The 54362-nt window shown below is 61.2% G+C and carries 65 protein-coding genes and 1 tRNA gene (2 of these 66 running past the window's edge); 22 read left to right on the top strand and 44 right to left on the bottom strand.

Going from position 1 to position 54362, the window contains the following annotated elements:
* From SJ05684_RS05920 to SJ05684_RS05905, 4 genes are all read left to right on the top strand, one after another.
* Positions 1-478, top strand: the 3' portion of a protein-coding gene (locus tag SJ05684_RS05920) for a transglutaminase-like cysteine peptidase (RefSeq protein ID WP_034854746.1). It extends 131 nt beyond the left edge of the window; 478 of the gene's 609 nt are visible here — the last part of the coding sequence; its start codon lies off the left edge, out of view; it ends in the stop codon at positions 476-478.
* A gap of 340 nt (positions 479-818) precedes the next feature.
* Positions 819-1547 (top strand): hypothetical protein, encoded by a 729-nt coding sequence (locus SJ05684_RS05915; protein WP_034854747.1) that lies wholly within the window; start codon positions 819-821, stop codon positions 1545-1547.
* Between the two features lie 182 nt (positions 1548-1729).
* Positions 1730-3202, top strand: coding sequence for a D-alanyl-D-alanine carboxypeptidase (locus SJ05684_RS05910; protein ID WP_034854748.1), 1473 nt, complete (start codon positions 1730-1732; stop codon positions 3200-3202).
* A gap of 77 nt (positions 3203-3279) precedes the next feature.
* The gene (locus SJ05684_RS05905; protein ID WP_034854749.1) at positions 3280-3549 is read left to right on the top strand and encodes a hypothetical protein; all 270 of its coding nucleotides are present in this window, start codon (positions 3280-3282) and stop codon (positions 3547-3549) included.
* Between the two features lie 102 nt (positions 3550-3651).
* On the opposite strand, the gene SJ05684_RS05900 is transcribed toward SJ05684_RS05905, so the two are convergent.
* Both SJ05684_RS05900 and SJ05684_RS05895 read right to left on the bottom strand, forming a co-directional pair.
* Entirely contained in the window at positions 3652-4089 is a 438-nt protein-coding gene (locus SJ05684_RS05900; RefSeq protein ID WP_034854750.1) for a DUF1489 family protein, read from the bottom strand.
* Positions 4090-4190: 101 nt separating this feature from the next.
* On the bottom strand, positions 4191-5591 hold the full coding sequence (locus tag SJ05684_RS05895) for an L-serine ammonia-lyase (protein WP_034854751.1): 1401 nt from the start codon (positions 5589-5591) through the stop codon (positions 4191-4193).
* Between the two features lie 831 nt (positions 5592-6422).
* Between SJ05684_RS05895 and SJ05684_RS05885 the strand changes: the two genes are divergently transcribed.
* The 3 genes from SJ05684_RS05885 to SJ05684_RS05875 all read left to right on the top strand — a co-directional run bounded on the left by SJ05684_RS05885 (position 6423) and on the right by SJ05684_RS05875 (position 8922).
* On the top strand, positions 6423-7109 hold the full coding sequence (locus tag SJ05684_RS05885; RefSeq protein ID WP_034854753.1) for a DUF599 domain-containing protein: 687 nt from the start codon (positions 6423-6425) through the stop codon (positions 7107-7109).
* Between the two features lie 328 nt (positions 7110-7437).
* The gene (locus SJ05684_RS05880; protein ID WP_034854779.1) at positions 7438-8445 is read left to right on the top strand and encodes a heparan-alpha-glucosaminide N-acetyltransferase; all 1008 of its coding nucleotides are present in this window, start codon (positions 7438-7440) and stop codon (positions 8443-8445) included.
* 3 nt (positions 8446-8448) lie between these two features.
* Positions 8449-8922: a methyltransferase family protein gene (locus SJ05684_RS05875; RefSeq protein ID WP_034854755.1), complete on the top strand. Its 474-nt coding sequence runs from the start codon at positions 8449-8451 to the stop codon at positions 8920-8922.
* 188 nt (positions 8923-9110) lie between these two features.
* On the opposite strand, the gene SJ05684_RS05870 is transcribed toward SJ05684_RS05875, so the two are convergent.
* Together SJ05684_RS05870 and mgtE are read right to left on the bottom strand one after the other, a co-directional pair.
* Positions 9111-9497, bottom strand: coding sequence for a MerR family transcriptional regulator (locus SJ05684_RS05870; RefSeq protein ID WP_034854756.1), 387 nt, complete (start codon positions 9495-9497; stop codon positions 9111-9113).
* A gap of 68 nt (positions 9498-9565) precedes the next feature.
* Positions 9566-10984 carry a magnesium transporter gene (mgtE, locus tag SJ05684_RS05865; protein ID WP_034854757.1) on the bottom strand — a complete coding sequence of 473 codons (1419 nt, stop codon included), beginning with the start codon at positions 10982-10984 and terminating at the stop codon, positions 9566-9568.
* 313 nt (positions 10985-11297) lie between these two features.
* Here mgtE and SJ05684_RS05855 point away from each other — a divergent pair, with 313 nt between their 5' ends.
* A complete protein-coding gene (locus SJ05684_RS05855) occupies positions 11298-11804 on the top strand; it encodes a peptide deformylase (protein ID WP_034854758.1) in 507 nt (168 codons plus the stop codon).
* 200 nt (positions 11805-12004) lie between these two features.
* The gene (locus SJ05684_RS05850) at positions 12005-12262 is read left to right on the top strand and encodes a hypothetical protein (protein WP_034854759.1); all 258 of its coding nucleotides are present in this window, start codon (positions 12005-12007) and stop codon (positions 12260-12262) included.
* 171 nt (positions 12263-12433) lie between these two features.
* Here SJ05684_RS05850 and SJ05684_RS05845 read toward each other — a convergent pair whose 3' ends face one another.
* Genes SJ05684_RS05845 through SJ05684_RS05835 form a run of 3 tightly spaced genes read right to left on the bottom strand, consistent with a single transcriptional unit; the run spans position 12434 to position 17291 of the window.
* On the bottom strand, positions 12434-13987 hold the full coding sequence (locus tag SJ05684_RS05845; protein ID WP_034854780.1) for a SpoVR family protein: 1554 nt from the start codon (positions 13985-13987) through the stop codon (positions 12434-12436).
* A gap of 12 nt (positions 13988-13999) precedes the next feature.
* The gene (locus SJ05684_RS05840; RefSeq protein ID WP_034854760.1) at positions 14000-15316 is read right to left on the bottom strand and encodes a YeaH/YhbH family protein; all 1317 of its coding nucleotides are present in this window, start codon (positions 15314-15316) and stop codon (positions 14000-14002) included.
* 25 nt (positions 15317-15341) lie between these two features.
* Positions 15342-17291 carry a PrkA family serine protein kinase gene (locus SJ05684_RS05835; protein ID WP_034854761.1) on the bottom strand — a complete coding sequence of 650 codons (1950 nt, stop codon included), beginning with the start codon at positions 17289-17291 and terminating at the stop codon, positions 15342-15344.
* Positions 17292-17866: 575 nt separating this feature from the next.
* Here SJ05684_RS05835 and SJ05684_RS05830 point away from each other — a divergent pair.
* A complete protein-coding gene (locus SJ05684_RS05830; RefSeq protein WP_034854762.1) occupies positions 17867-18310 on the top strand; it encodes an SRPBCC family protein in 444 nt (147 codons plus the stop codon).
* A 261-nt stretch (positions 18311-18571) separates the two neighbouring features.
* On the opposite strand, the gene SJ05684_RS05825 is transcribed toward SJ05684_RS05830, so the two are convergent.
* Positions 18572-18656, bottom strand: a tRNA-Leu gene (locus tag SJ05684_RS05825).
* Between the two features lie 196 nt (positions 18657-18852).
* Between SJ05684_RS05825 and lipB the strand changes: the two genes are divergently transcribed.
* From lipB to fghA, 6 genes are all read left to right on the top strand, one after another.
* Positions 18853-19572, top strand: a complete 720-nt coding sequence (gene lipB / locus SJ05684_RS05820) for a lipoyl(octanoyl) transferase LipB (RefSeq protein ID WP_050980003.1) — start codon at positions 18853-18855, stop codon at positions 19570-19572.
* A 217-nt stretch (positions 19573-19789) separates the two neighbouring features.
* The gene (locus tag SJ05684_RS05815; RefSeq protein ID WP_034854764.1) at positions 19790-20191 is read left to right on the top strand and encodes a helix-turn-helix domain-containing protein; all 402 of its coding nucleotides are present in this window, start codon (positions 19790-19792) and stop codon (positions 20189-20191) included.
* An 86-nt stretch (positions 20192-20277) separates the two neighbouring features.
* The gene (locus SJ05684_RS05810) at positions 20278-21405 is read left to right on the top strand and encodes an S-(hydroxymethyl)glutathione dehydrogenase/class III alcohol dehydrogenase (RefSeq protein WP_095694217.1); all 1128 of its coding nucleotides are present in this window, start codon (positions 20278-20280) and stop codon (positions 21403-21405) included.
* Between the two features lie 74 nt (positions 21406-21479).
* Positions 21480-21920, top strand: coding sequence for a YaiI/YqxD family protein (locus SJ05684_RS05805; RefSeq protein ID WP_034859423.1), 441 nt, complete (start codon positions 21480-21482; stop codon positions 21918-21920).
* A gap of 19 nt (positions 21921-21939) precedes the next feature.
* Positions 21940-22590, top strand: coding sequence for a DUF1345 domain-containing protein (locus tag SJ05684_RS05800; protein WP_034859424.1), 651 nt, complete (start codon positions 21940-21942; stop codon positions 22588-22590).
* 16 nt (positions 22591-22606) lie between these two features.
* A complete protein-coding gene (gene fghA, locus SJ05684_RS05795; protein WP_034859425.1) occupies positions 22607-23440 on the top strand; it encodes an S-formylglutathione hydrolase in 834 nt (277 codons plus the stop codon).
* A gap of 19 nt (positions 23441-23459) precedes the next feature.
* On the opposite strand, the gene SJ05684_RS05790 is transcribed toward fghA, so the two are convergent.
* Positions 23460-23771 (bottom strand): DUF1883 domain-containing protein, encoded by a 312-nt coding sequence (locus tag SJ05684_RS05790; RefSeq protein ID WP_034859454.1) that lies wholly within the window; start codon positions 23769-23771, stop codon positions 23460-23462.
* A gap of 294 nt (positions 23772-24065) precedes the next feature.
* Between SJ05684_RS05790 and SJ05684_RS05785 the strand changes: the two genes are divergently transcribed.
* The 3 genes from SJ05684_RS05785 to SJ05684_RS05775 are packed head-to-tail and all read left to right on the top strand — an operon-like array spanning position 24066 to position 26498.
* Positions 24066-25058, top strand: coding sequence for an RluA family pseudouridine synthase (locus SJ05684_RS05785; RefSeq protein WP_034859455.1), 993 nt, complete (start codon positions 24066-24068; stop codon positions 25056-25058).
* Positions 25058-25723, top strand: a complete 666-nt coding sequence (locus SJ05684_RS05780) for an HAD-IA family hydrolase (RefSeq protein ID WP_034859426.1) — start codon at positions 25058-25060, stop codon at positions 25721-25723. Before SJ05684_RS05785 ends, SJ05684_RS05780 begins: the two co-directional genes overlap by 1 nt.
* Positions 25716-26498, top strand: coding sequence for an ATP12 family chaperone protein (locus tag SJ05684_RS05775; protein ID WP_034859427.1), 783 nt, complete (start codon positions 25716-25718; stop codon positions 26496-26498). The genes SJ05684_RS05780 and SJ05684_RS05775 overlap by 8 nt, the downstream gene beginning before the upstream one ends.
* Before the next feature lie 36 nt (positions 26499-26534).
* Here the strand turns inward: SJ05684_RS05775 and sugE are convergent, their stop codons facing one another.
* The 3 genes from sugE to SJ05684_RS05760 form a co-directional block, all read right to left on the bottom strand.
* The gene (gene sugE / locus SJ05684_RS05770; RefSeq protein WP_034859428.1) at positions 26535-26849 is read right to left on the bottom strand and encodes a quaternary ammonium compound efflux SMR transporter SugE; all 315 of its coding nucleotides are present in this window, start codon (positions 26847-26849) and stop codon (positions 26535-26537) included.
* A gap of 150 nt (positions 26850-26999) precedes the next feature.
* The gene (locus tag SJ05684_RS05765) at positions 27000-28310 is read right to left on the bottom strand and encodes a replication-associated recombination protein A (protein ID WP_034859429.1); all 1311 of its coding nucleotides are present in this window, start codon (positions 28308-28310) and stop codon (positions 27000-27002) included.
* Positions 28307-29704: a DegQ family serine endoprotease gene (locus SJ05684_RS05760; RefSeq protein ID WP_034859430.1), complete on the bottom strand. Its 1398-nt coding sequence runs from the start codon at positions 29702-29704 to the stop codon at positions 28307-28309. The genes SJ05684_RS05765 and SJ05684_RS05760 overlap by 4 nt, the downstream gene beginning before the upstream one ends.
* A gap of 424 nt (positions 29705-30128) precedes the next feature.
* Between SJ05684_RS05760 and msrP the strand changes: the two genes are divergently transcribed.
* Both msrP and msrQ read left to right on the top strand, forming a co-directional pair.
* Positions 30129-31067 (top strand): protein-methionine-sulfoxide reductase catalytic subunit MsrP, encoded by a 939-nt coding sequence (msrP, locus tag SJ05684_RS05755; RefSeq protein ID WP_034859431.1) that lies wholly within the window; start codon positions 30129-30131, stop codon positions 31065-31067.
* Positions 31068-31069: 2 nt separating this feature from the next.
* On the top strand, positions 31070-31735 hold the full coding sequence (msrQ, locus tag SJ05684_RS05750; RefSeq protein WP_034859432.1) for a protein-methionine-sulfoxide reductase heme-binding subunit MsrQ: 666 nt from the start codon (positions 31070-31072) through the stop codon (positions 31733-31735).
* A gap of 146 nt (positions 31736-31881) precedes the next feature.
* On the opposite strand, the gene rplQ is transcribed toward msrQ, so the two are convergent.
* The 31 genes from rplQ to rpsL all read right to left on the bottom strand — a co-directional run bounded on the left by rplQ (position 31882) and on the right by rpsL (position 51121).
* Positions 31882-32304 carry a 50S ribosomal protein L17 gene (gene rplQ / locus SJ05684_RS05745; RefSeq protein WP_034859433.1) on the bottom strand — a complete coding sequence of 141 codons (423 nt, stop codon included), beginning with the start codon at positions 32302-32304 and terminating at the stop codon, positions 31882-31884.
* A 147-nt stretch (positions 32305-32451) separates the two neighbouring features.
* On the bottom strand, positions 32452-33462 hold the full coding sequence (locus SJ05684_RS05740) for a DNA-directed RNA polymerase subunit alpha (RefSeq protein ID WP_034859434.1): 1011 nt from the start codon (positions 33460-33462) through the stop codon (positions 32452-32454).
* A gap of 104 nt (positions 33463-33566) precedes the next feature.
* Positions 33567-33956, bottom strand: a complete 390-nt coding sequence (rpsK, locus tag SJ05684_RS05735; RefSeq protein WP_003536496.1) for a 30S ribosomal protein S11 — start codon at positions 33954-33956, stop codon at positions 33567-33569.
* 225 nt (positions 33957-34181) lie between these two features.
* Positions 34182-34550 carry a 30S ribosomal protein S13 gene (gene rpsM, locus SJ05684_RS05730; protein WP_034859435.1) on the bottom strand — a complete coding sequence of 123 codons (369 nt, stop codon included), beginning with the start codon at positions 34548-34550 and terminating at the stop codon, positions 34182-34184.
* A gap of 231 nt (positions 34551-34781) precedes the next feature.
* On the bottom strand, positions 34782-35360 hold the full coding sequence (locus SJ05684_RS05725) for an adenylate kinase (protein ID WP_034859436.1): 579 nt from the start codon (positions 35358-35360) through the stop codon (positions 34782-34784).
* Positions 35357-36697: a preprotein translocase subunit SecY gene (gene secY / locus SJ05684_RS05720; RefSeq protein WP_034859456.1), complete on the bottom strand. Its 1341-nt coding sequence runs from the start codon at positions 36695-36697 to the stop codon at positions 35357-35359. The genes SJ05684_RS05725 and secY overlap by 4 nt, the downstream gene beginning before the upstream one ends.
* Before the next feature lie 231 nt (positions 36698-36928).
* Positions 36929-37405 carry a 50S ribosomal protein L15 gene (gene rplO, locus SJ05684_RS05715; protein WP_034859437.1) on the bottom strand — a complete coding sequence of 159 codons (477 nt, stop codon included), beginning with the start codon at positions 37403-37405 and terminating at the stop codon, positions 36929-36931.
* A 13-nt stretch (positions 37406-37418) separates the two neighbouring features.
* Entirely contained in the window at positions 37419-37622 is a 204-nt protein-coding gene (rpmD, locus tag SJ05684_RS05710; protein ID WP_003536508.1) for a 50S ribosomal protein L30, read from the bottom strand.
* Positions 37623-37634: 12 nt separating this feature from the next.
* On the bottom strand, positions 37635-38204 hold the full coding sequence (rpsE, locus tag SJ05684_RS05705) for a 30S ribosomal protein S5 (protein ID WP_034859438.1): 570 nt from the start codon (positions 38202-38204) through the stop codon (positions 37635-37637).
* A gap of 134 nt (positions 38205-38338) precedes the next feature.
* Complete coding sequence (rplR, locus tag SJ05684_RS05700; RefSeq protein ID WP_034859439.1) at positions 38339-38701, bottom strand: 50S ribosomal protein L18; 363 nt, start codon at positions 38699-38701, stop codon at positions 38339-38341.
* Between the two features lie 12 nt (positions 38702-38713).
* Positions 38714-39247 (bottom strand): 50S ribosomal protein L6, encoded by a 534-nt coding sequence (gene rplF / locus SJ05684_RS05695; protein WP_034859440.1) that lies wholly within the window; start codon positions 39245-39247, stop codon positions 38714-38716.
* 39 nt (positions 39248-39286) lie between these two features.
* Positions 39287-39685 (bottom strand): 30S ribosomal protein S8, encoded by a 399-nt coding sequence (gene rpsH / locus SJ05684_RS05690; RefSeq protein WP_034859441.1) that lies wholly within the window; start codon positions 39683-39685, stop codon positions 39287-39289.
* A gap of 12 nt (positions 39686-39697) precedes the next feature.
* Entirely contained in the window at positions 39698-40003 is a 306-nt protein-coding gene (gene rpsN / locus SJ05684_RS05685) for a 30S ribosomal protein S14 (protein WP_034859442.1), read from the bottom strand.
* Between the two features lie 34 nt (positions 40004-40037).
* Positions 40038-40595 (bottom strand): 50S ribosomal protein L5, encoded by a 558-nt coding sequence (rplE, locus tag SJ05684_RS05680; RefSeq protein WP_034859443.1) that lies wholly within the window; start codon positions 40593-40595, stop codon positions 40038-40040.
* Positions 40588-40899 (bottom strand): 50S ribosomal protein L24, encoded by a 312-nt coding sequence (gene rplX, locus SJ05684_RS05675; RefSeq protein WP_034859444.1) that lies wholly within the window; start codon positions 40897-40899, stop codon positions 40588-40590. The genes rplE and rplX overlap by 8 nt, the downstream gene beginning before the upstream one ends.
* Positions 40900-40913: 14 nt before the next feature.
* A complete protein-coding gene (rplN, locus tag SJ05684_RS05670; RefSeq protein WP_034859445.1) occupies positions 40914-41282 on the bottom strand; it encodes a 50S ribosomal protein L14 in 369 nt (122 codons plus the stop codon).
* Between the two features lie 178 nt (positions 41283-41460).
* Entirely contained in the window at positions 41461-41697 is a 237-nt protein-coding gene (gene rpsQ, locus SJ05684_RS05665; protein ID WP_034859446.1) for a 30S ribosomal protein S17, read from the bottom strand.
* Positions 41698-41710: 13 nt separating this feature from the next.
* On the bottom strand, positions 41711-41911 hold the full coding sequence (rpmC, locus tag SJ05684_RS05660; RefSeq protein WP_034859457.1) for a 50S ribosomal protein L29: 201 nt from the start codon (positions 41909-41911) through the stop codon (positions 41711-41713).
* Between the two features lie 12 nt (positions 41912-41923).
* Positions 41924-42337: a 50S ribosomal protein L16 gene (gene rplP / locus SJ05684_RS05655; protein ID WP_034859447.1), complete on the bottom strand. Its 414-nt coding sequence runs from the start codon at positions 42335-42337 to the stop codon at positions 41924-41926.
* A 38-nt stretch (positions 42338-42375) separates the two neighbouring features.
* A complete protein-coding gene (rpsC, locus tag SJ05684_RS05650; protein WP_034859448.1) occupies positions 42376-43089 on the bottom strand; it encodes a 30S ribosomal protein S3 in 714 nt (237 codons plus the stop codon).
* A complete protein-coding gene (rplV, locus tag SJ05684_RS05645; RefSeq protein ID WP_034859449.1) occupies positions 43089-43478 on the bottom strand; it encodes a 50S ribosomal protein L22 in 390 nt (129 codons plus the stop codon). Before rplV ends, rpsC begins: the two co-directional genes overlap by 1 nt.
* A 2-nt stretch (positions 43479-43480) precedes the next feature.
* Entirely contained in the window at positions 43481-43759 is a 279-nt protein-coding gene (gene rpsS / locus SJ05684_RS05640) for a 30S ribosomal protein S19 (RefSeq protein ID WP_002964358.1), read from the bottom strand.
* A 15-nt stretch (positions 43760-43774) separates the two neighbouring features.
* Positions 43775-44611: a 50S ribosomal protein L2 gene (gene rplB, locus SJ05684_RS05635; protein WP_034859450.1), complete on the bottom strand. Its 837-nt coding sequence runs from the start codon at positions 44609-44611 to the stop codon at positions 43775-43777.
* A 43-nt stretch (positions 44612-44654) separates the two neighbouring features.
* Complete coding sequence (locus tag SJ05684_RS05630) at positions 44655-44948, bottom strand: 50S ribosomal protein L23 (protein ID WP_034859451.1); 294 nt, start codon at positions 44946-44948, stop codon at positions 44655-44657.
* Positions 44945-45565, bottom strand: a complete 621-nt coding sequence (rplD, locus tag SJ05684_RS05625; protein WP_034859452.1) for a 50S ribosomal protein L4 — start codon at positions 45563-45565, stop codon at positions 44945-44947. Before rplD ends, SJ05684_RS05630 begins: the two co-directional genes overlap by 4 nt.
* 12 nt (positions 45566-45577) lie before the next feature.
* Positions 45578-46264 (bottom strand): 50S ribosomal protein L3, encoded by a 687-nt coding sequence (rplC, locus tag SJ05684_RS05620; protein WP_034859453.1) that lies wholly within the window; start codon positions 46262-46264, stop codon positions 45578-45580.
* Positions 46265-46387: 123 nt separating this feature from the next.
* Complete coding sequence (gene rpsJ / locus SJ05684_RS05615) at positions 46388-46696, bottom strand: 30S ribosomal protein S10 (RefSeq protein ID WP_003547547.1); 309 nt, start codon at positions 46694-46696, stop codon at positions 46388-46390.
* 148 nt (positions 46697-46844) lie between these two features.
* Complete coding sequence (gene tuf / locus SJ05684_RS05610; RefSeq protein WP_034859927.1) at positions 46845-48020, bottom strand: elongation factor Tu; 1176 nt, start codon at positions 48018-48020, stop codon at positions 46845-46847.
* A 72-nt stretch (positions 48021-48092) separates the two neighbouring features.
* A complete protein-coding gene (fusA, locus tag SJ05684_RS05605; RefSeq protein ID WP_034858891.1) occupies positions 48093-50192 on the bottom strand; it encodes an elongation factor G in 2100 nt (699 codons plus the stop codon).
* Positions 50193-50221: 29 nt separating this feature from the next.
* Complete coding sequence (rpsG, locus tag SJ05684_RS05600; RefSeq protein ID WP_034858889.1) at positions 50222-50692, bottom strand: 30S ribosomal protein S7; 471 nt, start codon at positions 50690-50692, stop codon at positions 50222-50224.
* Between the two features lie 57 nt (positions 50693-50749).
* Positions 50750-51121: a 30S ribosomal protein S12 gene (gene rpsL / locus SJ05684_RS05595; RefSeq protein ID WP_003507760.1), complete on the bottom strand. Its 372-nt coding sequence runs from the start codon at positions 51119-51121 to the stop codon at positions 50750-50752.
* Between the two features lie 640 nt (positions 51122-51761).
* Here rpsL and SJ05684_RS05590 point away from each other — a divergent pair.
* Positions 51762-52055, top strand: coding sequence for a hypothetical protein (locus SJ05684_RS05590; protein WP_034858886.1), 294 nt, complete (start codon positions 51762-51764; stop codon positions 52053-52055).
* 103 nt (positions 52056-52158) lie between these two features.
* Here the strand turns inward: SJ05684_RS05590 and rpoC are convergent, their stop codons facing one another.
* Positions 52159-54362, bottom strand: the 3' portion of a protein-coding gene (rpoC, locus tag SJ05684_RS05585; protein ID WP_034858884.1) for a DNA-directed RNA polymerase subunit beta'. It continues 2002 nt past the right edge of the window; only the last 2204 of its 4206 coding nucleotides appear in the window; the start codon falls outside the window, past its right edge — the gene reads right to left on this strand; the stop codon is at positions 52159-52161.

Below are 54362 nucleotides of genomic sequence, written 5' to 3'. Positions count from 1 at the left end.
GTTCTGCAAGAGCCATGCCTCGGAATGCGCGCCGCTCGGCCCCGATCATGGGCCGGCCGCGCTGACGCGCGCCGGATGGAAGACCATTCTCGAAGTAAACCACCAGGTCAATCAGGCCATCATGCCCCTGACGGACATGGAGATCCACGGCGCGGAAGAAAAGTGGTCCTATCCGGATGTGGTCGGCGACTGCGAGGACTACGTGCTCCTGAAACGTCGCAAACTGATCGAGAGGGGCTTTTCCCCCGCCGATCTGCTGATCACAGTCGTCCTGCAGCCGAACGGCGACGGCCATGCCGTGCTGACGGTGCGTACCGACCGCGGCGATTTCATCCTGGATAACATGCGCAGCAAGGTGCTGCGCTGGTCCGAGACCGACTACACCTTTCTCAAGCGGCAATCCTCGGAAAATCCCGGCCGCTGGGTGAAGCTCCAGGACGGGCGCGCCGTTGCCGTCGGTACCGTCCGGACCGAATAGAGGCCATACAGTGCCGCCCGTCTTTTCAGACGCAAAGGTCACCGCAACTCTTTGAATCTGCGCATCGAGCTTCGGGCCGATGCGCTAGCCACCGCCACCGGCGATGGCACCTCCTTCCGGGCTTCGGTCAGTCCCTTTTCCCCGTCGCGACCAAGCCCAAGGCCGGTTCCGATTGTCCCCGGAACCGGCCTCGTTTTTTTGGCCACGAGCCGCGCCAAAGATCTTCAGTGAAAATTAACCCTCTTCGACGAACGTCGGAAGGCAATCTCCGCCGGAAGCAAGACGCCATTCGGCCGGGCGAGTGTCGATCTCAGGACCAGCACCTTACCGACGGCCCCGCATGAACTCACCGGAACCCCACGAGCCGGAATTTCTGCCTCTCATTTCACCCCGCTTCGTCTACAAGGTTGCCGGCGTTATCCTATTGCTGGCGGCACTTGCGCTTGCCGTGTCCTTCGCCGGCCGACGGCTAGGAGAAAATCTCGCCCTCGCGGGACACACATCCAGCCGTGAGACCTACGATATCTTCATCGGACAGGATCATCTGCGCCTGCCCGCCAACATCATCCGCTTCGAAAACCAGCGGATGACGCGCATCGCGGAGCGCGTCGATCTCTACCTCACATGGCCCGCGCTTGAAGGCTATAGCGACAAGACCCGGCACTTCTTCAACGATGTCAGCCACCCGGAAAAGTTGATCTTCCTTCAGATCGCGCAGAGCACGATGTCGCGCGACATGTCGGGACGGCTGGACCCCATCTATCGCCATGTCCTCGAAGACGCGCCTCGCCCCGGCCCCGCCGGCCTCATGCGATATGACGCCAAGTCGAATTCCGGCTATGCGGGGGAAGCGTTCTTCACCGCCACCCGCCCGGGTCGACCCGACTATGTCCTGCGTTGTCTCTTGCCGGAGAGTCAGGCCGCGTCCTCGAGTGCCGACTGCCAGCGCGACGTCCATATCGGCAAGGATCTCGCTATTCTCTATCGTTTCTCGGCCAAGTTGCTGCCACAATGGCAGGCAATCGACGAATCGGTGGAATCCTTCATTAAGGCCCGGCTCGTGCCGTGAATTTGTCCAAGAGTCATGCTGGAGGCATTCTGCCGGCCAAAAAAGGCCTGCCGGTCCCGCTACCGAACAAACGACCATCTCCCGGCAACCAATCATTCATCATAAACCGATTGGTAACGCTATCCCGCTAGAGTGCCGGGAACGGTCGTTTCAGGAAACGACGTCCGGACGGCACCCCCGAAATAAGAATGAAGAGCAGCGCAGTGTCTCAATCCGTTTTTCTTGATCGCGCGAAGCATCCGTCACATCCAGTTGCAAAAGCCGTGGCGCGCTTTTTCCTTGCCGGCATCGTTGCCGTATTGGCTTTCTCGACTCCCGCTCTCGCCAACCCGAAATATGCCGGCATCGTAGTCGATGCGAAGACCGGCAAGGTGCTATACGGCGATTCAGCCGATGCATTGCGCTATCCGGCTTCGCTGACGAAGATGATGACCCTCTACCTGACCTTCGAGGCCCTCGAAGCAGGGCGCATCAGCAAATCCACGCGCGTCCCCTTCTCCAAGAACGCCGCGAAGGAGCCCCCGTCGAAACTGGGTGTGCGTGCCGGTCAGTCGCTCACGGTGGAGCAGGCTATACTGTCGCTCGTTACACGCTCGGCCAACGACGCCGCAACGGCGCTCGCCGAGCTTCTCGGCGGCTCCGAACAGCGCTTCGCCCGCATGATGACGAACAAGGCGCGCGCGCTCGGGATGACGCGCACAACTTACCGCAACGCTCACGGCCTGCCGAATTCGGAACAGCTGACCACGGCGCGCGACCAGGCGCGGCTTGGCCTCGCGCTTCGGCAACATTTCCCGCAATATTACGATTATTTTTCGACGCGCAGCTTCCGCTTCGGCAAGCAGACGATCGGAAACCACAACCGTCTTCTCGGCAATGTTCGCGGCGTCGACGGCATCAAGACCGGCTACACGCGCGCCTCCGGCTTCAACCTGGTCACGTCGGCACAACGCGATGGCCGCAGCATCGTCGCGGTCGTGATGGGTGGAACGTCCGGCGCCGCCCGTGACGCCCACATGCGCAAGCTCGTCGCCAAGTACATGCCCGACGCATCCCGCCGCGGCAGCGGCAATCTGATCGCGCAAACGCCGGCGGCTCCAATCGCCGTCGCCGACACCGGCACGCAGGCCGCTGCGCTGAAATTGCCCCATGAGGGGCCGGTTCCGGACTTCCGCTATAGCGGAGAAGCCGCGGGAAGCGTCGAAATGGCCTATGCAGAGACGAAGCCCGCCTCCGACAATCCGGTCCTCTCCGGCAAGATCGCGCCGAACACGCTTGACGCCCAAAGCGCCAAGCTCGCGCAACAGCCGGCGACCTCGTCCGACGTCGACGCCCAGATCACCAATTCGGTCGCAAAGGCCGGCGCGGCGGCCGAGGCAGAAGCGCGGGCGGAAGCAACTGCCATGCCGCAGGGCTGGGTCATTCAGGTCGGCGCGACGCCGGATCGGCAACAAGCCGTGACTCTGCTCGACAATGCCAAAGAAAAGGGCGGCAAGGTCCTGCGCGACGCGAAGCCCTTCACGGTCGCGTTCGGCAGCGGCTCTGCGCAAGTTTACCGCGCTCGCTTCGGTGGATTTGGCGACCAGGACAAGGCGATCAATGCATGCAGGTTCCTGAAAAAGCGGGGGTTCGCCTGCTGGGCGAGCCAACAGTGAGCGCACGCGACATTGACGGCCGGATGCGTTTTGTCCGGCCGTTCTCCTCGGATTTGTACAGCGTAACGAGGTCTGTCATGGCAATGAACGAGAATGCTCCGGACGTCACCGTGGCGCCGGGGAAAAAGACGAAGTCGCCGGGCATTCGGCTGCATCCGCTGCACGAAGCAGCCATGCGCATAGCCGATGTCGGGCTCAACCGGTCAAAGGCGAAGACTCGGGACCTCGTCGGCCTGCTCCTGACCCATGGAGCGCGGGCCTGGCGCTCGACCCAACCGCCTGCGGCAATCCATCTGCATGTCACGGCACCTGGCCGCAGCCGGCCGCTGAGAGTACGGATAGGCTGACGTCAGCGGCGCCGGCTCTCGACTACAGCGCCGCGCGTCTTTTCAGACGCGCTTTCCTCCGATTTTCAGGCCGATGCGCTGAATTCGGGGCGGTGCTTCGCCCTACAAAAGGCCCAACGCCGCGAGTTCCCGCCGCAACTCGAGCGGCATATCCGCACCGTCTGCCGCGAGCGACGCGAGGTCGCGCGGTGCCTCCTTGTCCTCAAGATAGCGCCATCCCTGGAACGCCCGACGCGGCTGGGGCTCCGTATCCACCACCTCGGGGCCGAGAACGAGATGGCAGCGGCCGATCCCCTCTCCGTCCGTAAAGGGTTCGACGCCGATCAACGGCTGCCTTGCCTGCACGTATCCCTTGATCACCCAATAGAGCGAACCGCCGGCAAGAAGTTCTTCCGTACGCTTTGGCACCATGCGCGTCGTGTGGAACGAGTGCGGCTCCTGTCCGGCCGCAATCGCTGCCAGCGACCTGCGCGCTACCCATTCGCGCAAGTCTTCGATGGAATCGGCGCCGACACAGAGCTTGATAAGATGCAATGCCATGGCAATGCTTGAACACCCGGCGGTCGGTCGAGGTCAAGCGCCGCGAGTGATTTCGTCCACAAAAGCACTGCAGCGCGCGGCATGGGAGCTACCCGCTGGCTTCAGCATTCGACGATATTGACAGCAAGCCCGCCGGTCGAGGTCTCCTTGTATTTTTCGCTCATGTCGAGCCCGGTCTGCCGCATCGTCTCGACACAGGCGTCGAGCGGCACGAAATGCTTGCCGTCCCCCTTCAGCGCGAGCGACGCCGCGGTAACAGCCTTCACGGCGCCGAGCGCATTGCGCTCGATGCAAGGCACCTGCACAAGACCCGCGACCGGATCGCAGGTCATGCCGAGATGATGCTCAAGAGCGATCTCGGCCGCATTCTCGATCTGCTCCGGCGTGCCGCCCATCACCGCTGCAAGGCCTGCGGCGGCCATTGCGGAGGCGGAGCCCACCTCGCCCTGACAGCCGACTTCGGCGCCGGAAATGGAGGCATTGTGTTTGATGATGCCGCCGACCGCGGCCGCCGTCAGCAGATAGTCCCGAATGCCTTCCTGATCGGCATCGTCGTGGAAGTGCAGATAGTAGCGGATCGTTGCCGGGACCACGCCCGCGGCACCGTTCGTCGGCGACGTCACGACCCGGCCGCCGGCGGCATTTTCTTCGTTGACTGCCATGGCATAGACGCTCAACCAGTCATTGGCGAGTAAGGGATTCACCTTGTTCGACCGCCATTCCTCCTGCAGCCTGTCATGGATTGCCCGCGCGCGCCGGCGCACCTTCAGACCGCCCGGCATGATGCCGTCCTGGCTGAGGCCGCGGTCGATGCACGCGTTCATCGCGGCCCAAATGCGATCGAGGCCCGCGTCGAGCTCTTCCCTCGACATGGTGCATTCCTCATTCGCCCGCTTCATCTGAGCAATCGAAAGGCCGGAACGCGCCGCCATCTCGAGCATCTGCGCCGCCGTCGCGAATGGATAAGGGACCTTGACGCCGGCCGGCTTGTTCTTTGCCGCGCGCATGGCTTCGAGCTCCGTGTCGGTGACCACGAAGCCGCCACCGATCGAATAATAGATGCGCTTGAGAAGCAGCCGTCCGTCCCGATCGAAAGCGGAGAAGGACATGCCGTTGGCGTGGCCCGGCAGCGGCACCTTCTTGTCATAGACGAGATCGGTCTTGGGCTGGAACTGATATTCAGGATGCCCCGGCGGCGAAACGCGGCCCGTACGCTCCACCTCATCGATGATCGCGTCCATACGGTCGGGATCGACCAGATCCGGACGCTCGCCCATCAGCCCGAGGATGACCGCCCTGCCCGTTCCGTGGCCGACCCCCGTATGCGCAAGCGAACCGTGCAGGCTGACCGCAATGGCGCTGACCGCCACATTCGACGGCCGCGGCCATTCGTCGGAATGGATGAGGTCGAGGAACCTGTTGGCGGCCGACATGGGACCCATCGTGTGCGAACTCGAGGGGCCGATACCAACCTTGAAAACGTCGAAGACGGAAAGAAACATAGATGCCTGACCAGATCCTGGCAGGCGCTCAACGCCATGCCGATGACAAGACCGGACCCGCCGCAATTCGCCAATGCGGATCCGCTCCATATATAGGGTAAAAACCTATGCGATCCTATGCCGGTCGATCAGGCGATCCACCGACATCGGATTTTGCCTGTGCGACATCGCAACCCATGAGAGGCTTGCTGTGCATTTCCTTGAACACCGGTCGATTCCTGGCCAAACACGCGCCCGCTTGCGGCGGCCATTCGCGTCCGAGGGCACCGTAGCGCTGTGGGTAAGTGATGTGGCGATCGGAATGGATGTAAAGGCGGCGGCGTCAACAGACGCCTGCCAAGGGAGGCGTTTGTTATCAGAAGCTACCAAAAAGGTAAGCCAGAACGAGAACGCCAGCGAAACCAGCCACGGCGCGAATGGTTACGCCCCAGCATGACTTCTGTATTGTGCTGTCCATGATTTCTCCGAATACCCGAGAGTCGACAAGCGGCAAGGCTCGCTTGTGGGGGCCATGCATACTGAAGAAAAAGTAAATGCGCAATGCCGAAATGTGGCGAAACCATGTCACATCCTCCGATTCGAGGGAGCACGGTCGCAGGGCGGTGGCGGCTAGCCTAGGCATACTCTCGAAGATTGCGGCGGGGAAGACACCTTGGATTCCTGTGTTGCCGCAGGTTCTTGCCGCAAAACCGTAGAAAACGTTTTGCGGAACCCGCTTTAGAAAATCCGCCGTCGCGCTCCGGCCGTGCGGCCTCTGTTTCGCCATCTTGATTGACGCCGGAGCTGCCGAAGCGGCCTTGCATTTTAAAACGGCCATGCGACAAGACGCATATGACCATGGAAGATTACATCGCGCTCTGCACGTTCGTGCTGCTTTGGGGCGGCTTCAGCTGGGCGACCGACGGACGCCGCAATTTCCAGCGCGTCAGCCTGACCCGTTTGATGAACGAGCACCGGGCGCGTTGGATCCGCAATTCGCTCACCCGCGACCTGAAGATGATCGACACACAGATCATCGCGGGCCTTCAGGCCGGCACCGCCTTCTTCGCATCCACGACCATATTCGCGCTCGGGGGCTGCTTCGCCCTGCTCGGCGCGACCGATCAGGTGCAGATGATCTTCAACGACCTGCCCCAGGTCTTTCGCGGCGGCCGAACCGGCTTCGAACTGAAGGTGGGCGGGCTCACCTGCCTTTTCGGCTATTCCTTCTTTCAGTTCGGCTGGTCCTACCGGCTCTTCAACTACTGCTCAATCCTGATGGGCGGCATTCCGATGACGGCCGACATGTCGCGCGATCGGCAGGCGGCCGAGAAAGCGGCGGAACGCGCCATACGCATGAACGTCATGGCGGCCAAGCATTTCAATGCCGGACTCCGGGCGATCTTCCTCTCGATCGGCTATCTCGGCTGGTTCATCAGCCCCTATGTCTTCATCGTGCTTACCGGCTTTGTCATCTTCGTCCTTACCCGCCGGCAATTCTTCTCCGAAGCCCGGAACGCGCTGCTCGCCGACCAGTGATAAGCCGCGGTCCTACAGCGCCGCGCGTCTCTTCAGACGGGCAAAGGTGACAGCAACTCCTTCAATCTGCGCATCGAGCTTTCCGAAAATCGGTTTCGGGCCGATGCGCTGGGCGCCGCACGCCGCCATGGCCGCCCTGATGCATGCCGCCTTCATTTCAACATAATCGCGACGCGTCTGGCATGGGTGTCCGTGAACCGAATCGGGCGCGCAACCCACCACAAATGTCCCAGCTGGCTGCCTGCCTTTTGTTCTCGGACCAATTTAGGTTTAAGAGATCATGCAGGAGCCGGACAACCACCACTCGCCTGAACAGGATGGCGCCGCCATGTCCAATAGCCCCGCGACCACGATCCCGGAACCGCAAGTCCTGCAGCCGGGCAAAATCCAGCGCATCGCGCTTCTGGACGCGCTCCGCGGGCTCGCGCTCGTCGCCATGGCACTTTACCATTTCGTCTGGGATCTGGAGTTTTTCGGCTACGTTGCGGCTGGTACCGCCGGGACCGGCGGCTGGCGGCTCTTTGCGCGTCTGATCGCCACCAGTTTCCTGTTCCTGGCCGGCTATAGCCTGGTGCTGGGCCATGCCGCGAAATTCCGCCCCCAGATGTTCGCGCGCCGATTCGCCAGGATCGCAGGTGCAGCGGCTCTCATCACCGTGGCGACCTGGTTCGCCTTTCCGGCTTCCTTCATCTTTTTCGGCATTCTTCATGCGATTGCGGCGGCAAGCCTCGTCGGCCTGCTGTTCCTTCGCCTTCCCGCGTTCGTTACCTTCTTGGCAGCGGCAGCCGCCTTTATCGCACCGCTCTATTTGCGTTCGCCCGTGTTCGACATCCCCGCACTCTGGTGGGTCGGACTTTCCGAAACGGTGCCGCGATCGAACGACTATGTACCGATGCTTCCATGGCTGGCTCCGTTTCTCGCAGGCCTCGGAACGGCACAGCTGCTCCATCCGATGCTCACATCCCGACGCTCCGCCATGGAAAGCCGTGGCAAACCAAAACTGTGGATCAGGCTACTTGCCGTCGGCGGGCGTCACAGTCTGGCCATATACCTCATCCACCAGCCGCTGCTGATCGGGCTGGTTTATGCCTTCTCACTTGCGGTCCCCGCCCCCGCCCTCGATGCGGAGCGGGCGTATCGGCTGGACTGCGAACAAGCCTGCGGCCTCTACAGTGCCGGCGTCTCCTGCGGCAGCTTTTGCAGATGCACGCTGGCCCGGCTCAAGGAGCAGAACCTCTTCGACGATTTAAACCTGGGCAAGATCGACTTGACCACGGATGAACGCGTTGCGCGAATCGCCAATCAGTGCACAATGGATGCAAGATCAGGGGACTAGGACATGAATGCCTATCGTGCCAAGCCGCTGAATTTTCCATGGCCGCCGATCATCTACGGCACGGCCGCGCTCATAGCGCTGGTCTTGACGCGCGTTCACCCGATCCCGGTCATGAACGGGCAGAGCTGGTTTCCCTGGCTCATCGGCGGCGCGTTGATCTTCTCGGCAATCCTTCTTGATCTCTGGGCCGTCAAAGTGCTACTCGAGCGGCACACTGCGGTCCTGCCGCACCGTTGCGCGACTTGCCTGGTGACGAGCGGTCCCTTCCGCTTCACCCGCAATCCAATCTATCTCGGCTATACCTTGGCGATGACGGGCGCCGGGCTCATGACACTGAACCCGTGGTTCTTCATCATGGCGATCCTCGCCGTAGCCTTGACGACGCTGTTTGCCGTCCGCAACGAGGAGCGACACCTGCTCTCCCGCTTTGGTTTCGAATTCGAACGCTATTGCCGCCACACTGCGCGGTGGATCTGAACGGGCGGTCAATCTGGACGGAAAAGGTGGCGGAGGCCACAGTTTAAGGCAGTCCACGGAGACGCCCACGAAGAGCTTCGCTAATCTCACAGCGCCGTGCGTCCTTTCGGACGCACAAAGAACGTTGTTACCTTCGAACCTAGGCATCGTGCACTCCGAGAATCGGGTCCGATTCTCAGGGCAATGCACTAAGTGCCGACGCCGATCTCGGCGAGACGGGTCAGGCAGGCCTCTTCGACATTGTCGAGCTCGGTCAGCGTATCGTCAATATCCTTGCGCTTCTGCCGCAAATCCTCGCGCTTCTCCTCGACGCGCTTCATCAGGAGCTGCAATTGCCCCATCTCGCCCGGCGGATCCTTGTAGACCTGGATGATCTCGCGAATTTCGGCGATGGTGAAGCCGATGCGCCGACCGCGCAGAATTTCCTTGATCAAGCGCCGATCGGCCGGCCGAAACAGTCGCGTACGCCCACGACGCTCCGGATGAATGAGCCCTTCATCCTCGTAGAAGCGAAGCGTCCGGGTTGAGATGCCGAATTCCCGCGTCAGCTCCGTGATGCTATAGTATTTATCCACGCCATCATTCCATCAACTCACGAAGCTTCACTATTGTTGACTTTGACGTAAAAGTCAAACTCGTGTGCTCATGCGACGTTGAACCACCATGCCGCCAGGCCGAGGAAACTGAAGAAGCCGATCACGTCCGTAACCGCCGTGACGAAGACGGCCGAGGAGACGGCCGGGTCGGCACCGGACTTGTCCAGAACAATCGGAATCAGAATGCCGGCGAGCGCGGCGGCTATCATGTTGATCAGCATCGCGGCGGCGATGATACCGCCGATATGGACATTCTGGAACCAGAGCCCCGCGACAATGCCGATGAAGGTGCCGAAGACCAGACCGTTCAAGAGACCGACGCCCGCCTCGCGGCGAATGATCCGCGGCGCGTTATGGGTGTCGAGCGCCCGGGTCGCGAGCGCGCGGACCGTCACCGTCATGGTTTGTGCGCCCGCATTGCCACCCATGCCGGCAACGATCGGCATCAGGATCGCCAGCGCAACGATCTGCTGGATTGTCGCATCGAAGAGGCCGATGACGGTGGCGGAGATGAAGGCCGTCACCGTGTTGACGAACAGCCAGGGGATACGAGAGCGCGATGCACCTCCAACGGTATCCGACAGTTCCTCGTCACCGACGCCGCCAAGGCGCAGCAAGTCCTCCTCGGCCTCCTCCTGGATCACGTCCACCACGTCGTCGATCGTCAGCACGCCGACGAGGCGGCCATTGTCGTCGACGACGGCGGCCGACAAGAGATCATATTGCTCGAAGAGTTGTGCCGCCTCCTCCTGGTCCATTTCCGCCGGGATGGCATGGCTCGTGTCGCGCATGATCGCGTCGATCTTCACCGATCGCTTGGTGCGCAGCACGCGGTCGAGATCGACGGCGCCGAGCAGCTTGAAGGTCGGGTCGATCACAAAGATCTGCGTGAAGCTGTCAGGCAGATCCTCGTCCTCGCGCATGTAATCGATCGTCTGGCCCACCGTCCAGAAAGGCGGAACGGCCACGAACTCCGTCTGCATGCGCCGGCCGGCCGTGCTTTCCGGATAATCGAGCGAACGGCGTAGGCGAACACGCTCGGTAAATGGCAGTTTCGCGAGGATCTCTTCCTGATCCTCCTGATCCAGATCCTCGAGAATGTAGACCGCGTCATCGGAATCCATCTCGCCGATCGCTTCGGCGATCTGCTCGTTCGGCAGGTGTTCGACGATGTCGAGACGGATCGCCTCGTCGACCTCCGTCAAGGCCGCAAGGTCAAAGTCCTTGCCGAGCAGCGACACGAGCGACAGGCGCTGCTCCGCCTGGATCGCCTCGAGGAGGTCGCCCAACTCCGACGCATGCAGTCCGGCGACATGCTGGCGCAGATAGATCGTGTCGCGATCGGCGATCGCGGCACCCACATGCATGAGGAAATCCGAGCGCACCGAGCCGTCGTCGGCATAGATGTCCGAGCCGTCGAAGGCGGCGTTCTCGTCGGAACCGCGGTCGTCATCTATGTTGCTCATGGACCCGCCCTCGAAAAGAATACCACCACCGGCAACGGCGCGCAGCCTTGTAGACCCGTAGGAGACATGCCACTTTCGTCGTCCTGCCCGCAGGCAACGACCTGTAGCCCTGCTAGCGCAAACCACCACGAAGGTCCACAGCTACTGCAAGTCTCCGCAAATCGACATCGTTTTAAGGACAAGACATGTAGCAAATCAAAGCGCTACAGCGACCTTTGCGCGCCTGATTGGCGTGCAGCGCTGTAGACGTTACGCCTCTGGACCATTTAACCAAGCTGTACCAAATGCATTGCAGCGCAGAGAGGGCTTCCGCATGGCCATCCGACCGATCATCAAATTTCCGAATCCGCTGCTGAACATGGCCACAAATGCAGTCAACCAGTTCGACGAAGACTTGCAACGGCTTGCCGACGACCTGGTCGAGACGATGCGCGCCGCTCCGGGTATCGGGATCACTGCAGCGCATATCGGCATCCTGAAACGGGTGACGGTCATCGAACTCGACCGGGAAAGCGGACCGCGCGTTTTCGTCAATCCGGAAATCGTCTGGCGCTCGGGCCAGACGGCGCGCCACAGCGAGGGCAGCGTTTCGATGCCCGGTGTTTCCGAAGACGTCGAGCGGCCGGCGTGTGTCCGCGTCCGGTACCAGACGCTCTTAGGCGAAACGCGGGAGGAAGAGGCGAGCGGCCTGATGGCCGTCTGCCTTCAGCATGAAATCGACCAGTTGGACGGCCTGTTCTGGACCCGGCGGCTGTCGCGGCTGAAGCGGGAGCGCGCGGTAAAGCGATTCGAGAAGATGCGCGCCGCTGCGGTCGATTGAACGGCCTGCAGCGCCGCGCGGCTTTTCAGACGCGCAAAGGTCGGTGTGACGCTTTGAATCGCATCGAGCTTCCGAAACTCGATTTCGATTTCGATTTCTGGGTCGATGCGCTAGCCTCGGCCCACCTCCACCTGAACGCTGCGGCCGGTAGTTAGATGCAACCGCGCCGAGTAGCTCCGAACCAAACCGAAGGACATGCAATGAAACTCACGCGCCTGACACTTCTGTGGGCCATAGCACTCGCCGGCTGCACGGCGACACCCGATCTGGAGCCGCTTCCCGGCAGTCTCACCTATGGCGAGACTGCCTCGTCCCGCAAAAGCCAGGCCGCGCCCGGTACCAAGATTCAGAACCGGTTCCTGCACCAGGGCAAATACGTCTACGAGACCTATGAAGTCCAGTCAGATCACACCTACAAGCTCATTCGCCGCAGCGTCGTCGACAGCCTGGGCGACTGATCGGCAAACCACTACGGCGCCGCGCGTCCTTCGGGACGCTATCAGACGCGCAAAGGTCGCGGGAGCACTTTGGGTTGCTTCAATGCCTTTGACCTTAAACCGAGGTGAAGGAGACATGCAGTAGGAAAGCACGGAGGGCCGTCGGGGGCGAGCGACGGTCGTGCCACCACGTCAGTCGTCGCCTGACAGGTCCGCCGTCGTGCATTCGTAGAGAGTCTCGCCAGTTTCGCTATCGACGCCGGCGATGCTGACGTCATATCCCCACAGATGGCGGACGTGACGCAGCGTGTCGTCCCGGCCGTCCTCTTCGAGAAGAACGCCATTCTTGACGTTGTGCTGCAGGCGCAGATGGCGGTCGCCCAATAGGTCCACATCCATCACCTGGATATCCGGCTGGTTCGCGCCGACGTCGTAGCTGCGGGCAAGCGCCGTGCGGATCGCCTCGTAACCGCGCTCGTTGTGTATGGAAGCGACTTCGCAATAATTGTCGTCTGCCTCGTCGGTCAGCAGAAACAGCCTGAATTTCCGTATGAGCGACGGGCTCAGATATTGCAGGATGAAGGACTCGTCACGGTGGTTTGCCCAGGCGTCGAGCAGCGTCTCGCGCCAGTTCCCCGTCCCCGCTATCTCCGGAAACCAGTCACGATCCTCCGACGTCGGGTCGACGCAGATGCGCTCGATCTCCTGCATCATCGCGAATCCGAGGGCATATGGATTGATGCCGGGGTAGCGGGGATCGTCAAAGGGCGGCTGGAAAACGACGTTGGTATGGCTCTGGAGAACCTCCAGCATGGCGCCTTCGGTGATCTGACCCCGATCGAACAGCCGGTTCATGATGGTGTAGTGAACATAGGTGGCACACCCCTCGTTCATCACCTTCGTTTGCCGCTGCGGATAGAAATATTGCGCGATGACACGGACGATGCGCAGGATTTCCCTCTGCCAGGGCTCCAGGATCAGGCTGGTCTTCTCCAGAAAATAAAGAAGGTTCTCCTCGGGCAGATTTAGCGCTTTCTTGCGCTCCGATACGTCACGCTCGACCGCCTTTGGGTCGCTGTTCTCGCTCGTGGGCGGAAGCGTCCGCCACAGGTCGCTAAAGGTCTGCTCCTCGTATTCCAGCCGCTCACGGGTGCGCTCCCGCTCCTTTTCCGAAGAAAGTCTCGGAGGCCGCCGATAGCGGAAGACGCCCTGGTCCATGAGCGCATGGGCGGAATCGAGAATCGACTCGACTGCGGCCGTGCCGTGGCGCTCCTCGCATTTGGCGATGTATTTCTTGGCAAACTCCATATAGTCCAGGATCGCACTGGCATCGGTCCATTGCCGGAACAGGTAGTTGTTTTTGAAGAAGTGATTGTGGCCGAAGGCGGCGTGAGCGGTCACCAGGGCCTGCATGGCCATGGTGTTTTCCTCCATCAGATAGGTGATGCAGGGATTGGAGTTGATGACCAGTTCGTAGGCCAGGCCACGACGACCCTTGCGATAGAGGTGATCCTCGAAAACGAAGCGCTTGCCGAAGGACCAGTGCTGATACATCAGCGGCATGCCGACCGATGAATAGGCGTCGAGCATCTGCTCGGAGGAAATGATCTCAAGCTGGTTCGGATAGACGTCGAGCCCGAGTTCATCGATCGCGATCGCCTCAATGGCGTCATAGGTGCGCGAGAGCGTCTCGAAGTTCCAGTCGGAGCCCTGAAACAAAAGGTTTGAGGCCGCGCCCTGTGGCATCATCATCGCCTTTCACTTGTGCAACTGCACGGTCTGCTGCTTGCCGAAGAGCTTGCGGAACACCGGATAGATGTCCGCCGGCTTCGCTATGCGGGTCATCTGGAAGTTGGGCCATTCGTCGTCGACGGTGCGATAGGCGCGCCAGAGCGACGTCCCGTTGTCGGTCGTCCCGAAGATCTCCGTCTCACGCTCGTCGATGATTTCGACATAGGCGTAGTACTGGCATAGCCGCATCAACTCGTCGTGCAGCAGCGAAGCGCAACGCTCCGAGTCACCGGAAATGTTCTCTCCGTCCGAGGCCTGCGCGGCGTAGATGTTCCATTCATGCGCCGGATAGCGCTCGCGTATGACGCGGAGCATTTCCTCGAGGGCCGTCGAAACGATCGTGCCGCCGCTCTGTTTGCTGTAGAAGAACGTGTTTTCGTCGACCTCGCCCGCCTCGTCCGTATGGCGGATGAAGACGATGTCGATGCGCTCGTAGCGCCGCTTGAGGAAGAGGTGCAGCAGCACAAAGAAGCGCTTGGCGAGGTCCTTCTCACGCTCGCCCATAGAGGCGGAAACATCCATGAGACAGAACATCACCGCGCTTGCATTCGGCAGCGGCTGCGGCTCGAAGCGATTGAAACGGATGTCGACCGGATCGACATAGGCGATCCGCCGGCGCCGACGTTCCAACTTGTCGAGGGTCTGGCGCAACTCCTCGATATGCTGTTTGTGCTTCGTCTGCGCACCCGGCGCCGCCTCGAGCTTGGCAATCTCTTCTGCGAGCTCCTCGACTTCCCGCCGCGACGGACGCCTGAGCGCAATGCGGCGCCCGAAGCTATTGCGCATCGTGCGCCCCACATTGATGTTCATGGGAGAGCCGCTTGCCGTGAAGCCGGCGCGGCGCCGCTTGAAGGCGACGGACTCCTTCAGATTGAGCTTCACCATATCCGGGAGTTCCAGGTCCTCGAAGAACAGATCGAGCACCTCTTCGCGGGAGAGGACGAACTGGAAATCGTCCTCGCTTTTACCGGTCCCGGCGCCCGCGCCTGCTGCCCCTCTGCCGGAACCCTTCTTCGGGAGACGGTCTCCGGGCGCGAACTCGCGGTTCCCGGGCAAAACATACTGCTTTTCACCGCTATGTCTGTCGGGCTGGAAGCTCGGCTCGCTGACGCCGCGGGCGGGCATCGACACGTTGTGCTCGGCGTCGACGTCGGCGATCTTGCCCGATTTTACCCGCTCCTTGATGACGCGCTTCAGTTCCTCACGCGCGCGCTTCAGGAAACGCTGCCTGTTGCCGAGACTCTTGTCTTTCGGGTTAAGGCGGCGGTCGATGAAATTCGGCATTGACTGACCCCTGCGTCGCGCATCCTCAACCCGCCTTGTTCACCCGCATGTACCAATCGACGAGCCTTCGCACCTGCCGTTCGGTGTATCCGCGCTCCTTCATCCGTTGGACGAACTCGGCGTGCTGCTTCTCGGTGGCGCTGTCCTTCTTGGAACCGAAGCTGATCACCGGCAGCAGGTCCTCGACCTGGCCGAACATGCGCTTCTCGATGACTTCGCGCAGCTTCTCGTAGCTGGTCCAGGCCGGATTGCGCCCGTGGTTCTTGGCGCGCGCCCTGAGCGTGAACTTGACGACTTCGTTGCGGAAATCCTTCGGATTGGCGATGCCCGCCGGCTTTTCGATCTGCGACAACTCGCTGTCGAGAATCTTGCGGTTGAGGATCTGCCCCGTGTCCGGATCCTTGAAGTCCTGGTCCTCGAGCCAGGCATCGGCATAGGCGATATAGCGGTCGAAAAGATTCTGACCGTATTCGCTGTAGGATTCCAGATAGGCCTTCTGGATCTCGTGACCGATGAACTCCGCATAGCGTGTGGCAAGTTCCGACTTGATGAAATCGAGATAGGCCGCCTCGGATTCCTTCGGGAACTGTTCGCGCTTGATCGCCTGCTCCAGGATATACATGAGGTGCACCGGATCGGCGGCGACCTCCTTGGTGTCGTAGTTGAAGGTCTCGGAGAGGACCTTGAAGGCAAAGCGCGTGCTGACGCCGGTCATTCCTTCGTCGACACCGGCCGCATCGCGATATTCCTGGACGGAGCGCGCCTTCGGATCGACATCCTTGAGATTCTCGCCGTCATAGACGCGCATCTTGGTATAGAGCGAAGAATTCTCGTGCGGCACGAGACGGGTCGAGACCGTAAACCGGCTCAGTATCTCCAGGACTTCCGGAGCGCACGGGTTGCTGACCAGTTCGCTTTCGCGAAGAAGCTTTTCATAGATCATCTTCTCTTCGGTCACGCGCAGGCAATAGGGCACCTTGACCACCAGGATGCGGTCCAGAAACGCCTCGTTGTTGCGGTTGTTCTTGAACTGCAGCCATTCCGACTCGTTGGAGTGCGCAAGGATGGTGCCCTGATAGGGGAAGGCGCCGAAATTCTCCGTGCCGTTGTAGCTGCCCTCCTGCGTCGCCGTCAGCAGCGGATGCAGGACCTTGATCGGAGCCTTGAACATCTCGACGAATTCGAGCAGCCCCTGCGAAGTGCGGTTGAGCCCGCCGCTGTAGGAATAGGCGTCGGGATCCGCCTGGCTGTAGTTTTCGAGCTGCCGGATATCGACCTTGCCGACGAGCGAGGAGACGTCCTGGTTGTTCTCGTCGCCGGGCTCTGTCTTGGCGATGCAGATCTGGCGCAGCCGCGAGGGCGTCAGCTTGACGACGCTAAACTTCGAAATGTCGCCCCCGACCTCGTCGAGCCTTTTCGCCGCCCAGGGCGAGATCAGGCCGGTCAACCTTCGTCGGGCGATGCCGTATTTGTCCTCGAGAAGATCGGCCATGCGCTCGGGATGAAAGAGGCCGAGGGGCGACTCGAAGATCGGGCTGATCTGTCCATTGACCATCAGCGTGTATACCGGCCGCTGCTCCATCAGCCTCTTTAGCCGCTCGGCGAGCGAGGACTTGCCGCCGCCGACCGGTCCCAGGAGGTAGAGAATCTGCTTGCGTTCCTCGAGACCCTGGGCAGCGTAGCGGAAGTAACCGACGATCCGCTCGATCGTGTCTTCCATGCCGAAAAAGTCGGAAAAAGCCGGATAGATCTTGATGGTTCGGTTGGCAAAGATCCGGCCCAGACGTTCGTCGGCGCTGGTATCGACGAGAACCGGTTCTCCAATGGCATCCACCATCCGCTCCTGAGCGGTGGCGTACATACTCTTGTCGTCACGACATGCGAGAAGATATTCCTGTAGGCTTATCTCTTCTTGCGCTGCACTCGAATAGATCTCCGAAAAGAGGTCGAAGACGTCAGATTCACTCCTTTGCATCGTGCTCTCCCGCGGCAGGCCGCTTGGTTGAAACGGGATAGCTGCCTGTCGGCTTCTGCTTCAAGTGAACGGTTTCCTGACTTCAAAGTTCCTTCTTTATAACCGGCACTGGAATCGGATGCCGAAGCAGCAGCTAACGACGACATCCGCACATCAGTTCGGGACCGACCGATCGGCGCCTCTTTTGAAATCGGAGGCGCGCTCCGCAAGACTCGTCGCTCTGTCACCCCATCATCGCGGCCGCTGACGCGAATCCGCATGACAAAATGAAGCATAACTAATCCCTGCCCGTTCGCCGACTTTTTTTTTACGATTCCGCGAATTTAGCCATCAACATTATCGTGTAGGGCGGTTGCTTCGTGAGTGGCGCGCTTGGTCAATAGGCGTAGAAGCGGCAGTCGGCAAACTCACGGTCCGGGGCATGGGTGAAACGTCCGGCTCCGGGATGGCAACGTCTAAACTGGCGCTTTCAAGAAATCTGGGATCCGCTGTCGCATTGGCGGAGCCTCGTTCGTCCTCGGCGCGTGGACCGGCTATTCATCGGCGGCACTGTCAATTCACAAGGAGAAACGATTATGCCCAGCATCATACGCTTGCATCGCGTTCTGGCAACCAACCCAGAAAAAGTCTATCGCGCGTTCATCGAGGCAGACGCGCTCGCGAAGTGGCTTCCGCCAAACGGCTTCGCCTGCACTGTGCATCACCTGGATCCCAAAGTCGGCGGCACGTTCAAAATGTCCTTCCGGAACTTCACAACGGGTACAAGCCACGCGTTTGGCGGCGAATATGTCGAACTCGTCCCAGGCGAACGCTTGCGCTACACGGACACTTTCGACGATCCCAACCTGCCCGGTGACATGCAAGTGACTGTGACATTGAAGAAAGTATCGGTCGGCACCGAGCTGGATATCGAGCAGGCAGGCGTGCCGGACGTCATACCACCCGAGGCTTGCTATCTCGGTTGGCAGGAGTCGCTGCGAAACCTGGCAAGGCTTGTCGAGCCTGAGATCAATCAATAGCGCATCAGCATCGAGCAAAGGCCGCTGGCACCGGATCGCCGGGTCGAGTTCCGCGATCTGAAGGACGAAGTGACGGTGCCCGTTCCGGACGAATGAACAGAGCCGATTCAAGCGTCGCTTGGCTAAACAACGGCAGCGAGATGCGAATCGTTGGTGCACACGCGGCCGAATGCAGCAGGACCCGGTGGTCAAATTTCCGGCGTCTTGCCAAAGAATACGATGGAGGAGATTTGCGTATCCAGCTCGCCTGCCGGATAGTTTTGGTGCGGTCGAGAAGACTCGAACTTCCACGGGTTGCCCCACAGCGACCTCAACGCTGCGCGTCTACCAATTCCGCCACGACCGCATCGTGGTAGGTGCCGATTTGCGTCGGCGGGGCTGCATGTAGCAAAAGCATTGGGGGTGCACAAGGGCGCCGTGACAGAAATTTGACGGGAAACCGAACAATTTCGACGGACCTCGCTGAAAGCGCTGGAAACGCTGGACTCTTGGCGCCGTCCGTCCCATGTACAAGTCGGAAAAGTCGGTAAATGTGGGCCCCCATGCAGCGTGAAAACCTCAGCAAGGAGATGTTTGCTCCGCCGGAAACGCCGCCGGTGCGCTGGCGCATCGCCCCTGCCCTCGTCGGTTATCCACAGGCGGTCGAAACGATGGAGCGAGAGGCGGCGGCAATCGCGGCCGGCACCGCCGACGAGTTGGTCTGGCTGGTCGAGCATCCGCCGCTTTACACGGCCGGCACGAGCGCCCATGCCGCCGACCTCGTGATGCCGGACCGCTTTCCGGTCTTTGCGACCGGCCGCGGCGGCGAGTATACCTATCACGGTCCCGGGCAGCGGGTCGTCTACGTCATGCTCGACCTGAAGCGGCGCCGGCAGGATGTCCGCGCCTTCGTCGCGGCGCTCGAAAGCGTCATCATCGCCACGCTCGATTCGATGAACATCAAAGGCGAGCGACGCGAAGACCGCGTCGGCGTCTGGGTGCGCCGGCCGGAGAAGGCGCCGCTGATGGATGGATCCATGGCCGAGGACAAGGTCGCCGCCATTGGTATCCGCCTGCGAAGATGGGTGAGCTTCCACGGCTTCTCGCTCAATGTCGACCCGGATCTTGATCACTTCAACGGCATCGTGCCCTGCGGCATCCGCGGCTATGGCGTGACAAGCCTCGTCGATCTCGGTCTGCCGGTCATGATGGCCGATGTCGATACACGGCTCAGGGAAGCATTCGAAATGGTCTTCGGCCCCACGCGGGCGGATAACGGTTAGAATCACGCAACCACAATCTGCCGCATGCCGCATCGCTCGCGCCGGAAGATTGGAGACCGACGCGGCGATCGGGGGCGCATTTGGTCGACTTTTTGCCGCTGCGGATTGCCCCGCCCGCACTTAAAGGCCTATAAGCTCATCTCACCTTCGCCCCACAGCGGGCAGTCAAAGGCGCTTCCGGCGTCCCGACAACGACAATCAGGCGAAAGGAGCTACCATGCACGTATCCACCGAATCCGCGATTGCGCGTCTGCACCAGACAGGAGACGGCGATACCCTGGGCGGCCGCATCTGGAGAGCACGGGACGCGGCGAAGCTCACGACGAAGGATCTGGCAACCAAGCTCGGCGTTCGTAGCGAAACCATCTCTTCCTGGGAGCGCGACCGCGCCGAACCTCGAGCCAATCGGCTTTTCATGCTCGCAGGCGTGCTCGGCGTCGCGCCCGTTTGGCTGATTGCCGGGATCGGACGCGGGCCGGATGAAGAGACGGCGGAGCTACCGGGGAACCAACTGCGCAAGCAACTCGCCGTCATCAAGAAGCTGCACGCTCAGACTGGAGAAGCCATTACGGCGCTCGAGATGGAAATCGGGCGTGTCGAGCAGAATGAAGAATTCTAAGCCAATGTAATTTCAGCTTACGCGCGCCGTTGTATTGACGATTGAATCATACCGTCAAATGTATTTGCGAATCCAGGGAGATAAAGATGGACGTACGCGCCGCCGTTGCCGTTCAGGCCGGCAAGCCGCTGGAAGTGATGACGGTGCAGCTCGAAGGCCCGCGGGCCGGCGAGGTGCTCGTCGAGGTGAAGGCGACCGGAATCTGCCACACCGACGATTTCACCCTCTCCGGCGCCGATCCGGAAGGGCTGTTTCCGGCAATCCTCGGCCATGAAGGCGCTGGCATCGTCGTCGATGTCGGCCCTGGCGTCACGAGCGTCAAGAAGGGCGACCACGTCATTCCGCTCTATACGCCGGAATGCCGGTCCTGCCCCTCGTGTCTGTCGCGCAAGACCAATCTCTGCACCGCCATTCGCGCCACCCAGGGCCAGGGCGTGATGCCGGACGGCACCTCGCGCTTCTCGCTCAACGGCGAGAAGCTGCACCATTACATGGGCTGCTCGACTTTCGCCAATTTCACCGTGCTGCCGGAGATCGCCGTCGCCAAGGTCAATCCGGACGCCCCCTTCGACAAGATCTGCTATATCGGCTGCGGCGTCACCACCGGCATCGGCGCCGTCATCAACACCGCGAAGGTCGAGATCGGCGCAACGGCGATCGTCTTCGGCCTGGGCGGCATCGGTTTGAACGTCATCCAGGGGCTGAAGCTCGCCGGCGCCGACGTGATCATCGGCGTCGATTTGAACAATGACAAGAAGGAATGGGGCGAGAAGTTCGGCATGACCCACTTCGTCAATCCGACGGAGGTGGGCGACGACATCGTGCCCTATCTCGTCAACCTGACGAAGCGCGGCGCCGACCAGATCGGCGGCGCCGACTACACCTTCGACTGCACCGGCAACGTGAAGGTGATGCGCCAGGCGCTGGAGGCCTCGCATCGCGGCTGGGGCAAGTCGGTGATCATCGGGGTCGCCGGTGCCGGCCAGGAGATCGCGACGCGGCCGTTCCAGCTGGTCACCGGCCGCACCTGGATGGGCACCGCCTTCGGCGGCGCGCGCGGGCGCACCGACGTGCCGAAGATCGTCGACTGGTACATGGAGGGCAAGATCCAGATCGATCCGATGATCACCCACACCATGCCGCTCGATGACATCAACAAGGGCTTCGAGCTGATGCATTCCGGTGAAAGCATACGCAGCGTCGTCGTCTATTAATCTGCGACTGCATCCGATAAGCGTCGGAACCTTCTGGGTTCCGGCGCTTCGCAGTTCCAAAGAGACTTTCCCCGATGATTTACGTCGACGCCGATGCTTGTCCGGTAAAGGCAGAGATCCTGAAAGTGGCCGAGCGCCACGGCTTGGAGGTGACCTTCGTCGCCAATTCGGGACTGCGCCCTTCGCGCGACCCTATGGTGCGGAACGTCATCGTGTCGGCGGGCTTCGACGCCGCAGACGATTGGATCGCCGAACGTGCGGGCAAGGGCGATGTCGTGGTCACAGCGGACGTACCGCTCGCCGTGCGCTGCGTGGCCGCAGGGGCGCTCGCCACCGGCCCCACCGGCCGCATATTCGACCGAACCAATATCGGACTGGCATCTGCCATGCGCGATCTCGGTGCACATCTGAGGGAGACTGGCGAAAGCAAGGGCTACAACGCCGCCTTCACTGCTAAGGACCGGTCCGCTTTTCTGGAAACGCTTGACCGGCTCTGCCGCCAGGTTGGAAAGTGACGGTAAGCGGGAGACGCGGATGAATCCCCTTACTGGTCTCAGACATTGGCCCTTCTATCTTGCGCTTGCCGGCGCTCTCGGCAGCGTTGCGGTCAGCGTCCCGATTTTCCGCAACCAGGCAATCGAGATCGCCGCAATCACCTTCTTCTGCACCTACCTTTCGATCACTGCCTTCCGGCTTCCGAAACTCAGCGGAAGTTATTTGAAGGCGAATGCGCGGGACACCGGTGAGCCGGAGCCGATCATCTTTCTCGTGACGCTTGCGGCCGCGGCCGTTTCACTTGCGGCACTGTTTCTTGCGCTCAACAGCAAGGACGGCGGCAGCGCCGTCGAACTGATCCTCGCCTTCGCCTCGGTCACCCTCGGCTGGGCGACTGTGCATACGATGGCGTCGCTGCATTATGCCCACCTCTACTGGCTCGCCGGCCGGCGTCGGGATGACGCGGCCGCGCGCGGCCTCGACTTTCCGGAGACGGACATGCCTGGAGGCTACGACTTCCTCTATTTCGCCTTCGTCGTCGGCATGACTGCGCAGACCTCGGACGTCGCCGTCACGACAACAGCGATGCGGCGCGTGACGCTCCTGCATTCGATCGTTTCCTTCTTCTTCAACACGGTGCTCGTCGCAGCCGCGGTCAATGCCGCGGTTCAGCTTGCCGGCAGCACCTGATCTCCAGGAGAGCCCCATGAAAATCGTCTCACAGAACACTGCTTTCGGCGGCATGCAGGGCGTGTTCGCCCATGATTCCAAAGCCTGCAAGGGCGAAATGACCTTCGCCGTCTATGTGCCGCCGCAGGCGGTCAACGAACCCCGCCCGGTGCTCTGGTATCTCTCCGGCCTCACCTGCACCCATGCAAACGTCATGGAAAAGGGTGAGTATCGCCGGATGGCTTCGGAACTCGGCCTCATCGTCGTTTGCCCGGACACGAGCCCGCGCGGCGCCGATGTGGCGGACGAGCTTACAAACTGGCAGATGGGCAAGGGCGCAGGCTTCTACCTCGACGCAACGGAAATGCCCTGGGCCGAACACTACCAGATGTACACTTACATCACCGAGGAACTGCCCGCCCTTGTCGGCGAGCATTTCCGCATCGACCCGAGCCGCCAAGGCATATTCGGGCACTCGATGGGCGGCCATGGCGCCATGACTATCGCACTGAAGAATCCTGACCGGTTCAAGAGCTGCTCCGCCTTCGCGCCGATCGTCGCGCCCTCTTCGGCCGACTGGTCGGTCGGCGCTTTCGAAAAATATCTCGGATCCGACAAGGCCGTCTGGCGGAAATACGACGCCTGCGCCCTCGTCGAAGACGGCGCGCGTTTCCCGGAATTCCTGATCGATCAGGGCAAGGCCGACAGCTTCCTGGAAAACGGACTGCGTCCGTGGCTGTTCGAAGCGGCGGTCGAGGGCACCGGCATCGGGCTGACGCTCCGCATGCACGAGCGCTACGACCATTCCTATTACTTCATCTCAACCTTCATGGACGATCACCTGAAGTGGCACGCGGAGCGACTCGGCTGAACACCCGGGGTCACTGTTGTCAACGGGCCGGCTGGATGCGCGGCTGGCCGGCCGTTTCAAGGACGCGCACGCTCGATTCGGCAAGGCCGTGAAGGCCTTCCGTATCGATGACCAGATGCCAATGCGCCGTCTCGGGGATGGTCATCCTGAGCGGCGACTTCCGCGCGACACCGCCGAAAAACTGGTGCTTCAGCGTTTCCTTGAAACGCGTGAAGTTGACGTCGGTCATCAGGCGAACATTGGCGACTGCAGAGAGCGTGATCTCGATGCGCGTACCGGCCCTTTGGGTGTTCAGGTCGTAATGGGTAAAGTTCAAAGCTTGCTTCGCCATGGGCAAATACTGGACTTCTTGCATATATAAGGGAATTCTCACGATCGTAGCGGCCGTCGCTTAACGAATGGTTTTGACCATTCGCATGCGCCGGGGCCATGCGGGCTGGCTCTGGCGGTCGCAATGGGCTAGAGCCTTTCCTGGTTAAATGGAAACATTCTGCCGGAGCAGGTTTTCGTCAGGGCAGAGGCGATCGCCTCCGACCCTGGCGGAAAGACGCTCGGCAGAATGTTTCCATTTAACCAGGAAAGGCTCTAAAGCCAGCCCTTGAAGAACTGGAAGCGGATCGCGCAGATGGCAGGCATTGAACACAGGCAGGTGGACAGCGACGAGGCGGGCATGCGCCTTGACCGTTGGTTCAAGGTACACTTCCCGGGGCTGGGCTTCGGGCCGCTGCAGAAGCTCCTGCGCTCCGGCCAGATTCGCGTCGACGGCGCACGTGCTAAATCCGACACGCGCGTCCAGCCGGGACAGACGATCCGCATTCCTCCGCTCGGCGTCGATCCCAAGGAAAGCAAATCCGGACCGATTGCCGGCCGCGACCTGCGCAACTCCTCCGACGCCGAACTGCTGTCACGCATGGTGCTGCATGAGGACGCCAAGGTGATCGTTCTCAACAAGCCTGCGGGGCTGGCGGTCCAGGGCGGCTCAGGGGTCAATCGCCACATCGACAAGATGCTCGAGGCCTGGACGAACCAGAAAGGCGAAAAGCCGCGGCTCGTGCATCGGCTCGACCGCGACACCTCCGGCGTGCTCGTCATCGCCCGCACGCGCGGCGCCGCACAGCAACTGACCGCCGCCTTCCGCGAACGCGATACGAAGAAGACCTACTGGTCGCTCGTCAAGGGCGTTCCGCGCAAACGCGAGGATCGGATTTCCACTTGGCTCGTCAAGGAGCAGACGCCCGACGGCGATCGCATGCGGATCGCCAAGCACGGCGAAGAAGGCGCCGACCACGCGATCTCCTATTATCGGATCGTCGAACAGGCGGGCCAGAACCTCGCGTGGTTGGAGATGGAACCCTATACCGGTCGCACGCATCAGCTGCGCGTGCACGCCGCCCATATCGGCCATCCGATCATCGGCGATCCGAAATATTTCGAAGCCGACATAAACTGGGCCTTCCCCGGCGGCATTCAGAACCGGCTGCACTTGCATGCCCGACATATCGACATTCCGCATCCGAACGGTGGCCGGCTCAAGGTCACCGCGCCGCTGCCGCCGCACATGGTGCAGAGTTGGAACCTTCTTGGCTTCGACGAGAATACCGCCCGCGAGGAGGATTGATGAAACTCGTCCTTTTCGATTGCGACGGAACGCTGGTCGACAGCGCCGGTCTGATCCATGAAGTGATGGGCCGCACCTTCGAGGCCTTCGATCTTCCGCGTCCGCAGGCTGAGGCGACGCGCGGGGTCATCGGCCTGACGCTCGACACCGCGATCGCCCGTCTCATGGAGCAGAGCCGGATCGACAGCCGCATCGCGGCGATGACGACGCACTACAAAGCGATCTTCACTTCGGTGCGCAGCGAAGGACACCTTCAGGAAGCGCTGTTTCCGGGCATTGCCGACATGGTGCAAAGCTTGGCAGGCCGCGACGGGCTGTTGATCGGCGCCGTCACCGGAAAATCGAGGCGCGGGCTTAGCCACATCGCCGAAGCGCACGGTTTCGACAAGCTCTTCTTCGTCTCTCGCACTGCCGACGACTGCCCTTCGAAACCGCACCCGGCCATGGTGATGGAGTGCTGCGCGGAAGCGGGCGTCGACCCGAAGAACACCATCGTCATCGGCGATGCGATCTATGATATGCAGATGGCCAAGGCGGCCGGCGCCGGCGCCCTCGGGGTATCCTGGGGCTATGCCAGCGTGCCGGCGCTGATCGAGGCCGGCGCCGACCACATCGCCCATGTACCGCCGGATATTATCGAATGGATGGAGGCAAGCCATGCCTGATATACGCGACGAATTGCAAAGCGCCCTCACCCATGAGGACCCGGTGCGTCGCGCCCAGATCCAGATGCACAAGCCTCTGGCAAAACGTTTCTACGTGAAGGTCAGCGTCGCCGCAGCGGATGGCGGCCATGCGGTGCTTCTGGACGGAAGGACTGTGCGGACGCCGGCCAGGCAGCCATTGGCGGTACCGACGCGCAAGCTAGCGGAGCTTCTGGCGGCCGAATGGGATGCGCAAGGCGAGGTCATCAATCCGGCCGCCATGCCGCTGACCCGCCTGGTCAACACGGCGATCGACGGCGTGGCGCTCGACCAGCGCGCGGTCTTCGATGACATTCTGCGCTTCGCCGGCAGCGATCTCCTCTGCTACCGCGCCGACAGTCCCGAAGGGCTGGTGCGGCGGCAGAATGATAGTTGGAACCCCGTGCTCGACTGGGCCGCCCAATCGCTCGGCGCCCGCTTCATCCTGGCAGAAGGCGTGATCCATCAGGAGCAGCCGCCGGAGGCGATCTCTGCATTTTCCGTGGGACTGCGCGCCTTCGCGACCCCGCTCGGCCTCGCCTGCCTGCACACGATCACCGCTTTGACCGGATCCGCATTGCTGGCGCTTGCCTTTGCAAGCGGCCGTCTGTCGGCGCAGGACGCCTGGGCGGCCGCCCATGTCGACGAGGATTGGCAGATCGAACATTGGGGCACCGACGAGGAGGCCTTTCAACGGCGTGAGAACCGCTGGCAGGAGATGCGGGCCGCCGCCGCCGCGCTCGATGCCTTGAAGTAGTGACGCCTGCCGCAGCGGCAGGTGGATTACCGGACGTCATCCGATGATCTTAAGCCCGGCGACACCGGCCACGATCAGGCCAACACAGCCGAGGCGCATGGCGCTGACCGGCTCGGCAAACAGCAGTATGCCGAGCACGACCGAGCCGATCGTGCCTATGCCGGTCCATACAGCATAGGCCGTGCCGAGCGGTAGCGAGCGCACGGCATGGCCGAGCAACAGTACGCTCAGGATCATCGCCCCTGCGCTCAGCAGGCTTGGCGTCAGCCGTGTGAACCCATTCGTATATTTGAGGCCGACAGCCCATCCGATTTCGAGAAGTCCGGCGAGAAGCAGCGTGAACCAGGCCATGTGAGGCTCCTCCATCAGGAGCGAGGCCGTCCCCGCGGAAGTCGGGCGAAACCCGTGCAGCCGTCTGCATCCGCCCTCATTTAGTCCATGCGCTCGTGGACGGCAAGATCGGCCCGGCAAGCCTGCCCTGCGCCACCCGCTGACCTTGCGTCAGGAGCTCCGCTCGCGCCGGAGCTTCGTCCACCAGTCGATCCGCTTGCGAAGCTCACGCTCGAAACCGCGTTCCGGCGGATCGTAAAATGTCCTTCGTCCCATTTTTTCCGGGAAATAGTCCTGCCCGGAAAAGGCGTCCGGTTCGTCGTGATCGTAGCGGTAGCCCTCGCCGTAACCCTCCCCCTTCATGAGCTTCGTCGGGGCATTGAGGATATGTTTCGGCGGCAGCAGCGAACCGTTTTCCTTCGCCGCCCGCATCGCCGCCTTGTAGGCGGTATAGACGGCATTCGACTTCGGCGCGGTCGCGAGATAGACGCAAGCCTGCGCCAGCGCCAATTCCCCCTCCGGCGAGCCGAGGTAATCATAGGCGTCCTTGGCCGCATTGCAGATCATCAATGCCTGCGGGTCGGCAAGGCCGATATCCTCGACCGCCATGCGCACAAGTCGACGGCCGAGATAAAGCGGATCCTCGCCGGCATCGAGCATGCGGCAGAGATAATAGAGTGCGGCATCCGGATCGGAGCCGCGCACGGACTTATGCAGCGCCGAGATCAGATTGTAGTGGCCGTCCTGGCTCTTGTCGTAGACGGGAGCGCGCCGCTGGACGATGTCCTGGAGTGCCGCGGCATCGAAGATCTCGCCCTTGCGGGCTGCTCGCCAGACCTCCTCGGCCAGGGTGAGCACGGCCCGGCCGTCGCCGTCGGCCATGCGGATCAGGCTTGCGCGCGCGTCCGCGTCGAGCGGCAACGGCCTGTTTTCGGCCGCCTCCGCGCGAGTCAGCAATTCCTCCAGGCTCGCCTCGGCATGCGGCTTGAAGGTCAGCACCCGCGCGCGCGACAAAAGCGCGGCGTTGAGCTCGAAGGACGGGTTCTCCGTGGTGGCGCCGACGAGAATAACCGTCCCATCTTCTATGACCGGCAGGAAGCTGTCCTGCTGGGCACGGTTGAAGCGATGGATCTCGTCGACGAACAGCAGCGTCTGGCGCCCGGACATGCGCCGGGCCCGGGCCGATTCGAAAACCTTCTTCAAATCGGCCACGCCGGAGAAGATCGCCGAGATCTGCTCGAAGGCGAGCCCCGCCTCGCCTGAGAGCAGGCGCGCCACCGTCGTCTTGCCCGTGCCGGGCGGGCCCCAGAAAATCATCGAGCCGAGCGAGCCGGAGGCGATCATCCGCGTGAGCGTACCGTCGGCGCCGGTCAGGTGCTCCTGTCCGGTGACTTCGGCTAGCGTCTTCGGCCTCAGCCGATCGGCAAGCGGTCTTGCCGAGGCCATGTCCGGTGGTTCCTGTGGGGAAAAGAGATCGCTCATCGGAAAAACTGACGAATGATCTGGCCGTTGCGCTCGATCTCGACGCGCCAGAAAGAGGCTTCTTCGGCAACGACGCTCTCCAGCGTCTTCGAACTGTCGATGGTCACGCCATTCACGGATCGCACGATGTCCTTCGGCTCGAGCCCGATCCGCGCCGCCGGCGAACCGCGATTGACCGCCGCGACGACGACACCCTGCGAGGAGGTCGGCATGCGCAGTTCCTCCGCCAGCCGCGGCGACAGATTGGCCACGATCGCGCCGGCGAAAGGATTCCTGCCCTCGATCAGCCTTTCGTCACGCGGCTCGGTTTCCGGCGCCCGCTCCAGCTTCATGGTGATGTCGTACGCCTTCCCATTTTCCGAAATCGTCACGCGCGCCTCATGGCCGATGCCGACGGTCGTCAGGCGGTAGCCGAGAGCATCGGGATGTTCGACGGCGATACCGTTGATCGCCGTCACGACCTGGCCGGGCTTCAGGCCGGCATGTGCGGCCGGACCATTGGGGAACACCGCCGTGACCAGCGCGCCGCGGGCACGATGGAGCCCGAGCGCTTCCGCGATATCCGAAGTGACCGGCTCGAAGCTCGCACCGACGAAGGGACGGATGAAGGAACCGCCCCCACCTTCCGCCGAGGCGACGAAGACCTTGACCAGATTGGCGGGAATCGCAAAGCCGACACCATTGGAGCCGCCACCGCGCGAGAAGATGGCCGTGTTGATACCGATCAGCTCGCCGTTCATGTTGATCAGGGCGCCGCCCGAGTTTCCGGGGTTGATGGCCGCATCGGTCTGGATGAAGAAGCCGAAATCGCCATTGGAAATCTGATTGCGGGCGAGCGCGGATACGATGCCGCTCGTCACCGTCTGCCCGACCCCGAACGGATTCCCCATCGCCAGGACCAGGTCACCCACCTCGACCGCATCCGAGTCGCCGATCGGAACGATATCGAACGGGCCGCCCGCCTGAATCTTCAATACCGCAAGATCGAGGCGGTCGTCCTTGAGCACGATCTTGCAGGGAAATTCGCGTCCATCCACAAGTGCCACCTTGATGTCGTCAGCGCCTTCGATGACGTGGTTGTTGGTCACGACGACGCCGTTGCGGCCGACGATCACGCCCGATCCGAGCGACGATTGCTTCTCGCTGCGATTCGGCATGCGCTGGCCGAAGAATTCCTCGAAGAAGGGATCTCCGGAAAATATCGAGCGCCGCTCGACGACCCGCTCGGCGTAAACGTTGACCACGGCATTCGCTGTCTGTTTGACCAGGGGCGCGAAGGAGAGTTGCATTTCGACGCGGGATTGGGGAACGACCTTGGCATCCTGCGCTCCGGCGGAGCTCGACATGGCGATAGCAAGGACAAGAGACGACAGAACCCGACCGCCAAATATCATAAAGCATTCTCCCTTTCACTGCCGCGGAAGCGCGCCGCGTTCGAATTTCGAGGGCGCGCCCCGGATGCTGGTCTTTTCATGAACGCTGCCCCAAAAGAGTTCCGGCGGCGTGCACGAGTTCAGATAGGATTTCGCGAGAAAAAAGGCAAACGCGCGGCCCGTGCATCCACCGACCACTTAAGGGCAAACCTCGTTCAGCGCCGTGCGCCCTTCGGGATGCACAAAGGACGCTGTAATTCTTTGAAGCACGCATCGTGCTTTCCCAAAATCGGGTCCGATTTTGGGCCGATGCGCCAGGAAACCTGTCGCCTCCACAGCCGCGCTGCTCACGCAACATGCACGAAAACGTGGTCTGGCGCCTCTTTCCGAGTGCGTTAAACTTTGGTCATCTGACTGCACCATCATTCGACGCAGAGGAACCGAAATGTCCTATTACCGCCCACCGCGGATCGCCGCCTCCGAGATCACACCGGAACGCTTTTTCCTCGGTCGGCGCACCTTCCTCGCGGCCGCCGCCGGTAGCCTGGCGCTCGGCACGCGGGCCGCGGATGCAGCGGCGCTGGAGGCGGTCTCAAGCTCCTATAAGGTGGACGAGGCCCTGACGCCGGAAGAGGACGTCACGAGCTACAACAACTTCTACGAATTCGGCACGGGCAAGGCCGATCCCGCCGCCCGGTCGGGCGGGTTCAAACCCACGCCGTGGACGGTCAAGGTCGATGGCCTCGTCGGGAAGCCGCGAGAGTTCGGTCTCCAGGAACTTCTCCGCTTCCCGCTCGAGGAGCGTGTCTACCGCATGCGCTGCGTCGAGGCGTGGTCGATGGTGATCCCCTGGATCGGCTTTCCGCTGGCCTCGCTCCTGGACAAAGTAGAGCCGCTTGGCAGCGCCAAATATGTCGCCTTCGAAACCGTCGTTCGGCCGGAGGAAATGCCAGGTCAATCCGGCCTGTTCCAGCCCCTGCCCTGGCCCTATCGCGAGGGCCTTCGGCTCGACGAAGCCCGACACCCGCTGACGATCCTTGCCGTCGGTCTCTATGGCAAGACCTTGCCGAACCAGAATGGCGCTCCGATCCGTCTGGTCGTGCCGTGGAAATACGGCTTCAAGGGTATCAAATCGATCGTCCGCATCTCGCTCACCGAAACCACGCCTCCCTGCACCTGGAACCTCGCGGCACCGAACGAATACGGCTTCTACGCCAATGTGAATCCGGCCGTCGACCACCCCCGCTGGAGCCAGGCCACGGAGAACCGCATCGGCGAAGGCGGCTTTTTCGGCTCCAACCGCCGCGATACGCTCCCCTTCAACGGCTACGCCGACGAGGTCGCGAGCCTCTATACCGGCATGGACCTGACGGTGCATTTCTGAGGATGGCCTCCTTCCTTCCCGCCCTGCCCAAGCGCCTGCACGGTCCGTCGGTCTGGGCACTTTATGCCATCGGCTTCGTCCCGGCGGCATCCGCCTTCTATCTCGGCGCCACCGGTCAACTGCCCGGAAACGCAGTCAAGGAATTCGAGCACCTGCTTGGCCTTTGGGCGCTGCGCTTTCTGGTGGCAACGCTCGCCATCACGCCAGTCCGCGATCTGTTCGGCCTGAACTGGCTGCGATACCGCCGCGCACTAGGCCTGCTCGCCTTCTATTACGTGCTGATGCACTTCCTCGCCTATATGCTGCTCGACCAGATGCTGCGATTTCCGTCGATCGTCGCCGACATTGCCCGCCGCCCCTTCATCACCATCGGCATGGCGGCCTTCCTGCTTCTCATTCCTCTCGCGCTGACGTCCAACAACTGGTCGATCCGCAAGCTCGGGCAGCGCTGGAACAAACTCCACCGGCTCGTCTATCTGATCGCCGCGGCGGGTGCCCTGCATTTCGCCATGTCGGTCAAGGTCGTAGGGCCGGAGCAGATGCTCTATATCGCCCTTGTCGCACTGCTTCTGGCATGGCGGCCAATCAGGACGCCCTTCCTGCGCTGGAGACGACAGCGCAGCGGCGTTGCAAGGCCGAGCCCAGCAACGGAAAAAGCGGCCGGGTGAAGGCATCACCCGGCCGCTTTAATTCATCCTGCCCTCAACAGCGACGCACGTCCTATCAGACGCACAAAGGACGCTGTAACTCCTTGAACCTGCGCATCGTCTTTCCGAAAATCGGGTCCGATTTGCGGACCGATGCGCAAGCGGGATCAGGCTGCTTCGGCTTCTTCCGCTTCGGCGACGCGAGCGCGATCCTTTGCGCCCTTGGCGTCGACGTCGCGATCGACGAATTCGATGACAGCGAGCGGCGCATTGTCGCCGTGGCGGAATCCAGCCTTCATGATGCGCAGATAGCCACCGTTGCGGGTGGCGTAGCGCGATGCAATCGCGTCGAACAGCTTCGAGACCACGGCAACGTCGCGAATCTGCGAGATCGCCTGGCGGCGAGCATGCAGGTCGCCGCGCTTTCCGAGCGTGACGAGCTTTTCGACGATCGGACGGATTTCCTTTGCCTTCGGCAGGGTCGTCACGATCTGTTCGTGTTCGATCAGCGAAGCTGCCATGTTGGCAAACATCGCCTTTCGGTGGCTGGCGGTTCTGTTCAGCTTGCGACCGGCTTTAGCGTGGCGCATGGCTATTCTCCTTTACTTGCAGGCATCCGCCCGCAGTCTAACGGGGGCGTATATTCCGCTGAGAGCCGATGGCTTGAAGCGACTAGACATATACGCAGTTCAAGGTTCTAAGGCCAGCTTCACGCGTTCTTTCGAACGCGTGCGGCCCTAGTATTGGTCTTCGTAGCGCTTGGCGAGATCTTCGATGTTCTCCGGCGGCCAGGACGGCACTTCCATGCCGAGATGCAGGCCCATGGAAGCGAGAACTTCCTTGATCTCGTTGAGCGACTTGCGACCAAAATTCGGCGTACGGAGCATCTCTGCTTCCGTCTTCTGAATGAGGTCGCCGATATAGACGATGTTGTCGTTCTTCAGGCAGTTGGCCGAACGGACGGAAAGCTCCAGTTCGTCGACCTTCTTGAGCAGCGCCGGGTTGAAGGCGAGTTCGGTGACGGCCTCTTCCTCGGCTTCCTTCTGCGGCTCTTCGAAATTGACGAAGACCGAGAGCTGGTCCTGAAGAATGCGGGCCGCAAAGGCGATCGCGTCTTCGCCCGTGACGGAGCCGTCGGTCTCGATCGACATGGTCAGCTTGTCGTAGTCGAGGACCTGGCCTTCACGGGTGTTCTCGACCTTGTAGGAGACCTTCTTGACCGGCGAATACAGACTGTCGACCGGGATGAGACCGATCGGAGCGTCTTCGGAACGGTTGCGGTCTGCCGGCACATAGCCTTTGCCGTTGTTGACGGTGAATTCCATGCGGATTTCCGCGCCCTCGTCGAGGGTGCAGATCACGTGGTTCGGGTTGAGGATCTCGATGTCGCCAACCGTCTGGATATCACCGGCGGTTACAACGCCAGGACCCTGCTTGCGCACGACCATGCGCTTTGCGTCGTCGCCATCCATCTTGATGGCGATTTCCTTGATGTTGAGCACGATGTCCGTCACATCTTCCCGTACACCCGGGATCGAGGAGAACTCGTGCAACACGCCGTCGATCTGCACTGCCGTCACGGCAGCACCGCGCAGCGACGAAAGAAGCACGCGGCGAAGCGCATTGCCGAGCGTCAGACCGAAGCCGCGTTCGAGCGGTTCCGCAACCAACGCCACCTTGGTGCGGCCGGAAGAGGTGAACTCTACCTTGTTCGGCTTGATCAATTCCTGCCAATTTTTCTGGATCATGTTTTCTGCCTTCCGTTCGTTGCCACCATCCAATCGTGGCAACCGAGCCCCGAAGTCCGGGAGAACGCCTCAGGCGCCCCCACCGGAATGTGGAATCCATATGATCAGACGCGGCGCTTCTTGCGCGGACGGCAGCCGTTGTGCGGGATCGGTGTCACGTCGCGGATCGACGTGATCATGAAGCCCGCCGCCTGCAGCGCGCGAAGCGCGGATTCACGACCCGAACCCGGACCGCAGACTTCGACTTCGAGCGACTTCATGCCGTGTTCCTGGGCCTTCTTGGCGCAGTCCTCAGCGGCGATCTGAGCCGCAAACGGGGTCGACTTGCGCGAACCCTTGAAGCCCTTGGCGCCGGCGGACGACCAGGCAATTGCATTGCCCTGCGCGTCGGTGATGGTGATCATCGTGTTGTTGAACGACGAATTGACGTGCGCGACGCCAGACGTGATGTTCTTGCGCTCGCGGCGGCGAACGCGGGTGGCTTCCTTGGCCATTGGATCCCTTTCTTAGATCTCTGCACCGCCGTAATTCCAGCGGCTCCACCGGGAAAAGGATTGTTCGTCCCCTGCCCTGCATCTTCGAAATGCGAAGCCGACAACCGGCTCCGCGGTCATTTCGCCGAGCCCCTCAAGGCCCCGCGAAGGTCAGGCTGTCGCCTTCCCAAACTGCAAAAGGAGGCCGGCGCGAACGCCAGCCTCCCGTTTTCCCTTTTCGGGAAATTACTTCTTCTTGCCGGCGATCGCCTTTGCCGGACCTTTGCGGGTGCGGGCATTGGTGTGGGTACGCTGACCACGCACCGGCAGGCCGCGACGATGACGCAGGCCGCGGTAGCAGCCGAGGTCCATCAGACGCTTGATGTTCATCGCCGTCTCGCGGCGCAGGTCACCTTCGACCTGGTAGTCGCGGTCGATCGCTTCACGGATCTGAAGGACTTCTGCGTCCGTCAGCTGGTGCACACGACGCTCAGCCGGAATACCGACCTTCTCGATGATTTCCCGCGCGAATTTCGGGCCGATCCCGTGGATATAGGTCAGCGCGATGACGACGCGCTTTGCCGTCGGGATGTTGACGCCAGCGATACGTGCCACGTCTATTCTCCTTGCGTTCCAGTTGCCATCCGGCAATAGGTGCTTCGTTACGCGGCCTCGAAGAGCCGCTCGTTGATTGAGGTTCGAGACATGTCAAAAACGACCGTACCCGGACTTCGTTTGTTTGAAGACCGCGCCGATCGCTTCTCATATCGCGAGTTGACGCTGTCTTTGGAGGAATCGCCCGGAAAAGTCAACTCCCGGCGTTTCCATTTTGGCAAAGGCAACAGCCTAGGCCAGAATCTTCTCGATTTCGGCGCTGACCGTGTCGACATCAGCCATGCCGTCCACCGTCTTCAATTGGCCGGTGCCTGCATAATGCGCCGAAAGCGGAGCGGTCTTCGCCCGGTACTCCTCCAGCCGGCGCCGGAAGGCTTCAGGGTTGTCGTCGGAACGGACGTTTCCTCCCGCCGCCACGGTTTCCGCTACGCGATTCTCCATGCGCCGCACAAGAGCGCCCTCGTCGACTTTGAGTTCGATGACGGCGTCGAGCTTCATGCCCTTCTGCTCGAGCATCCGGTCGAGCGCAATCGCCTGCGGAACCGTCCGCGGATAACCATCGAGGATGAAGCCCTTCGCGCAATCCGGAGCTTCGATGCGGTCGGAAACGATTTCATTGACGATCTCGTCGGAGACGAGTTGCCCCGCATCCATCACCGCTTTCGCGCGCTTACCGACTTCACTCCCTTGGGCGACGGCGGAGCGGAGCATGTCTCCAGTAGAAAGCTGAGGAATGCCGTATCTCTCCGTCAGAAGCTTGGCCTGCGTTCCCTTGCCAGCACCCGGCGGTCCCAAAAAAATAAGTCTCATCGTCCCCTCTTTCCTCCGCGCAGCTTCGACTTCTTGATCAGCCCCTCATATTGCTGGGCAATGAGATGACCCTGAACCTGTGCTACCGTATCAAGGGTGACGCTGACAACAATCAAAAGCGACGTACCACCAAGGTAGAACGGCACGCCGGTCTGCGAGATAAGGATTTCAGGCAGAATACAGACGAAAACCAGGTAGAGCGCGCCGACGACGGTGATGCGCGTCAGCACGTAGTCGATATATTCGGCGGTGCGCTCGCCCGGACGGATCCCCGGGATGAAGCCGCCGTGCTTCTTCAGATTGTCGGCGGTGTCCTTCGGATTGAAGACGATCGCCGTATAGAAGAAGGCGAAGAAAGCAATCATCGCACCATAGAGCACCATATAGAGCGGCTGACCGTGGGACAGCGCGCCGACAACCGCCGTTGCCCAGTCGGGCAGTGTCGCGGTATTGGCGAAGCCGGCAGCCGTCGCCGGCAGCAACAGGAGCGACGATGCAAAGATCGCCGGGATCACGCCCGAAGTGTTGAGCTTGAGCGGCAGATGCGAAGTGTCGCCCTGGAACATGCGGTTGCCCACCTGTCGCTTCGGATACTGAATCAGCAGACGGCGCTGCGCACGCTCGACGAAAACGATCAGCGCGATCACGGCAACCACCATAACGATGATAGCAAGGATCAGCGGCGTCGACAGCGCGCCGGTCCGGCCGAGTTCCAGCGTACCGGCCAGCGCCGACGGCAGGGCCGCGACAATGCCGGCAAAGATGATGAGCGAGATGCCGTTGCCGATACCGCGCGACGTGATCTGCTCGCCAAGCCACATCAGGAACATCGTGCCGCCGAGGAGCGAAATGACGGTGGAAATGCGGAAGAACCAGCCCGGATCGTTGACGAGACCGCTGCCGCTTTCAAGGCCGACGGCAATGCCGTAGGCCTGCATCGTGCCCAGCAGCACGGTGCCGTAGCGGGTATACTGGTTGATGACCTTTCGCCCCTGCTCGCCTTCCTTCTTCAGCTGCTCGAGCGTCGGAACGACCGACGTCATCAGCTGAACGATGATCGAGGCGGAGATATAGGGCATGATGCCGAGTGCGAAGATCGCCATACGCTCGACTGCGCCGCCCGCAAACATGTTGAACAGGCCGAGAATGCCGCCGGACTGCCCCTGAAAGGCCTGAGCGAAGGCTTCCGGATTGAGACCGGGCAGAGGGATATAGGTGCCTAGACGGTAAACCAGGAGCGCACCGAGTGTGAACCAGAGCCGTTTCTTCAGATCTTCCGCTTTGGCGAAAGTCGAAAAATTCAGGTTCGAGGCGAGCTGTTCCGCTGCAGAAGCCATGCAATTCTCCGCGTGCCGAATTCCGGAAGCGGCGGGACAGCCCGGTTCCGGATCGAATAAGTCTTCTTTGCCGAAAACCTGACGCGAGGCGATTGTCGCTGCAATCGGATGCCTCACCGCGGTTTCCGTTGTGTCGCGTCGCGGCAGGCGATTCGCCGCGCTCGGACGTGAGGCTCACATATGGGAGCAAAACCGCCCGGCGTGAAGCACCCCGGGCGGTTTGTCGTAATATTATTCAGCGGCGGCTGCTGCTGCGAGCAGCTTGATCGACCCGCCGGCCTTTTCGATCTTCTCGACCGCAGACTTGGAAGCGCCGGCAACCTCGAGCGAGACCTTCGACTTCAGTTCACCATCGCCCAGAACGCGGACGCCGTCCTTGGCGCGCCGGATGACGCCCGCAGCCTTGAGGGCGGCCGCATCGACCGTCTTCGACGCATCGAGCTTGTTGGCGTCGACGGCAGCCTGGATCCGACCAAGCGACACGACAACATATTCCGAGGCGAAGATGTTGTTGAAGCCGCGCTTCGGAAGACGACGGTAGATGGGCATCTGACCGCCTTCGAAGCCGTTGATCGAGACGCCCGAACGAGCCTTCTGGCCCTTCACGCCGCGGCCGCCGGTTTTGCCGGATCCGGAACCGATACCGCGACCGACACGCTTGCGGCTCTTGGTCGCGCCTTCGTTGTCCTTGATTTCGTTCAGTTTCATTTCTGGATCCCCCTCACTTCTCGTCGACGACGCGAACGAGGTGCTGGACGGCCCGGATCATGCCGCGAACGGCCGGAGTATCCTCCAGCGTGCGAACCCGGTGCATCTTGTTGAGGCCCAGGCCGACGAGCGTCTGACGCTGTACGGCCGGACGGCGGATGGGGCTACCAATCTGCTCGACGGTAACCGTCTTTTTGGCAACTTCTTTCTTAGCCATCTGTCAGCTCCCTTATTCTTCGGAAGCAGCGCCGGCGGCAACGCGACGGGCCTGGAGCGTGGCGTACTTCATGCCGCGCTGTGCCGCGATGTCCTTCGGGTGCATCTGGTTCTTCAGGGCGTCGAAGGTCGCACGAACCATGTTGTAGGGGTTCGACGATCCGGTCGACTTGGCGACGACGTCGTGAACGCCGAGCGTTTCGAAGACGGCACGCATCGGGCCGCCCGCGATGATACCGGTGCCGGGCTTGGCCGCGCGCAGCAGCACCTTACCGGCGCCGTGACGGCCGTTGACGTCGTGATGCAGCGTGCGACCGCCACGCAGCGGCACGAAGATCAGGTCGCGCTTAGCGGCTTCCGTTGCCTTGCGGATGGCTTCCGGCACTTCGCGTGCCTTGCCATGGCCGAAGCCAACACGGCCCTTCTGGTCGCCAACGACGACGAGGGCGGCGAAACCGAAACGGCGACCGCCCTTCACCACTTTGGCGACGCGGTTGATAGCAACGAGCTTGTCGACAAATTCGCTGTCGCGCTCTTCGCGGCTCTGGCGATCTTCGCGAGAGCCTCTTCTTTCTTGTGCCATTGTCCTCTTCCTTTTTCTTTTCCGGGTGCAATCGGCAGATTGAAGAAAGGCCGCCTCGCTTCCTTAGAAATCGAAGCGACCGTGTTGATGCGAAAGTCGGCTGCGCCCGGACGTGTCTGTCCGGGCGGCGAACCTTAGAAGTTCAGGCCACCTTCGCGGGCTGCCTCGGCCAGCGCCTTGACGCGGCCGTGGTAGATGAAGGCGCCGCGATCAAAGACAACGTCCTTGACGCCCGCCTTGGAAGCGCGCTCGGCAATGAGCTTACCGACGGCTGCAGCAGCGGCCGTGTCGGCGCCCGTCTTCAGCGAAGACTTCAGATCCGTTTCGAGGGTCGAAGCGGAGGCAAGGGTCTTGCCGGCAACGTCATCGATGATCTGCGCGTAGATGTTCTTCGACGAGCGATGAACCGACAGCCGCGGCCGGCCGTTGGCCACCGCCTTGATTTGACGGCGCACGCGGCTGGCGCGACGCACAAGAGTATCTTTCCTGCTAGCCATATCGCGTGATCCTTACTTCTTCTTGCCTTCTTTGCGGACGATCCGCTCTTCGGCATACTTGACACCCTTGCCCTTGTAGGGCTCGGGGCCGCGGTATTCGCGGATTTCCGCGGCAACCTGGCCGACCTGCTGCTTGTTGATACCGGAGACGACGATTTCCGTCGGCTTCGGCACAGCGATCGTGATGCCTTCCGGCGTCTGGTAGACGACGTCGTGGCTGAAACCGAGCGCCAACTGCAGGTTCTTGCCCTGCATGGACGCGCGGTAACCCACGCCGTTGATCTCGAGCTTGCGCTCGTAGCCATCCTTGACGCCCTTGAAGATGTTCTCGATCATCGTGCGGGACATGCCCCACTTCGAGCGAGCATCCTTGGTCTGGTTGACCGGCTGAACGACTACCGTATTTTCTTCGAGCTTTACCGAGACTTCGTCGTTTGCGACGAAGAACAGTTCGCCCTTCGGACCCTTCGCCGTTACCTTCTGGCCATCGACGCTAGCCGTGACGCCTGCCGGAACCGGAACGGGTTTTTTACCGATACGAGACATTTTTATACCTGTCTGTTCGCTATGGAGATCTGCCCGGCCTTAGAAGACCGAGCAAAGAATCTCGCCACCAACATTCTGTTCGCGTGCCTGATGATCGGCCATCACGCCCTTCGGGGTCGAAAGGATGGTGATGCCGAGGCCGTTCGCGACCTGCGGAATGGACTTGACCGAGACATAAACCCGGCGGCCCGGCTTGGAAACGCGTGCGATCTCGCGGATCACGGACGCGCCTTCATAGTACTTCAGCTCGATGTTCAGCTCGGCCTTGCCGTTGCCGAATTCGACCTCGGAGTATCCGCGGATGTAGCCTTCAGCCTGAAGGACATCCAGAACGCGCGCGCGGAGCTTGGAAGCCGGCGTGCTGACGCTCGACTTGCGGCGTGCAGCGCCGTTGCGGATACGGGTGAGCATATCGCCCAAAGGATCAGTCATTGCCATGTGCCCGTCTCCTTACCAGCTCGACTTGACCACGCCCGGCACCTTGCCGAGATTGCCCAGTTCGCGAAGCGCAATACGCGACATGCGCAGCTTGCGATAGTAGGCGCGCGGACGGCCGGTGACTTCGCAGCGATTGCGGATGCGGGTCTTAGACCCGTCGCGCGGCAACTCGGACAGCTTGAGGGTTGCCTTGAACCGCTCTTCGATCGGCAACGACTGGTTCATGATGATTGCCTTGAGGGCCGCGCGCTTGGCGGCGTGGTTGGCAACCAGTTTGCGGCGGCGCTTGTTCTTTTCAACTGCGCTCGTTTTCGCCATAACAGGTATCCTTCTTTACGCTTGTCGTTACGGATTACTGACGGAACGGGAAGTTGAACTCTTTAAGCAGAGCGCGAGCTTCGTCGTCGGTCTTGGCCGTCGTGCAAACGATGATGTCCATGCCCCACATCTGATCAACCTTGTCGTAGTTGATCTCAGGGAACACAATGTGCTCCTTGACGCCCATGGCGAAATTGCCACGACCATCGAAGGATTTCGGATTGAGGCCACGGAAGTCGCGAACGCGCGGCAGGGCGATGTTCACGAGACGATCCAGGAACTCATACATCCGAACGCCGCGCAGGGTAACCTTGGCACCAATCGGCATGCCTTCGCGAAGCTTGAAGCCAGCGATGGAGTTGCGTGCGCGGGTGATTACCGGCTTCTGGCCGGCAATCGCAGCGAGGTCGGCGGCAGCAACGGACGGCTTCTTGGAGTCGCCGGTCGCTTCGCCAACACCCATGTTGATGACGATCTTTTCGAGGCGCGGAATCTGCATTTCATTGGCGTAGGAGAACTGCTCCTGCATCGCCTTGCGGATGCGCTCTACATATTCCTTCTTGAGCCGCGGCTCATAAGCGGTCTTAGCCATCGATCACTTCTCCCGAACGCTTGGCCACGCGGACCTTCTTGTCACCATCGACCTTGAAACCGACGCGGGTCGGCTTGCCGTCCTTCGGATCGGCGATCGCGATGTTCGACAGGTGGATCGGGGCTTCCTTGGTAATGATGCCGGCTTCCTGGTTCTGGGTCTGGCGCTGGTGACGCTTCACCATGTTGACGCCGCGAACCACTGCCCGGTCTTCCTTAGGCATGACCTGGATGACTTCGCCGGTACGGCCCTTGTCCTTGCCGGTGAGAATGACGACCTTGTCGCCTTTGCGAATCTTTTGCATCTCTGAACGCTCCCTTAGAGTACTTCCGGAGCCAGCGAGATGATCTTCATGTGGTTCTTGGCGCGAAGTTCGCGCGGAACCGGTCCGAAGATGCGGGTGCCGATCGGCTCTCTCTTGTTGTCGATGAGAACGGCTGCGTTGGTGTCGAAACGGATGACGCTGCCATCCGGACGGCGGATGTCCTTCGCGGTGCGAACGACAACAGCCTTCATGACGTCACCCTTCTTCACGCGGCCGCGCGGAATGGCTTCCTTGATCGAGACGACGATGATGTCGCCGATCGACGCGTATTTGCGCTTGGAGCCGCCCAGCACCTTGATGCACATGACACGACGTGCGCCGGAATTATCCGCCACGTCGAGGTTTGTTTGCATCTGAATCATGTCAGGTCGCCTTCTTGTTGTGACCAGGCCGGTTGGGCCGAAACCCCCTTGCCCGGCTTATTTTGCTCATCTCAAAGCAAAAGAACGCTCGGACTCGAGCGTTCCTCGGCTTTAATTGCGTGCTTCATACAGATATTTGCCCAAGACGCAAGGGTCAGAAAGGCAAATCCTGCAGAAATCAAGCCTGGGCGGAAACCACCGTCCAGCGCTTGTCCTTTGAAATCGGCGCGCATTCCTGGATGGAAACGACGTCGCCGACCTTGAACTGATTGTTCTCGTCGTGAGCCTTGTACTTCTTGGAACGACGTACGGTCTTCTGAAGGATCGGGTGCGCAAAGCGGCGCTCGACCTTGACGACGACGGTCTTGTCGTTCTTGTCGCTGACGACGGTGCCCTGCAGAATGCGTTTCGGCATATTCTTCTGGTCCTTAGGCCTTGGCTTCTGCCGCCTTCTGGCGGGCGATGGTTTTGATGCGTGCGATGTCCTTGCGGACTTCGTTGACACGCGAAGACTTCTCGAGCTGGCCAGTTGCCTTCTGGAAGCGCAGGTTGAACTGCTCCTTCTTCAGCTTGGCAAGCTCTTCCTTGAGTTGGTCGGCGCTCAGAGCGCGAACATCTGCGGCTTTCATGAGCTTCACTCCTTACTCTGCGATACGCTGCACGAAGCGCGTCTTGACAGAGAGCTTGGCAGCGCCAAGACGAAGTGCCTCACGGGCGATCTCTTCGCTGACACCATCGATCTCGAACATCATACGGCCGGGCTTGACCTTGCATGCCCAGTATTCGACCGAGCCCTTACCCTTACCCATGCGAACTTCCGTCGGCTTGGCGGTGACCGGAACATCCGGGAACACTCGGATCCAAACGCGGCCGGCGCGCTTCATATAGCGGGTGATCGCGCGGCGAGCCGCCTCGATCTCACGTGCGTTGACGCGGTTCGGCTCCTGAGCCTTCAGGCCGAATTCTCCGAAAGCAAGCGAGGAACCGCCCTTGGCGATGCCCTTGATGCGCCCCTTGAACTGCTTGCGATACTTCGTACGCTTTGGCTGCAACATTTTTTTACTTCTCCGATATTGGCTGCCACGCGCGAATGTTACGCGTTTTCACGACGGCGGTCTCTGCTGCCAGAGCCCTGGGAGTCACTCTCGGTCGCGCGACGCTCGGAAGCCATCGGATCGTGCTCAAGGATTTCGCCCTTGAAGATCCAGACCTTAACGCCGCAGATACCGAATGCCGTTTCGGCTTCGGCCGTGCCGTAGTCGATGTCGGCGCGCAGCGTGTGCAGCGGAACTCGGCCTTCACGATACCACTCGGTACGGGCGATTTCCGCACCGCCGAGACGACCGGCGCAGGTGATCTTGATGCCTTCGGCGCCAAGACGCATCGCCGACTGAACAGCGCGCTTCATCGCACGGCGGAAGGCCACGCGGCGCTCGAGCTGCTGGGCGATCGACTGGGCAACGAGCGTTGCATCGACTTCGGGCTTACGCACTTCTACGATGTTGAGATGCGTTTCCGAATTGGTCATTTCGGAAAGCTTCCTGCGAAGCTTCTCGATGTCGGCGCCCTTCTTGCCGATGATCAGACCCGGACGCGCCGAGTGGATGGTCACGCGGCACTTCTTGTGCGGACGCTCGATCACGACCTTGGCAATGCCGGCGGCCTTCAGCTCTTCCATGAGGTAGGCGCGGATCTTCAGGTCTTCGTGGAGCAGCTGGCCGTATTCGGCGTTGTCCGCGAACCAACGGCTGTCCCAGGTCCGGTTGATGCCGAGACGGAAACCGATCGGATTAATCTTCTGGCCCATTATGCGGCCTCCCCTGTGGCTTCCACTTCACGAACAACGATCGTCAAGTGCGAAAACGGCTTTTCAATGCGCGATGCACGGCCGCGACCACGGGCGTGGAAGCGCTTCATCACGATCGACTTGCCAACATAAGCTTCTGCGACGATGAGCGAATCAACGTCCAGATCGTGGTTGTTCTCGGCATTTGCGATCGCGGATTCAAGCGTCTTCTTGACCGTGCCTGCGATGCGCTTGCGGGAGAACTCGAGTTCGGCCAGAGCGCGGTCGACCTTCTTGCCGCGGATCAGCGCGGCAACCAGGTTGAGCTTCTGGGGGCTGACGCGGATCGTGCGCGCAACGGCCTGCGCCTCATTATCCTTCAGCCGGCGTTCGGCTTTTGCCTTGCCCATTGTTACTTCCTCTTCGCTTTCTTGTCCGCGCCATGACCGTAATAGGTCCGGGTCGGAGCGAATTCACCGAACTTGTGACCGACCATTTCCTCGGACACCGAGACGGGAACATGCTTGTTGCCGTTGTAGACGCCGAAGGTCAGACCGACGAACTGCGGAAGGATCGTGGAGCGGCGGCTCCACATCTTGATCACTTCGTTGCGGCCGCCTTCGCGAACCTTCTCAGCCTTCTTGAGAAGATAGCCGTCAACAAACGGACCTTTCCAAACTGAACGAGCCACTTGAGACTTCCTCTCTTACTTCTTGCGCTGATGACGCGAACGCATGATGAACTTGTCGGTCGACTTGTTGGAGCGCGTGCGCTTGCCCTTCGTCGGCTTGCCCCACGGGGTGACCGGGTGGCGGCCACCGGAAGTGCGGCCTTCACCACCACCGTGCGGATGGTCAACCGGGTTCATGACGACACCGCGTACGTGCGGGCGCTTGCCGCGCCAACGCGAACGGCCGGCCTTACCGTCATTGATGTTGCCGTGATCGGGGTTCGATACAGCACCGATCGATGCGAGGCAAGAGCCGTGCACGAGGCGCTGTTCGCCGGAGTTCAGGCGAAGGATCGCCATGCCCTGGTCGCGGCCGACGAGCTGCGCATAGGTACCGGCGGAGCGAGCGATCTGACCGCCCTTGCCCGGCTTCATTTCCACGTTGTGGATGATGGAGCCGACCGGGATGTACTGCAGCGGCATCGCGTTGCCGGGCTTGACGTCGACGGCCTTGTCAGAGGCGATGACCTTGTCGCCGGCGGCCAGACGCTGCGGCGCCAGGATATACGCCTGTTCACCGTCGGCATAGTTGACGAGCGCGATGAAGGCGGTGCGGTTCGGGTCGTATTCCAGACGCTCGACCGTGCCTTCGACGTCGAACTTGCGACGCTTGAAATCGACCAGACGGTAGGTTCGCTTGTGACCGCCGCCCTGGAAGCGGACGGTGATGCGGCCCAGGTTGTTGCGGCCGCCCTTGGAGGACAGGCCCTCGGTCAGCGTCTTGACCGGCTTGCCCTTGTAGAGGCCCGCCCGGTTGACGATGACCAGTTGACGCTGGCTCGGCGTCGTCGGATTGAAGCTTTTCAATGCCATTTTCTTGTTCCCTTTTGGGTTTTTACCCTAATGGGCCTATCCGTTAGAGACCGGTCGAAACGTCGATGGACTGACCCTCGGCGAGCGTTACGATCGCCTTCTTCACGTCCTTCTGCTTTCCGGCGAAGCCGCGGAAGCGCTTCAGCTTGCCCTTGCGGACGAGCGTATTCACGGCCGTGACCTTCACACCGAACAGAGCTTCGACGGCAGCCTTGATCTCAGGCTTCGACGCGCCCTTGGCGACATTGAAGACGACCTGGTTCTGCTCGGAAACCAGCGTCGACTTTTCAGTGATCGAGGGAGAGACGATCACGTCATAGTGGCGAAGATCCGTCATTTGAACCGCTCCTCCAGAGCTTCCACGGCGGCCTTGGAAAGCACGAGCTTGCCACGGCGCAGAATGTCGTAAACATTGATGCCCTGAACCGGCAGAACGTCCACGTTCGGGATGTTCTGGGCTGCGAGCTTGAAGTTGCTCTCGATCTCGGCGCCGCCGATGATCAGGGCGTTGGTGAGGCCGAGCGAAGCGAATGCGCCGGCGAGCGCCTTCGTCTTTGCTTCGTTGGCGACGAGATCGTCGAGGACGATGATCTCCTCAGCCCTCAGCTTGGCCGACAGCGCGTGGCGCAGGCCGAGTGCGCGAATCTTCTTCGGCAGGTCGTGCGCGTGGCTGCGGACGACCGGCCCATGGGCCTTGCCACCGCCGCGGAACTGCGGAGCGCGAGCGGAATGGTGACGAGCGCGGCCCGTGCCCTTCTGCTTGTACATCTTGGCGCCGGTGCGTGCGATTTCCGCGCGACCCTTGGCCTTGTGCGTGCCCTGCTGGCGCTTGGCGAGTTGCCAGCGAACAACGCGGGCGATGATGTCTTCACGGGGTTCGAGGCCGAAAATGGCGTCAGAAAGGGAAACCTTTCCCGCGTCCTTGCCCTCGAGGGTTTTGACGGTGAGATCCATTATTCGGCTCCCTTACTTCGATGCTGCAGCGCGCATACCGGCCGGGCGCGGAGCGCCATCCGGAGTGCCCGACTTAATTGCGTCGCGGACGACGATCCAGGCACCCTTGGAGCCCGGGACGGCGCCCTTGACCAGGATCAGGCCACGGTCTTCGTCGGTCGATACGACTTCCAGATTCTGCGTCGTCACGCGCGTCTGGCCCATGTGGCCAGCCATGCGCTTGCCCTTCCAGACGCGGCCCGGATCCTGGTTGGAGCCGGTCGAACCATGCGAGCGGTGCGAAACGGAAACGCCGTGCGTGGCGCGAAGGCCGCCGAAGTTATGGCGCTTGATGGCGCCAGCAAAGCCCTTACCGATCGTGGTGCCGGTCACGTCCACCAGTTGGCCGGCAACGAAATGGCTGGCCGTAAGTTCGGCGCCGATTTCGATCATGTTGTCGGCGCTGACGCGGAACTCGACAAGCTTCGCCTTCGGCTCAACGCTCGCAGCGGCAAAATGGCCGCGCAGAGCCTTCGTCGTATTCTTGACCTTCGAACGGCCGGACCCCAGCTGAACTGCGGTATAGCCGTTCTTCTCTTCCGTGCGGTGGGCCACGACCTGGCAGTTTTCCAGCCGCAATACTGTTACCGGGATATGCTCCCCGGCGTCGTTGTAGACGCGGGTCATTCCCACTTTCTGTGCAATCACACCTGAACGCATCGGTTCACGCCTCTTGTTTAGGGTTCCCGTCCGGCGCCTTGAGCACCTTCCGGTTTCCTGTTTCTGGAAGCCGTTGGAGAAGCCCCACGTACCTTCCTTGTTATTTCGGCTTGCGCCGGACCCTTAGAGCTTGATCTCGACGTCGACGCCGGCGGCCAGATCCAGCTTCATCAGCGCATCAACCGTCTGCGGGGTCGGATCAACGATATCGAGAAGACGCTTGTGGGTGCGCATCTCAAATTGTTCGCGGCTCTTCTTGTCGATATGCGGCGACCGGTTGACCGTGAATTTTTCAATCCGGGTCGGAAGCGGCACGGGCCCGCGCACACTCGCACCGGTGCGCTTGGCCGTCGACACGATTTCGCGCGTGGAGGCATCGAGGATCCGGTGATCAAACGCCTTGAGGCGGATGCGGATATTCTGGCCGTTCATTCGACTTGTCCTTGCTCGTGTTTCCGGTGTGCCCTCAGGGCACACGTTCAAAACTTCTGAAATTCGTTTCGCTTAAGCCGCTTCTTTTCAAAAATCGCAGGGACATGGGCGACCATGTCCCTGCCGAAACGGCCAAGCCGTTTTCTTCTTACTTGATGATCGAGGCGACGATGCCTGCGCCGACGGTGCGGCCGCCTTCGCGGATCGCGAAGCGCAGCTTCTCTTCCATCGCGATCGGCACGATCAGTTCGACGTCGACTGTCACGTTGTCGCCCGGCATCACCATTTCCGTGCCTTCCGGCAGCGTTACGACACCCGTCACGTCCGTCGTGCGGAAGTAGAACTGCGGACGATAGTTGGTGAAGAACGGCGTATGACGGCCGCCCTCTTCCTTCGTCAGGATGTAAGCTTCGGCCTTGAACTGCGTGTGCGGCGTGACCGAACCCGGCTTGCACAGGATCTGGCCGCGCTCGACGCCGTTGCGGTCGACACCGCGAAGCAGCGCACCGATGTTGTCGCCGGCCTGGCCCTGGTCGAGCAGCTTGCGGAACATTTCAACGCCCGTGCAGGTCGTCTTCGTCGTCGGACGGATGCCGACGATCTCGACTTCCTCACCGACCTTGATGATGCCGCGCTCGACGCGGCCGGTCACGACCGTGCCACGGCCCGAGATCGAGAACACGTCTTCGATCGGCATCAGGAACGGCAGGTCGATCGGACGCTCCGGCGTGGGGATGTAGGCGTCGACCGCTTCCATCAGCTCGCGGATCGCGTCTTCGCCGATCTTCTTGTCGGAATCTTCGAGAGCGGCCAGCGCCGAACCCTTGATGATCGGAATGTCGTCGCCCGGGAATTCGTAGGACGACAGCAGTTCGCGCACTTCCAGCTCGACGAGCTCCAGCAGCTCGGCGTCATCGACCTGATCGACCTTGTTCAGGAACACGACAATCGCCGGAACGCCGACCTGGCGGGCGAGCAGGATGTGCTCGCGCGTCTGCGGCATCGGGCCGTCGGCAGCCGAAACGACGAGGATCGCACCGTCCATCTGCGCGGCACCGGTGATCATGTTCTTGACGTAGTCGGCGTGGCCGGGGCAGTCGACGTGCGCGTAGTGGCGGTTCGGCGTCTCGTACTCGACGTGCGCCGTCGAAATCGTGATGCCGCGGGCCTTCTCTTCCGGCGCGGCGTCGATCTGGTCATACGCCTTGAACTCGCCGAAATACTTCGTGATCGCTGCCGTCAGCGACGTCTTGCCGTGGTCAACGTGGCCAATCGTGCCAATGTTCACGTGCGGCTTGTTGCGCTCGAATTTGCTCTTTGCCATCTTCGGCTCTCCGTTTCCTGATCCCTTAGAGGGGAAATCTTTTCATTCTGTTTCAGCGCGGGGGTATTCCGGTCACTTCTGACCGGAATACTTCGCCTGGATTTCCTGCGCGACGTTCGACGGAACCGGCGCGTAGTGATCGAACAGCATCGTGTACTGAGCGCGGCCCTGCGACATGGAGCGCAGGTTGTCCACGTACTTGAACATGTTCGCGAGCGGCACGTGAGCGTTGATCACCACGGCGACGCCGCGCGACTCCTGGCCCTGAATCTGGCCACGGCGAGAGTTCAGGTCGCCGATCACGTCACCGACATAGTCTTCCGGAGTCACGACCTCGACCTTCATGATCGGCTCGAGGAGCTGAGCGCCGGCCTTCTTCGCTGCTTCACGGAAGCAGGCGCGCGAAGCGATTTCGAAGGCCAGAACCGACGAGTCGACATCGTGGAAGGCGCCGTCGATGAGCGTCGCCTTGACGCCCAGCATCGGGAAGCCCGCAAGCGGACCAGAGGTCAGGACGCTCTCGATGCCCTTCTGAACGCCCGGAATGTATTCCTTCGGAACCGCACCGCCGACGATCTTGGATTCAAATACGAAGTCCTCGCCTTCCGGGTTCGGTTCGAAGACGATCTTGACGCGCGCGAACTGACCAGTACCACCGGACTGCTTCTTGTGCGTGTAGTCTTCCTCGTGCTGACGCGTGATGGTCTCACGGTACGCAACCTGCGGAGCACCGACGGATGCTTCGACCTTGAACTCGCGGCGCATGCGGTCGACGATGATGTCGAGGTGAAGCTCGCCCATGCCGGCAATGATCGTCTGGCCGGATTCCTCGTCGGTCTTGACGCGGAACGACGGATCTTCTGCAGCCAGGCGGTTGAGCGCGAGGCCCATCTTCTCCTGGTCGCCCTTGGTCTTGGGCTCGATCGCGATCTGGATAACCGGCTCCGGGAACTCCATCCGCTCGAGGACGACCGGCTTCAGCGGGTCGCAGAGCGTGTCGCCCGTGGTCGTTTCCTTGAGACCGGCGAGAGCAACGATGTCGCCCGCATAGGCCTCATCGATGTCCTCACGCGAGTTGGAGTGCATCTGCAGCATGCGGCCGACGCGCTCGCGCTTTTCCTTGACCGTATTCATCAGCGACGAGCCCTTTTCGAGCTTGCCGGAATAGATGCGGCAGAAGGTGAGCGATCCGACGAAGGGGTCGTTCATGATCTTGAAGGCGAGCATCGAAAGCGGCTCGTTGTCGTCGGCCTTGCGGACGATCTCACCTTCGGTCTTGACGTCGATGCCCTTGATCGCCGGGATATCGACAGGCGACGGCAGGTAGTCGACGACGGCGTCGAGCAGCGGCTGAACGCCCTTGTTCTTGAAGGCCGTGCCGCAGAACATCGGGTGGAACTTGACGTCGATCGTGCCGCGACGAACGAGCTCGCGGATCTTGTCGTTGTCCGGATAGGTGCCTTCGAGATAAGCTTCCATCGCCGCTTCGTCGATCTCGACAACCGTCTCGATCAGTTTTTCGCGGTATTCTTCAGCCTTTTCCTTCATGTCGGCCGGAATTTCGACGACATCCCACTGAGCGCCGAGCGATTCATCGCGCCAGACGAGTGCGTTCATCTCGATCAGGTCGATAACGCCCTTGAACTCGCTTTCGGCACCGATCGGCAGCTGCATGACGACAGCAGTGGCGCCGAGACGGGTCTTAATCATCTCGACCGAGCGATAGAAGTCCGCACCGATCTTGTCCATCTTGTTGCAGAAGATCATGCGCGGAACATGATACTTCTCGGCCTGGCGCCAGACGGTTTCCGTCTGCGGCTCGACGCCGGCATTCGCATCGAGAAGCGCGATCGCGCCATCGAGAACGCGCAGCGAACGCTCGACTTCGATGGTGAAGTCCACGTGGCCGGGGGTGTCGATGATGTTGAAGCGGCGCACCTTGCCGTCACGACCCTTCCAGAAGGTCGTGGTGGCTGCAGACGTGATCGTGATGCCGCGCTCCTGCTCCTGCTCCATCCAGTCCATGGTCGCAGCGCCGTCATGGACTTCGCCGATCTTATGGGACTTACCGGTGTAGTACAGGATGCGCTCGGTCGTCGTCGTCTTGCCGGCATCGATGTGCGCCATGATACCGAAATTTCGGTAGTCTTCGATTTTATATTCGCGAGCCATGGGTGACTGCCTTCCGAAACGTAATTCGATTACCAGCGGTAGTGCGAGAACGCACGGTTGGCATCCGCCATCTTGTGCGTGTCTTCGCGCTTCTTCACGGCACTGCCGCGGTTGTTCGCCGCATCCATGAGTTCGCCGCAGAGGCGATCGACCATGGTCGTTTCGTTACGCTTGCGCGCAGCGGCAATCAGCCAGCGGATAGCGAGAGCCTGACGGCGCTCCGGGCGGACATCGACCGGAACCTGGTACGTGGCACCACCGACGCGACGCGAACGCACCTCAACGTGCGGAGCAATGTTGTCGAGCGCAGAGTGGAAGACGGCGACCGGCTCCTGCTTCAGCTTCGCCTGCACTGCATCGAAGGCACCGTAGACGATGCTTTCCGCAACGGACTTCTTGCCGTCCAGCATGATTGCGTTCATGAACTTCGTGACGACCAGATCACCGAATTTCGGATCCGGGTTGATCTCACGCTTTTCTGCTCTGTGACGTCGGGACATACTTCTCGTCTCTCAACTTTTTATCTTGTGACCAGCGAAATGGCGCCGGTTGCGATGTTATTTCGGACGCTTCGCGCCGTACTTCGAACGACGCTGCTTACGGTTCTTCACACCCTGCGTATCGAGAACGCCACGGATGATGTGGTAACGAACACCCGGAAGGTCCTTCACACGACCGCCGCGGATCATGACGACGGAGTGCTCCTGAAGGTTGTGGCCTTCACCGGGAATGTAGCCGATCACTTCGAAGCCGTTCGTCAGGCGGATCTTTGCAACCTTACGCAGAGCCGAGTTCGGCTTCTTCGGGGTCGTCGTGTAGACGCGAGTGCAAACGCCACGCTTCTGCGGGTTCTCCTGCAGAGCAGGAACCTTGTTGCGCTTTACCTGTGCCTGACGCGGCTTGCGGATCAGCTGGTTTACGGTAGGCATGTAACCATCCCTTGCAAAAACTTGTCACGTTACCCTTTCGGGCGGATCGTTGCCGTCGCCGGCAGTATCGAACGCCTATGAAATGCGCAAAACGAGGGCCGATCCGCCGTTTCGCGGATGACCCCATCAAATGCAGAGGACGCACTATCTCGAGCGTCTTGCGTGCAGCATTTTTGTCTTCAGCGTGCGTTTTGAACCTTGTTTGAGGCGAACTCCAGAACGCGACGTTCCGAACCAGCCAGCCTCACATGGGCTCTGATGCGGCGGGGTGTAATGATTTCAGGGCGATCCGTCAAGGGCAATTAACAACTAATCTCGCCGCTGCAGCCCTGATATGCCTGAAAAACAAGGCTTTGCGACGCCGAACGCGCCGCGGCGGGCGCGCCGACGCCCAGGACGGTGCCAATCTCTGCCATGACCAAGGGAATCGGCAACCCCTCCACCTCTGTCCCCCGCGTCGATTCGGCGCTTTCCCTCGGCGTCGCCTAGGCCGGGCATCTTTCCGCCAGGCTCAGAGGCGATCGCCTCCGCCGTACCTCCGGGGCAATCGCCTCTGCCCTGACCAAAACCTGCTCCGGCAGAATGTTTCCATTTAACCAGGAAGGCTCTAAGCTGATCGTCACTTCAGGAAGGACCTCCCATGACTTTCACTCCCGACAACGACAATTTGCCCGAAGAGCCGCTGATCTTCATCATCATCGGCCGGGCTTACGAGACCGGCGACGCCAATGGCGTCGAGATTCACGTGATGCTGCAGGCGCCGGACGACGACACGGCCGTGCGGGAGGCGCTCAATGCGCTTGCGGAGGAAGGATTTTTCCAGGCAGATCTCGACCAGATCGGCACCCTGACCGACGTACCCGACGAGGAACCGCACGCCTCAGCCTATCAGGGCGCCCTCGAAGGAGAGGTCTCGATCATTCGCTTCAACTGATCCCAGCCACCATGCGGCAGACGGAAGATAAAGAGGCCGCCCGGCGCAAACCGGGCGGCCTCTTCAGTTCTTGACAGAGGGCGTTGGCTGCCCTCCCCTTAAATCACTCGGCCGCGGCGTTCTCGTCCGCCATATCGGCGAGCATCGGGGTCGCGGCATCCGCGCCCGTGCCTTTGCGACGCTCTTCGAGGATGAGCTCGTCACGCGCCGTCGCGATGCGGCGGATCTGCGTCATCGTACCGCCCGTACCGGCCGGGATCAGACGGCCGACGATGACGTTCTCCTTGAGGCCCTGCAGGCCGTCCGTCTTGCCGGCAACTGCGGCTTCGGTCAGGACCTTGGTGGTTTCCTGGAACGAAGCAGCCGAGATGAAGGACGGCGTCTGCAACGATGCCTTGGTGATGCCGAGCAGGACCGGCTCGCCGAAGGCGGGCTTCTTGCCTTCCTCGATCAGCGCATCATTGACGTCCTCGAGCTCGATGCGGTCGACATTGTCGCCGACGATATAGGTCGAGTCACCGGCGTCGGTGATTTCGACCTTCTGCAGCATCTGCCGGACGATGACCTCGATGTGCTTGTCGTTGATGACAACGCCCTGCAGTCGATAGACTTCTTGGATCTCGTTGACGAGGTAGGAAGCGAGCGCTTCCACGCCCTTGATCGCCAGGATGTCGTGCGGCGCCGGGTTGCCGTCGAGGATGTAGTCGCCCTTTTCGATGTAGTCGCCGTCCTGAAGATGGAAGGGCTTGCCCTTCGGGATCAGGTATTCGACCGGCTCTACACCGTCCTCCGCCGGCTCGATCAGCACGCGTCGCTTGTTCTTGTAGTCGCGACCGAAGCGAACAGTACCGTCGATTTCGGCGATGATGGCGTGATCCTTCGGACGACGTGCCTCGAACAGTTCGGCAACGCGCGGCAGACCACCGGTGATGTCCTTGGTCTTGGCGCTTTCGAGCGGCGAACGCGCAAGAACGTCACCCTGGCTAACCTTCTGCCCCGGCTCGACGGACAGGATCGCGTCGACCGAGAGCATGAAGCGGGCCTCGCCGCCGCGGGCAAGCTTGGCAATGTTGCCGTTCTTGTCCTTGATGACGATTGCGGGCTTCAGGTCCGTACCGCGCGGCGTCGAGCGCCAGTCGATGACCTGGCGCTTGGTGATGCCGGTCGACTCGTCGGTCGATTCCAGAACTGAGATGCCGTCGACCACGTCTTCGAAGTGAACGGTACCTTCCACTTCCGTCATCATCGGACGGGTGTAGGGGTCCCACTCGGCGAGGCGCTGGCCGCGCTTCACCTTGTCGCCATCGTCGACGAAGATCTTCGAACCATAGGCGACGCGCTGCGAGGAACGCTCGACACCACGCTCATCCAGGATCTGGATCGCCATGTTGCGGCCCATGGCGACGAGTACGCCATCGGAATTGCGCAACATGTTGCGGTTCTTGATCTGAACCGTACCTTCATAGGAGGCTTCCAGGAACGACTGGTCGACCACGGTCGCCGTACCACCCAGGTGGAAGGTACGCATGGTGAGCTGCGTGCCGGGCTCGCCGATCGACTGCGCCGCGATGACACCGACGGCCTCGCCCATATTAACCGGCGTACCGCGAGCCAGGTCGCGGCCGTAGCAGACGCCGCAGACACCGGTCTGGATTTCGCAGGTCAGAGCCGAGCGAATACGGACGGACTGGATGCCGGCCTTCTCGATCTCGATGACATCGGCTTCCAAGATCATCTTGCCGGCATCGACGATGCGCTCGCCGGTGACCGGGTTGTCGATGTTGTCAAGCGCCGTGCGGCCAAGGATACGCTGGCCGAGCGACGCCACGACCTGACCGGCATCGACGATCGCCGTCATGGTGAGGCCCTTTTCGGTACCGCAATCCGTGTGGGTCACGATGCAGTCCTGCGCCACGTCGACGAGACGACGCGTGAGGTAACCGGAGTTCGCGGTCTTCAAAGCGGTGTCCGCCAGTCCCTTGCGGGCGCCGTGGGTCGAGTTGAAGTACTCGTTCACGGTCAGGCCTTCCTTGAAGTTCGAGATGATCGGCGTTTCGATGATCTCACCCGACGGCTTCGCCATCAGGCCGCGCATGCCGCCGAGCTGGCGCATCTGGTTCGGAGAACCACGAGCACCCGAGTGCGACATCATGTAGATCGAGTTCATCGGCTTCTGACGGCCGTTATCGTCGAACTCGACCGCCTTGATGCGCGCCATCATCTCTTCGGCGACCTTCTCGGTCGCCTTGCCCCAGGCGTCGACGACCTTGTTGTACTTCTCGCCCTGGGTGATGAGACCGTCATTGT

The organism is Sinorhizobium sojae CCBAU 05684, from assembly GCF_002288525.1.
GTDB lineage: Bacteria > Pseudomonadota > Alphaproteobacteria > Rhizobiales > Rhizobiaceae > Sinorhizobium > Sinorhizobium sojae.
The sequence above is the reverse complement of the archived record's forward strand: the minus strand, read 5'-3'. Positions and strand labels throughout refer to the sequence as shown.

Bases quoted from the DNA above. Each gene is read 5' to 3' on its own strand.
- secY (WP_034859456.1), bottom strand. From the start codon at position 36,697: ATGGCTTCTGCAGCGGAACAGCTCGCCTCGAACCTGAATTTTTCGACT.
- msrP (WP_034859431.1), top strand. From the start codon at position 30,129: ATGTCCTATTACCGCCCACCGCGGATCGCCGCCTCCGAGATCACACCG.
- SJ05684_RS05800 (WP_034859424.1), top strand. From the start codon at position 21,940: ATGAATCCCCTTACTGGTCTCAGACATTGGCCCTTCTATCTTGCGCTT.
- rplX (WP_034859444.1), bottom strand. From the start codon at position 40,899: ATGCAAAAGATTCGCAAAGGCGACAAGGTCGTCATTCTCACCGGCAAG.
- rpsG (WP_034858889.1), bottom strand. From the start codon at position 50,692: ATGTCCCGACGTCACAGAGCAGAAAAGCGTGAGATCAACCCGGATCCG.
- SJ05684_RS05845 (WP_034854780.1), bottom strand. From the start codon at position 13,987: ATGCCACAGGGCGCGGCCTCAAACCTTTTGTTTCAGGGCTCCGACTGG.
- SJ05684_RS05740 (WP_034859434.1), bottom strand. From the start codon at position 33,462: ATGATCCAGAAAAATTGGCAGGAATTGATCAAGCCGAACAAGGTAGAG.
- SJ05684_RS05815 (WP_034854764.1), top strand. From the start codon at position 19,790: ATGCACGTATCCACCGAATCCGCGATTGCGCGTCTGCACCAGACAGGA.
- fusA (WP_034858891.1), bottom strand. From the start codon at position 50,192: ATGGCTCGCGAATATAAAATCGAAGACTACCGAAATTTCGGTATCATG.
- SJ05684_RS05780 (WP_034859426.1), top strand. From the start codon at position 25,058: ATGAAACTCGTCCTTTTCGATTGCGACGGAACGCTGGTCGACAGCGCC.
- SJ05684_RS05765 (WP_034859429.1), bottom strand. From the start codon at position 28,310: ATGAGCGATCTCTTTTCCCCACAGGAACCACCGGACATGGCCTCGGCA.
- SJ05684_RS05590 (WP_034858886.1), top strand. From the start codon at position 51,762: ATGACTTTCACTCCCGACAACGACAATTTGCCCGAAGAGCCGCTGATC.
- SJ05684_RS05760 (WP_034859430.1), bottom strand. From the start codon at position 29,704: ATGATATTTGGCGGTCGGGTTCTGTCGTCTCTTGTCCTTGCTATCGCC.
- SJ05684_RS05790 (WP_034859454.1), bottom strand. From the start codon at position 23,771: ATGGCGAAGCAAGCTTTGAACTTTACCCATTACGACCTGAACACCCAA.
- sugE (WP_034859428.1), bottom strand. From the start codon at position 26,849: ATGGCCTGGTTCACGCTGCTTCTCGCCGGACTTCTCGAAATCGGATGG.
- rpsH (WP_034859441.1), bottom strand. From the start codon at position 39,685: ATGGCAATGACTGATCCTTTGGGCGATATGCTCACCCGTATCCGCAAC.
- SJ05684_RS05855 (WP_034854758.1), top strand. From the start codon at position 11,298: ATGGCCATCCGACCGATCATCAAATTTCCGAATCCGCTGCTGAACATG.
- SJ05684_RS05630 (WP_034859451.1), bottom strand. From the start codon at position 44,948: ATGACGGATCTTCGCCACTATGACGTGATCGTCTCTCCCTCGATCACT.
- tuf (WP_034859927.1), bottom strand. From the start codon at position 48,020: ATGGCAAAGAGCAAATTCGAGCGCAACAAGCCGCACGTGAACATTGGC.
- SJ05684_RS05895 (WP_034854751.1), bottom strand. From the start codon at position 5,591: ATGTTTCTTTCCGTCTTCGACGTTTTCAAGGTTGGTATCGGCCCCTCG.
- msrQ (WP_034859432.1), top strand. From the start codon at position 31,070: ATGGCCTCCTTCCTTCCCGCCCTGCCCAAGCGCCTGCACGGTCCGTCG.
- rplC (WP_034859453.1), bottom strand. From the start codon at position 46,264: ATGCGTTCAGGTGTGATTGCACAGAAAGTGGGAATGACCCGCGTCTAC.
- SJ05684_RS05725 (WP_034859436.1), bottom strand. From the start codon at position 35,360: ATGAGACTTATTTTTTTGGGACCGCCGGGTGCTGGCAAGGGAACGCAG.
- rpsC (WP_034859448.1), bottom strand. From the start codon at position 43,089: ATGGGCCAGAAGATTAATCCGATCGGTTTCCGTCTCGGCATCAACCGG.
- SJ05684_RS05810 (WP_095694217.1), top strand. From the start codon at position 20,278: ATGGACGTACGCGCCGCCGTTGCCGTTCAGGCCGGCAAGCCGCTGGAA.
- lipB (WP_050980003.1), top strand. From the start codon at position 18,853: ATGCAGCGTGAAAACCTCAGCAAGGAGATGTTTGCTCCGCCGGAAACG.
- SJ05684_RS05785 (WP_034859455.1), top strand. From the start codon at position 24,066: ATGGCAGGCATTGAACACAGGCAGGTGGACAGCGACGAGGCGGGCATG.
- SJ05684_RS05830 (WP_034854762.1), top strand. From the start codon at position 17,867: ATGCCCAGCATCATACGCTTGCATCGCGTTCTGGCAACCAACCCAGAA.
- SJ05684_RS05775 (WP_034859427.1), top strand. From the start codon at position 25,716: ATGCCTGATATACGCGACGAATTGCAAAGCGCCCTCACCCATGAGGAC.
- rpmD (WP_003536508.1), bottom strand. From the start codon at position 37,622: ATGGCTAAGAAAGAAGTTGCCAAAAAGACGGTTACCGTCGAGCAGATT.
- rpsQ (WP_034859446.1), bottom strand. From the start codon at position 41,697: ATGCCGAAACGCATTCTGCAGGGCACCGTCGTCAGCGACAAGAACGAC.
- SJ05684_RS05915 (WP_034854747.1), top strand. From the start codon at position 819: ATGAACTCACCGGAACCCCACGAGCCGGAATTTCTGCCTCTCATTTCA.
- mgtE (WP_034854757.1), bottom strand. From the start codon at position 10,984: ATGAGCAACATAGATGACGACCGCGGTTCCGACGAGAACGCCGCCTTC.
- SJ05684_RS05880 (WP_034854779.1), top strand. From the start codon at position 7,438: ATGTCCAATAGCCCCGCGACCACGATCCCGGAACCGCAAGTCCTGCAG.
- rplB (WP_034859450.1), bottom strand. From the start codon at position 44,611: ATGGCATTGAAAAGCTTCAATCCGACGACGCCGAGCCAGCGTCAACTG.
- rpsN (WP_034859442.1), bottom strand. From the start codon at position 40,003: ATGGCGAAAACGAGCGCAGTTGAAAAGAACAAGCGCCGCCGCAAACTG.
- SJ05684_RS05840 (WP_034854760.1), bottom strand. From the start codon at position 15,316: ATGCCGAATTTCATCGACCGCCGCCTTAACCCGAAAGACAAGAGTCTC.
- rplP (WP_034859447.1), bottom strand. From the start codon at position 42,337: ATGTTGCAGCCAAAGCGTACGAAGTATCGCAAGCAGTTCAAGGGGCGC.
- rplQ (WP_034859433.1), bottom strand. From the start codon at position 32,304: ATGCGCCACGCTAAAGCCGGTCGCAAGCTGAACAGAACCGCCAGCCAC.
- rplN (WP_034859445.1), bottom strand. From the start codon at position 41,282: ATGATTCAGATGCAAACAAACCTCGACGTGGCGGATAATTCCGGCGCA.
- rplE (WP_034859443.1), bottom strand. From the start codon at position 40,595: ATGGCTAAGACCGCTTATGAGCCGCGGCTCAAGAAGGAATATGTAGAG.
- SJ05684_RS05805 (WP_034859423.1), top strand. From the start codon at position 21,480: ATGATTTACGTCGACGCCGATGCTTGTCCGGTAAAGGCAGAGATCCTG.
- SJ05684_RS05850 (WP_034854759.1), top strand. From the start codon at position 12,005: ATGAAACTCACGCGCCTGACACTTCTGTGGGCCATAGCACTCGCCGGC.
- rplV (WP_034859449.1), bottom strand. From the start codon at position 43,478: ATGGGCAAGGCAAAAGCCGAACGCCGGCTGAAGGATAATGAGGCGCAG.
- rplO (WP_034859437.1), bottom strand. From the start codon at position 37,405: ATGAAACTGAACGAAATCAAGGACAACGAAGGCGCGACCAAGAGCCGC.
- fghA (WP_034859425.1), top strand. From the start codon at position 22,607: ATGAAAATCGTCTCACAGAACACTGCTTTCGGCGGCATGCAGGGCGTG.
- SJ05684_RS05900 (WP_034854750.1), bottom strand. From the start codon at position 4,089: ATGGCATTGCATCTTATCAAGCTCTGTGTCGGCGCCGATTCCATCGAA.
- rpsE (WP_034859438.1), bottom strand. From the start codon at position 38,204: ATGGCACAAGAAAGAAGAGGCTCTCGCGAAGATCGCCAGAGCCGCGAA.
- rpsK (WP_003536496.1), bottom strand. From the start codon at position 33,956: ATGGCCAAGGAAGCCACCCGCGTTCGCCGCCGCGAGCGCAAGAACATC.
- rpmC (WP_034859457.1), bottom strand. From the start codon at position 41,911: ATGAAAGCCGCAGATGTTCGCGCTCTGAGCGCCGACCAACTCAAGGAA.
- SJ05684_RS05875 (WP_034854755.1), top strand. From the start codon at position 8,449: ATGAATGCCTATCGTGCCAAGCCGCTGAATTTTCCATGGCCGCCGATC.
- rplF (WP_034859440.1), bottom strand. From the start codon at position 39,247: ATGTCTCGTATCGGTAAAAAACCCGTTCCGGTTCCGGCAGGCGTCACG.
- rplD (WP_034859452.1), bottom strand. From the start codon at position 45,565: ATGGATCTCACCGTCAAAACCCTCGAGGGCAAGGACGCGGGAAAGGTT.
- rpsL (WP_003507760.1), bottom strand. From the start codon at position 51,121: ATGCCTACCGTAAACCAGCTGATCCGCAAGCCGCGTCAGGCACAGGTA.
- SJ05684_RS05835 (WP_034854761.1), bottom strand. From the start codon at position 17,291: ATGCAAAGGAGTGAATCTGACGTCTTCGACCTCTTTTCGGAGATCTAT.
- SJ05684_RS05905 (WP_034854749.1), top strand. From the start codon at position 3,280: ATGGCAATGAACGAGAATGCTCCGGACGTCACCGTGGCGCCGGGGAAA.
- rplR (WP_034859439.1), bottom strand. From the start codon at position 38,701: ATGGCTAGCAGGAAAGATACTCTTGTGCGTCGCGCCAGCCGCGTGCGC.
- SJ05684_RS05885 (WP_034854753.1), top strand. From the start codon at position 6,423: ATGACCATGGAAGATTACATCGCGCTCTGCACGTTCGTGCTGCTTTGG.
- rpsJ (WP_003547547.1), bottom strand. From the start codon at position 46,696: ATGAACGGCCAGAATATCCGCATCCGCCTCAAGGCGTTTGATCACCGG.